Here is a 56,318-nt window from a genome sequence, read left to right as displayed (position 1 = left end):
CAAGGCGGTCCCGGCCATGGTCCGGCCGCTGATCAAGCGCTTCTACTCCGGAGAGGTGCTCAATGCCGCGAAGGCGCTCCCGGTCGTCGGGAAGCACCTCCTGCAGAAGAACGTCATCAAGATCGGCATCCCCCTCGTCGGTGTTCCCCTCGCGGTGATGCTGAACCGCTATACGACACTGATCGCGGGACGGCACGCCCAAGCCGTCTTCCGGAACGAGGCGCGGGTGATCGAACTCGCCGAGGGGATGAGCAGGCGGAGCCGGCACCCTCAGCTGATGCTGTGGGTCGCGTGGCTCGTGATCCGGGCGAACCGCAAGATGGCCGACGACGAGGCTCTGCTCATGCGACACCTGGTACGGCTGGTCCGGGAACAGCATCAGGTGGTCGACACACAGCTCGCCCACCTCGTGGACATCGACCCCGCCGAGGTGTGGGAGCGCATAGACGCCGCGTCGGGGGACCTGAGCGACATCCTCGACGTGGCCGACCGGGTGGCCGCGGTGGACGGTGACATCAACACACGCGAGAAGGCCGTCATCTCCGAACTCCGGGACCGCTGCCGCCGAGTTTGACGCGGCAGTCCCCACCTCCCGAGAAGTCGCACGGGGACGGCCGACTCTGCCGCCGTGTTCGGGTCGGGACCACCTGCTGCGCACCGGTGATCCAGACAGCGTGCGCGGCGTCGCCCGCGTCGGCGGGGAGCCGCGTGGCCGGAAGGGCTGGCCCGCGGGCCGCCGGGGGCGTGGCGCGAGCGCCAGGGCTTCGTCAGGCGGTGCCGGGCGGGCCCTGCGGGGAGATCAGGCCGCTCTCGTAGGCGAGGACGACGGCCTGTACCCGATCCCTCAGGTCGAGCTTCGACAGGATGCGGCCGACGTGCGTTTTGACCGTGGTCGGGCTGAGGAAGAGTCGGTCCGCGAGTTCGGCGTTGCTGAGGCCGGTCGCCAGCAGGCGCAGCACCTCCAGTTCGCGCGGGGTCAACCCGGACAGGTCACGGTGCAGGCCGCTCGGCGGGGACTCCTCGCGGTGCGCGAAGCGTTCGATCAGCCTGCGGGTGATCGTCGGCGCGAGCAGCGCGTCGCCGGAGCGTACGAGGCGCACGGCCGCCACCAGGTGCTCGGGCGTGACGTCCTTGAGGAGGAAGCCGCTCGCTCCGGCCGTGAGCGCCGCGTACACGTAGTGGTCCAGGTCGTACGTCGTGAGGATGATGACCCTGGTGCCGTCACCACCGTCACCGCCGACGGATCCACCGGCGAGGATGCGCCGGGTGGCCTCGATGCCGTCCATCCGCGGCATGCGGATGTCCATGAGGACGACGTCGGGCCGGGTGCGCCTGACGGCGTCGACCGCATCGGCTCCGTCCGCCGCCTCGGCCGTCACCTCGATGCCGTCGGCGGCGAGGATCATCCCGAAACCCGTACGCACCAGGGCTTGGTCGTCCGCGATGACGGCGCGCAGGGCGGGGCCGGTCACACCGCCTCCCACGGGATGCGGGCCGTGACCCGGTATCCGCCGGTGAGCGTGGGCCCCGCGGTCAGCTCGCCGCCGTAGACCGCGAGCCGCTCGCGCAGTCCGATCAGTCCGCGGCCGTTGCCGTCCGCCACGGCAGAGTCGCGGACGGCTCCCCGGTCGGTCACCTCGATCTCGAGCCAGGAGCCGGCGCAGCCGATCGCCACTGCCGCACCGGCGCCCGCCGCGTGCTTGATCGTGTTGGTGAGCGCCTCCTGGACGACGCGGTACGCCGTGAGTTCCACCCCGGGCGGCAATGTCCCGGGCGGCAGCGACATCGTCAGGACGACCGGTGTCCCGGCGGCCCGCACCCGTTCGGCGAGGGCGTCGAGCTGTCCGAGACCGGGCTGCGGCTCCAGGCCGTCGGCGGGGGTGTCGGCGCCGGCGGCCGGGCCGGCGAGCAGACCCATCACGTGGCGGAGTTCGGCCATGGCGGCGCGGCCGCCGGCCTCCACCGCCAGCAGTGCCTGTTTGGACCGCTCCGGCGTCGCGTCCATCACCTTGCGCGCGGCGCCCGCCTGGATGACCATCACGCTCACATTGTGGGTGACGACGTCGTGCAGTTCGGCGGCGATCCGGGCGCGCTCCTCCTGGACGGCCCGGCGCATGGCCTTCTCCTGGGCCTGTTCGAGGTCCGTGAAGCGCTTGCGGCTGGCTTCCAGCCGCAGCCGTCCGAAGCGGACGAGGCTGGCCAGCACCCCGACGACGAGAAGCACGACCGCCGGGCTGGACCAGCCGGGGAGCACGGGGTCCGAGTCCCGGAACGCGACACCCGCCAGCACGGCGGCGCCGATCAGCGCGGCCATCGCGCGCGTCCGGTAGCGGCTGTGCACGACGGCTCCGTACGCACCGATGCTGCAGGTCAGCACGTTGATCCAGGAGACTTTGTCACCTATGGCCAGTGCGGCGGCGGTGATCACCCCGAACGCGAGCAGCGGATACCTGCGCCTGGCCACGAGCGGCAGCGCCGACAGGACGACCAGGACCCAGGGCGGCGCGGAGGGCTCCGCCATGTACAGGGGACCGGGACCGGGGCCGGGAGCGGCCGGGGGATAGGGGACCGCCTCGCGGCCCTCGTGCACGGACCTGGAGCTGATCCGTACCGGTCCGTCCCCCGGGTAGCGCGATGCCACGATCAGCGCGACGACGGTCAGCACGATCGCCAGGACCACGTCCACGCGCACCGTCCGCCGGGACAGCGGGGCGGGCTCGCCGTCCGGCCGCATCGCCTCGCGGACGTGCGCCCACCAGGTCCGCGGCCGCAGCGCGTCGCCGGCCCGTTCTCGCCATGTGCCCGCCCGCGGCGCGTCGCGCGGCCGCTCGTACGGGTCCTCCGTCTTCATCCGCACATTGTGGGGCCCCGGGCCACTCGTCCGCGTCCGCCTGTGTGGCCGGGGCCCCTGTCCGCCAGGAGTACTCCTCGGGGATGACCCCGCGGCCGGGTCCTCCGGGGGGAGGGGCCGATGTAGGTGCCGCGGCCGACGCGCCGTGACGGTGTCCGCCCGTACGTTCACCTGGCCCGCTCAGGGCATCGGCTCCTCGACCACGAAGGACGGACACACCCATGACTCAGGTGATCGAATTGGAGGGCGTGTCGAAGCGGTACGGCGGCGCCGACACCCCGGCGCTCGGACCCGTCGACCTCCACGTGGCCCAGGGCGAGGCCCTCGCCGTGACGGGCCCGTCCGGCAGCGGCAAGTCCACGCTCCTCAACCTCGTCGCCGGTCTGGACCGGCCGAGCGAGGGGACCGTCACCGTGGCCGGGCGGCGCGTCGACGGGCTGAGCGAGCACGCGCTGGCCAGGTTCCGCCGCGAACACATCGGCATGGTCTTCCAGTTCTTCAACCTGCTCGACGACCTCACCGTCGCCGACAACATCCAGCTTCCCGCCCAGCTGACCGGGACCGCCCGGCGGGCGGCGGCGTCCCGTGCGGGGGAGCTGATGGAGGTGCTGGGAATCCAGAAGCACGCCCGCGCCTACCCCGGGCGGTTGTCCGGCGGCGAACGCCAACGGGTCGCGGTGGCCCGGGCCTTGGTGAACAGGCCGGCCCTGCTGCTGGCCGACGAGCCGACCGGCGCGCTGGACACCGCGTCGGGCCAGGAGGTCCGGGAACTGCTCGTGGACCTGCACCGCGGTGGTCAGACCGTCGTCCTCGTCACGCACGATCTCGAACTGGCCCGGGCTTGCGCGCATCGCACGATCCATCTGGTGGACGGGCACGTCGCCGAGGACACGCGGACGGAGGCCGTCCGATGAGCCGGTTCGGCAGCGGTGCCCTGGGGCGGGTCGTGCGCTCCGGGGTCGGCAGGCGACGGGTGCAGACGCTGGTGATCGCCGTGGCCACGATGATGGCGGTGGCCTCGGCCGTGGTCGCGGGCTCCCTCATGGTCGCCACGAACGCTCCCTTCGACCGTGCCTTCGCCCAGCAGCACGGAGCGCACATCACCGCGCAGTTCGACCCGGAACGGGTGAGCGCGGCTCAATTGGCGGGCACCCGCGGCCTGGACGAGGTCACGGCGAGCGCGGGACCGTTCCCGTCCACGACGATCAGCCCGGTGGGCCCGGACGGTGGGCACCTGCCGGCGCTGACGCTGGTCGGGCGGTCGGGCCCGGGAAGCGGTGTGGACGCGGTGGACCTGAAGGCGGGCCGGTGGGCCCGCGCGTCGGGCGAGATCGTGCTGTCGGCCTCGTTCTCCGGCCCGTTCCTGGAACTCGGTACGACGCTGAACAGTTCCGACGCCGCGAACGCCCGGAAGCTCACCGTCGTCGGCTTCGCGTTGTCCGCCAGTGGCAGCGCCGACCTGTGGGCGACCCCCGCCCAGGTCCGTTCGCTCGCGACCGGGGACAGCCGCCTCACGAGCCAGATGCTCTACCGCTTCGACTCCGCGGGGACCAAGTCGCAGATCGCGGACGACCGCGAGAAGCTCACCGCGGCCCTGCCCTCCGGCGCGCTGATCGGTACCCAGTCGTGGCTGGACACCAAGCATGCCACCGACCAGGGCGCGGCGGCGACGATCCCCTTCCTGTTCGCGTTCGGCGTGCTCGGCATCGTCATGTCGGTGATCATCGTCGGCAGCGTGATCAGCGGCTCCGTCGGCACGAGCCTGCGCCGCATCGGCATCCTCAAGGCCATCGGATTCACCCCGCGGGAAGTCGTACGGGCCTATGTGGCCCAGGCGTTGATCCCCGCGGGGGCGGGCATCGCGCTCGGTGTCGTCCTGGGCAACCTGCTGGCCGTGCCCCTTCTGGAGGACACCGAATCCGTGTACGGCACGGTGTCGCTCTCGGTCGCCTGGTGGGTGGACGTGCTGGTGCCGGTCTGCGCGCTGCTCGTGGTCGGGATCGCGGCGCTGGTCCCCGCGCTGCGGGCGGGGAGGCTGCGCACGGTCGAGGCGATCGCGGTCGGCAGGGCGCCGCGTTCCACGCGCGGCCAGTGGGCGCACCGGGCGGCCGGGCGGCTTCCGCTGCCGAGGCCGGTCACGTACGGCCTCGCGAGTCCCTTCGCGCACCCCGTGCGTGCCCTCGCCATGGTGCTCGCGGTGACCTTCGGAACCGTGGCCGCGACGTTCGCGGTGGGGCTGACACAGTCCCTCGACGCGGTGGCCGGCGCGCAGGATCCGGAGAACCGCGCCGACGTCACCGTCGTCAGCGGCGGTCGCGACTCGGGCTCCGGGCCCCGTCGGGTCGAAAAGCCGAAGCAGGCCTCGGCCGGACCCGGGCAGACCTCCGCCGCCGGTCCGGACCAGGGGCCGACGTCGGCCGGTCCGGACGCGGTGCGCGCCGCGATCGCGGCCATGCCCGGCACCGCCTCGTACTACGGCATGGCCGGGGGGGACGCCACGGTGTCCGGGATCTCCGGCACCGTCCGGGCCAGCCTGTACCAGGGCGATTCGGGCGCCGGCGGCTACGAGATGATCGCCGGCCACTGGATCGACGGGCGGGGCCAGGTCGTGGTGCCCACCCGCTTCCTGGAGAAGACGGGGACCAGCATCGGCGACTACGTGCGGGTGACCTTCGCGAAGGAGACCGTGCGCCTGAGGATCGTCGGCGAGGCCTTCGACACCTCCGACGACGGCATGTCGGTCCACGCGGATCTCGACAGCTTCCCCTCGGCGGAGCCCGGGGCGTTCAACATCGAGGTGAAGCCGGGGGTCTCCCCGGCGGACTACGCCCACGACCTGCGCGAGGTGGTCGAGCCGCTGGGCGGCGACGCCTTCGCCAACTCCGCCCCGGAAGGGGGGAACATGATCATCGTGCTGGAGGCGATGGCCGCGCTGCTCACCCTGATGCTGGTCTCCGTGGCGGGCCTCGGAGTGCTCAACTCCGTGGTCCTGGACACCCGCGAGCGCGTGCACGACCTGGGCGTGTGCAAGGCGCTCGGCATGTCGCCGCGGCAGACGGTGGGGCTCGTGCTCGCGTCGGTGGCCGGGATCGGCGTGGTCGGCGGGCTGGTCGGCGTCCCGGCCGGGTTCGCGCTCCACGGCTACGTGCTGCCGGTCATGGGCGAATCCGCCGGCACCCGGTTGCCTCCCTCGGTCCTCGACGTGTACGACCCCGCGCAGTTGGTGCTGCTGGGCCTGGCCGGGGTGCTCGTCGCCCTGCTGGGCGCGACGGCCCCGGCGGGCTGGGCGGCCAAGGTCCGTACGGCCACGGCGTTGCGCACGGAGTGACCGGCGGCGCCTCACCCCGTCGTGCGGCGAGGACGTCTCACCCCGTCGTACGGGGACGATGCGCCACCCCGTCGCCCGGCGGCGTCGGCACCACTGCTTCCGGGCACCCGCGTCGCTCGATCCATCGAGTCCGACCGGGTTTCCGGAGGTTGCCGGTGACCGGGTAGGTGTACGGGCACAGGCGCCGTGAGACGCTGAACCTCGTGATCGCCAAGCTGCAGTGTCTGGTGCTGGACTGCACCGACGTCGTCGGGCTGGCCCGGTTCTATCAGTCGCTCCTCGGCGGCGAGGTGAACCGGCCGGATCCGCGGTGGTCGCTCGACGACGGCTGGGCGACCCTCCATACCGACGCCGGGTTCGTGGTGGCCTTCCAGCGGGTGGAAGCCCATCGGCCGCCCCGGTGGCCGGACCCCGCCCACCCCCAGCAGTTCCACCTCGACCTGGGGGTCGAGGACCTGGACCAGGCCCAGGGAGAGGTCCTCGATCGGGGCGCCACCCTGCTCGACGAGGGTGACGGAAAGCGGGGTTGGCGCATCTTCGCGGATCCCGCGGGGCACCCGTTCTGCCTCGTGCGGGACTGACGGCGAGACCGAAGGCGCGGCCACCGCTGATCAGCGTGGGTCGCGCGAACCGACGAGGTTCCGGTGGCCGGTGATCGCCGGGTGCTCCCGCGCCTCGGCCGCAGGCATTCGAGCCCCCGCCCCGGTCACGGACGGGACGCGGCCCGCGAAGTGACGCGGTGCCGGTGCCGCCGCCAGGCCCGACAGGCGTTGCCGGCCCCCTTGGTCATACGGGGCCCGGAGCCTCCAGGATCAGACGGATCTCCGTCACCTCGTAGCCGGCGCGGTCGAAGGCGGCTGCCATCGGCACGTTCGTGGTGTCCGTCGTCGCCGTGACGAGCTCGGCGCCTTCGGCCGCGTGGAAGCGGGTGATCTCGGCGAGGATCTCGTCGATCAGCCCCTTGCCGCGCTGCTCGGGCACGACACCGAGATAGCCGACGTTGCGGTTGTACGGGGTCGCCGACGGGACGGCCAGACCGGCGGTCGTGCCGTCGGGCGACTCCGCGAGCCGCCACCAGGAGCGCTCGCCCGGGCAGTCGAGGTAGAAGCGCATGTCCTCCTCGGCCAACTGCCTGGCGTCCTTCTCGCGCAACTCGTCCTGGGTGGCCTGATCGAGACTGCCGGCCGACACCCGGACGAAGGCTTCCAGGAACTCCTCGTCGCTGCCTTCGCGGAACGTCAGCCGCCCGCCGGCTCGCGGCGGTTCCGCCTCCGGAGTCCACTCGTATCGCAGACGCTCGATCTCCCGGGTCAGCCCGGTGCGGGAGCCCGCCTCACGACGCCAGGCGACCGCCTCGGTCAGTTCCGGTCGGGTACGCCAGTCCGCGGGCAGGGAGAGGTTGTACAACGGGCGCGTGCCGAGGGCCGCGTGCGCGGCGTCGAGGAGCCCGGTGGCGAGGGCGACCGGATCGGTGACCGTGGAGCGCACCTGGAGACAGTCCAGGGCTATGGGCCGTTCACTGTCGGCGCGACCCCACCACAGGGCGCGGGCCAGGAGCTGGCCGTCATCGTCCTCGGCGAGCCAGACCCACTCCGGTCGGAACTGGCCGGCGGCAAGCTCCTCATGGATCTTCTCGGTGGTGAGGGCGGCGACCGGACCGTCGGCCGGGTAGGCGGTCGCACGGGTGAGGGCGGTGGGGTCCGCGGCAGCGGAAAAGAATCGCATCCGGCCCATGATCACAACAACACGGGACCGGAGCAACGCAATTGCCGTCGCCCGCCGCGCTCGCACGGGCACGTCCGCCGGCTCCGACGGTGGACTTCGGCCGGGTTCCCGGCGGACCGAAGCCCGGCGACACCAACCGGCCGTCACCTGAACGCAGTCGAGCCCCGACCGCCTCCTCGAGCGCCGGGACCGGGAGCGAATCCGAGGCCCGGGTCCAGAGGAACACGACCGTTTCGCCTCCCCGACGGCACGTCGGGACCCGAAGGGTGGCGAGTTCCACCCCCATCCCGTACAACCAAATCGCCGATCTCCGATCGTTACGCCAAGGGCGGCTAACGGACTGGCAAAGCCCGCTGGTTGTGGGCTTTGATGACGGCTCTGCGCGACCGGAGTCGCGGCGCGCTCATGGGACATATGAGGTGGGAACAAACATGAAGTCAGCTCTGGGTCGCGTCCTCGTCGGCGTCGGAATGACGGTGGCACTCACCGCGACGGCGGCATGCGGTGGGCAGGACACGGACGACAAGAGCAGCGGGTCGAAGAAGCCCGAGGCGGCCGAGTCGTCGCCCGCCGCCAAGGAGGGCCTCAAGCCGCTCACCGAGGCGCAGTTGACGAAGGCCGCGCTCACCAAGGCGGACCTGAAGGGCTACCGCGTCGGCAACACGCCCGACGACGAGATGCCCGACGTGAGCGTGCCCGCGAAGCCCGCCGACTGCCAGGCCATCGCCGACCTGTTCCTGCTCGGCACCGAGCCCGACGCCCCGGCCCGCGTGTCCCGTTCACTGACCAAGCTCGACCAGACGGACGCCACGCTGCTGCGCATGGGTCTGCTCGCGCACAAGGAAGAGGACGCCAAGAACGTCATCGGCGACCTGCGCAAGCAGAGCGAGAGCTGCGACTCCTACGAGCACACCAGCTACCAGTACACCGGCGTCAAGCCCCTCAAGGCCCCCGACCTCGGTGACGAGGCGGTGGCGTACACGATGACCAGCGACATCGACGGAACCAAGATGCCGCTCACCTACACCGTCGTGCGCAGCGGCTCGACCCTGATCGTCTTCTACGCGACGAACCTGCTGGACAACAAGGCGCCCGAGGTGCCGGCCAGTGTCATCGAGGCTCAGGTCACCAAGCTCGAGAAGGCCGTCTGACGGACTCGGTTCAGCACGGCGAAGTGCCCCGCAGGTGGCCTGCGGGGCACTTCGCCGTGCTCCGCTCCCCGCAGTGCCGAGGCGCGTTGCCGAACCGGTCACCCCTCGGAGGGGCGACCGTTCGGCTGTCTCACCGAGGTGAGCTTCGCGTAGACGACGATGTTGCCCGCGTATCCGGTGTCGTCGACGTGGCCGCCGCAGGTGATGACGCGAAGCTCGGGCAGGTCGGAGTTGCCGTAGACCTTCTCGTTCGGGAATCTGGCCTTGTCGTAGACCTCCACGGCGTCGACGGTGAAGACGGCCGTGCGCCGGTCGGCCCGGCTGACCTCGATCGTGTCGTTCTTGGTGAGCGCGCCCAGTGCGTAGAAGACACCGGGGCTGCCGGCCCGCGTGTCCACATGCCCCGTGGTCACGGCCGTGCCCGACGAACCCGGTGTCGTGCCCTTGCCGTACCAGCCGGCGAGGTCGGTACGGCCCTCGGGCGGGGGCCGCAGCGCCCCGGCCCTGTCGAGGTCCAGTTCGACCAGGCGAGCGTCCACGTGAATGGCGGGGATCTTGATGCGGACGGGCCGAGCGGGCGGCAAGGGACGGACGGCGGGATGCGCCGCCGCGAGGGAACGGCCCCCCGAGGGGGCGGAGAAGGCTTGTCCCGCCGAAGGCTGAGGTGGCCGCTTGTCGACCGCCGAGCCGATCACCAGCAGACCGCCCGCGACCAGCGCCAGGACGAGATACGTGACCGGGGGGACGAGCGGTCGTGGGCGCGCCCCGGCCTTGTGCCGGTGTTCCATCACGGTTGACCCTCTTGCCTTCAGCGGGTGGAGCCCCTGCCCGCGATCCTCGGGCGACCGCGGTGCCGGGCCTGCGGGGCGAGAGCGGGGGCGGTCAGGCCGGGTCGCCCTGCGAACGGCGCCGCATCCTGACGAGGGCCCCGGCGGCGGCCACGGTGATCAGCCCACCTCCCAGGGCGACGTACGTCTGGGTGTTCTCGGTGGCTCCGAAGCCGGCCTTGACACCGCCGAACGGTGACTGCCCGACGATCTGGTAGGTGTCCGTGATCTGGATGCGCGGCGGGCACTTCACGGTGACGGTGTCGATGCCGGGCTTCCCTTCGCCCGGCACCTGGAACTCGCCGGTGAGCACACCCTTGCGGTCGCCCTGGAAGAGGTGGAACTGACCCCCGACCTCCGACTCGCCCTTGCCGTAGGTCACGTCCGGGCCGCAGGCCGTGGTGCTGACGGTGACCGTGGACCCCGGCAGGGCACTGCCCGGGTTGATCCGCAGATTCGAGTCGCCGACAGCGCCCGCGGCCGGAGCCTGCAGGGCCAGGACGCCGATGATCAGGCCGATTCCGACGCCCACGTGTGTGTTTCGCAAGGGATCCTCCGACAAAGCAGTGGCCGGCATGGCTGCGCGGCGCTCCTGTGGTGCTCCACCGCCGAGGAAACCGACGGTCCGTCAGCTCCGCAACAGGAGAGGTCGGCACGCACGTCACCCGGGCAGGTGCAACCACCGCCCCGCCGAGACTGTTTACGCAGGTCGCCGACGCCGAGACCGTGTTGGTGAACAGTGCGGGGAAGGAGTGCGGATGGACTAACGACCTTCATCCCCGAGCGGCCTCCTGAAGCACAGTCACCGGCGAGGCACCGGCTGTGCAGCCCCCTTTGGCGACCTGCTTGTGGGACCCCGCTCGTCGACCTGCTGTGGGATCTCCCTCCCCCCGCCGATGCCGAGGATCGGCGGGGGGAGGGGAGAGCCGGGGGCCGGGCCCGAGCGTGCCGGTGCACGGCCGCAAGGAGCGCACCACCTCCGTCGAGGACGTCGGCCTGACGGAGTGGCAGCCGGCTTGCCCATGCGGCCGTTTGGAGTCGGCCGAGCGAGGCCTTCCTAGCCGACGGCTGATCGAGGGATGAGCTCCGCTGCGGCGACGGACTGTCAGAACGGCAGATTTCGCCGAGGCGTGGGGCTGTCGGAGCGACGGGATTCGCCGAGGCGTGGACTGCCCGATCGGGGGTCTGCCGGAGCGATGGATCCGCCGAGACGACGGGGCCGCTCAATAATCGGTCGACCGCCCACGGGACCTGGGGGAAACTCGCCCGATGACGCAACGAACCGATACGCCTCCCGCCTGGGACGAGCGAACGCAACTGATGACCTTCCTGGACTACGTCCGTGACACGGCGCGAGCCAAGTGCGAGGGCGTGTCCGAGGAGGACGCCCGCAGGGCCCCGCTTCCGGACTCACCCTTGATGACCCTGTGCGGGCTGATCAGCCATCTCCGTTGGGTCGAGCATTACTGGGTCCAAGTGATGTTCCTGGGCGAGGAACCAGAGGGCCCGCTCACTCAGGCGACCGACGACGACCCCGACCCCGAGATGCGGACGGCGGTCGACATCCCGTTGCCCCAGCTGCTCGCCGAGTACGAGAAGCAGAGTGAGGGTTACCGTCGCCTGCTGTCCGACCACGACCTGAACGCGCGGGCCGAGCGCACCATCCGCGACGGCCGCCAAGTGGACCTCCGCTGGGTGATCCTCCACCTCATCGAGGAGACCTCCCGGCACAACGGCCATCTCGACATCGTACGAGAACTGGTCGACGGACAAACCGGCGTGTAGCGCTGTGACCACCGGTCACCTGCGCCGGCGCAACGCCGATGCCCGCCACCGCGACCAGGTGACCGCCGAACCAGAGGAACGCGCCCGCGTCCGCGGCGAGAAGGGGATCCGCCGGGGCGGACGTCCGATGGGAACGGCGACCTGACCCGCGCCGTCACCGGCCCCGCACACGGCTCCCCGTGAGAATCCGCACGCCATGGGGGCAGTACCGGACGATCAGACCTCCCGGGAATTCTTGGCAGGCGTCCACGTCGACGACCTCCGCAGCGGAACGGGCGCAGAGATCACGCGGTCTCACGGGGTGGCGGTGACTCCGGACGGATTCTCTGCGCGCCCGGTGGGCACCGTGGGGTCGGCGGACGTTTCCCGGCGCTGGAAGAGGGCCAGGGCCGTGGAGGTCGGCCAGCGGATCACCGCTGAGGTGACGGTCGTTGACCTGGACGACGGCCCTGACCACCCGGCCCGCTTCCATGCCGTGGTTCTCGGCAGGCTCCCCGGGACAGGCAACCGCATTGCGGTCAGCGTCCCTCCGCCCCAGCGGCAGGGGCTGAGACGACTGGGCGACACGGATTCGGCCGAGCTCCCCTTCGGCGCTTCCGCACCCGAACTCTGCCGCCGCCGCCCTCGTGACCGCCACGAGATGCCGCCGGACCGTCGAAGAGCCGCGGCTCAGCCCGTAACCCTCCGACCGGGGGGGACTCAGTGGACGGAGAACCCGCCGTCGACGAAGATCGCCTGTCCGGTGACATAGGCGGAGGCGCGGCCGGCCAGGAACACCGCGGCTCCGGCGAAGTCCTCGGCCACGCCGTTGCGTCCGACCATCGTGCGCGCGGCCAACGCCTCCACCTTCTCCAAGTCGAACGACAAACGCGCGTTGAGCGGGGTCATGACGAAGCCGGGAACCAGCGTGTTGCAGGTGACGCCGTACGGTGACCACGCCTCGGCCTGTGAGCGGGCCAGCGACTCCAACGCCCCTTTGGAGACCCCGTAGGCACCGCTCTGGACGAAGGCCCGGTGCGCCTGCTGCGAGGAGATGTGGATGATCCGCCCGAAGCCCCGGTCGGCCATGCCGGGACCGAACCGCCGGCCCAGCAGGTAGGGCGCCTCCAGGTTCACCGCCATCGTGGTGTCCCACACGTCCTCGGCCAACTCGCCCATCGGCGGCCGCAGGTTGATCCCGGCACTGTTGACGAGGATGTCGGGCTCGCCGAACACCTCGGCCGCCCGCTCCGCCGCCGCGCGCACCCCGTCGCGCGTGCTCAGGTCGGCGCTCACCCAGCCGGTCCGGCAACCGTCCGCCGCCAACTCATCGGCAGCGGCTGCCAGTTCCGCCTCCTTGCGCGCCACGATCACCACGCTCGCCCCCGCTCGGGCGAGGGCTCCGGCGATGGCCCGGCCGATGCCCGAGCTGCCGCCCGTCACCAGGGCTGCCCGGCCGTCCAGCGAGAACAGTTCGGAGAGATAGCTCTGCGAGATCATGCCCGCACTGTAGGAGCCCGCGACGCGATCATGAAACCAGGTTCCGGTCATTGCGTCGTGGGGTGGCCTTGCCATGCGGACGGACAAGCTCGCCATCGCTTACCAGGCCGCCCTCCACTTCGCGGCCATCCTCATCTGGACTCGGCCGTACCAAGTCGAGAACAGCCACTCAAATCTACTCCCGGTCCGTGGGAGTTCCTGGGTCGCCGTAAGCCTCGACGACCTGGTGAAGCGCGCCGGTCGAACCATGGAAGTGCGGAGAAGGTCGGCACTCGTACTCCAGGTGCTGCACGGGTGCCGGCGGGCGGCGCCGGACTCTGGCCATCGGCGGAGGGGTGGGCCGAGTCCCCGAGGATCGCCAGGGCAAAGGGCACGACCTGACCGCCCAGGAGCCGTCGGTCACGAGGCCGCAGCGGGACGCCGCTGGATCTCGGACAGGAAGAGGGACGGCGACAGGCTCCTCGCCCCTCCGGACGAACCACCCTTCAGGCGGACCACCCTCCGGACGAACCACCGTTGGTCGTCCGGAGGGTGGTCCGCCCGGCCGCCACCTGGCCCGGCGGGTCGAGTGGGGCCGGACCCCGGGCACGGCGGCGCCCTCCGCGCCGCCGGGCGGCGCTCCGGTGCCGACAGGCACTCTTCACAAGAGGCGTGAAGCCTCGGCCCGGTGTTCCACCGGCGCGGGCCCGGTCTCGACCCGGCGGGGCTCCGGAGCAAGCCCCTGGAAGTCCCCCTCCCCGACGGCAGGTTCCTCGGCAGCGCCCACAGGTCGCGCAGCCTCAGCCCCAGTGACAACCTCAGCCCCAGTGACAACCTCAGTCGCAGCGACAGCCTCAGTCGCAGCGACAGCCTCAGTCGCAGCGACAGCCTCAGTCGCAGCGACAGCCCCTGCCTCCGTCGGAACCTCACCCTCTCCGTCCGGCTCCTGCCTCCGCGTCATCCCCACGCCCACCAGCACCACGGTCATCCCCAGAACCACCCGGACGCTCAGGTCCTCGCCCAGGACGACCGCTCCCAGCAGCACGGACACCACCGGCAGCAGATAGCCGACCACCGCGGCGTTGGTCGCGCCCTCGTCGTTGATGATCCGGTAGGTGAGGTGGAAGGTGATCGCGGTGCAGAGGACGCTGAGGACGACGGCCGCGACCAGGACCGTGGGGCCGGGGTCGACCGGCTCCAGCCCGCCCACCGGCATCGCGAGGGCGGTCAGCCCGCTCGCGGCGACGAGTTGGGCCGCGGAGAGCGAGATCGTGGGCGTGCCTCGGCGGACCAGGGTGCGGCCCATGTACGTGAACGCGACGGCGTAACTGGCGGCCGCGCCCAGGATCGCGAGGGCGCCCCAGCCCGCGCCCCCGGACGTCCGCCAGGGGGCGAAGATGACGATCGTGCCGGCGAAGCCGAGCAGAAGACCCGTCAGCCGTACCGGCCGCAGCCCGCGTTCCGAACCGAGGGCGAGACCGAGGGCGGTCGACCACAGCGGGGTCGTGGCGTTCAGGGCGCCCGCGAGCCCGGAACCGACGGTCTGCTGGCCCAGGCTGAACAGAGCGAACGGCAGGGCGTTGCAGAAGAAGGCGGCGACGACGATGTGCCGCCAGATCGCGACGCCCCTCGGCAGCCGGTGTCCGGTCGCACGGCAGGCGACGACGAGGACGAGCGCGCCGAGGGCGCAGCGCGAGAAGGTGACCTGGAGCGGGGACAGCCCGCGCAGCGCCAGCTCGATCCACAGGAAGGTCGAGCCCCACAACAGGGCGAGCACGGCCACCCGTAACCCGCCCCGCAGACCCCGCGCACCCCTGTTGTCACCCATGGAGATTCCCCCGTTTCCCGTTCTCGTCGGCTGGCTCTCTCGTCCCGCTCAACGACGGTGCCTCAATCGAGGGTTGAGGACAAGCAAATGGTTCTACCCATACCGTTAAGCTGAGCTACATGCTTGATGTGAGGCGACTGCAGGTCCTGCGCGCGGTGGTCACCAGCGGCACGGTCACCGCCGCCGCGGCCCACCTGGGATACACCCCGTCCGCCGTCAGCCAGCAGGTGGCGGCGCTGGAGAAACAGGCCGGAACGGCGCTGCTCGAACGCGTCGGCCGCGGCGTGCGTCCGACGGCGGCCGGGCTGCTGCTCACCGAGCACGCGGTGCTGATCGGCTCGGCGGTCGCCCGCGCGGAGACCGCGCTCGCCGACCTCCGGGCCGGCCGCACCGGACGGCTGTCCGTCCGCTACTTCGCCACGGCGGGCTCCACGCTGGTGGCCCCCGCCCTGGCCAGAGTCCGCGCCGAGCACCCCGGCGTCCGCGTCGACCTCGAACTCACCGACCCGGACGATCCGTTGCGGGAGGTGGTGCGGGGCCGGGCCGACCTGGCCGTGCTGGTCCAGGGCCAGGGCCCCACAAGCGGCGGCTTCCGGCTCGTCCACCTCCTCGACGACCCGTACGCGGCCGTCCTGCCCCTCGGCCACCCGTTCGCCGACAAGGAGGTGATCGACCTGCACGCGCTCTCCGGTGAGCAGTGGGTCGGCAGCGAGCCTCCCGGCCCCTGTCTCCAGCCCGTCCTCGACTCCTGCGCGGCGGCCGGGTTCAGCCCCGACTTCGCCGTCCAGAGCGAGGACTACGCCACCGCGCAGGGCTTCGTCGCGGCGGGACTCGGCGTCGGTCTGATGCCGCGGCTCGGCCTGCGCAACCGGCACCCCGGTGTCGTCGTGCGCCCGGTCCGCAACCCCGAGCCGATTCGGGTGATCTCCGCGGCCGTCCGGGAGACCGCCCTCGAACAGCCCTCCCTGCGCGCCCTGTTGGACGCCCTGCGGGACGCGGCCGCCACCGTCGACCCGTCCGACGAGCCCCGGCCGCGGTGACCACGGGCCTGCGGGTCGGCGCGTTGGGGGTGGGGGAGTGCGGCGCGGGTGTCACGGCCGTACTGCGTCCGGGTGATCGAGAGCGTCGCGCGAGGACTCGGGCCGCAGCTGAAGGTCATCGATCCGCGGGGCTCCGGGACGCCTCACCACGCCATCCCGGCCGGTCGCGAGGCACACAGGGTCCCGGCGACGACGCCGATCAGATCCCGCAGCACCTCACGATGCGCGCCGGCGGGAATCTCGTCCAGGGCCGCGTGGCCCGTCAGCGCGTACTCCCGGGCAACCATCTGCGCGCGCTCGAGCGCCCCCGTCTCCTCCAGCAGTTTCGTCAGTCGCTCCCGGCCGCCCACGGAATCGTCTTCGACGAGGGCCGACAGTCGCGTCCGGGCCGCGGCGCCGCCCAGAACGCCGACCAGGATCAGCGGCAGACTGGGCCGGTCGTTGCGGCGGTCGCTGTCGTCCGGTTTCCCCTCCCGTGCGACGGTGGAGGTGTACGGGAGCAGGTCGTCGCGGATCTGGAAGGCGATCCCGAGAGCCTGACCGTAGGCCGCCAGCGCCCGCACCTCACCGACGCCGCCGCCGCCGAGAACGGCGCCGATCTCGCACGCGCACCTCAACAGGGCCGCCGTCTTGAGCCGCACCATCTCCACGTAGTCGGCGAGAACCGACTCGCCACGACGCTCCCGCGCGGCGCCGGTGAAGGCGAGCTCGAGGGCCACTCCCGCGGCGAGGTCCCTGCCGGCGGCGGCCATCAGCCCGCAGGCCCGCCGCACCGCTTCGGCGGCCACGCCACGTTCACCGCACCGCGCGATCTGCTCGAACGAGGCGAACAGCAGCCCGTCTCCAGCCAGGATCGCGAGCTCATCGCCGAACTGCCTGTGTACGGCGGCCCTGCCACGCCGTAGATCGTCCCCGTCGATGATGTCGTCGTGCAGCAGACTCCCCACGTGCGCGAGCTCCAGCCCCAGCGCCGCGGGCAGCACCTGCTCCCAGGAGCCGCCCACCGCTGCCGCCGACTCCAGCAGGAGCACCGGCCGCACCAGCTTGCCCGGCGTGGCGAGCGCCCACTCGTCCACCACCGCCAGCGGGTCGCCGCTCCGCTGGGCCACCCAGGTCGCCAGCGCCCGCCGCGCTGTGGCGGCCGCCTCGCCGTTCGCCCACGGGAATGTTCCGGCGCGGCTTCGCGTCCCGCCGCCTCGCTGCCCATCGCCGCCTGCACACATCACTTCTTGATCCATCCGTGCGAAGATCGACAGATGCACTCCCGTTGACGAACCGCCGCCAACGACGTTACGCCGCGTCGTGCAGGTCAGCGCCACGACCATCCGCTCGCGGAGCGGTCGTCCGTGAGCGGCCGCCGCCGCGGCTCCACCTCAAGACTGCCCCGTTCGGCCTGCCGTCCACAGGCCCGCCGCCCTCCCGTCCCCAGCACGAGACGCTGCACGGCGGGTACGGCCCCCGCGTCCACCACAGCCGGTCGACGTCCCCCGAATGATCACGGGAACCGGTGGCAGCGACTGTTGTCAGAGGTGTGCAGTACGGTCCTGACACGGCAACCAAAATCGATCTGACCCTGGATTGCGCGGACGCACGGCTCCTGGCCGAGTTCTGGAAGACGGCACTGGGCTACATCGACGAGCCGCCGCCCCCTCCCTTCACCACCCGTGAGGAATGGCTCGCGCAGTTCGACCTGCCGGAGGACGACTCCGAGGACGACGGGGCATGGCTCTGCGACCCCGACGGCGCCGGCCCCCGCCTCTCCATCCTCAAGGTCCCCGAACCGAAGACGGCGAAGAACCGGCTGCACCTCGACGTTCGTGTACCGGGACACGGCAGTGCCGGTGAGCGGTGGGCACGGATCAAGACGGAGTCCGAGCGGCTGGTGAAGGCGGGCGGGACCGTCCTGCAGGAGTTCGACGGACACCACGTCGTGATGGCCGACCCGGAGGGCAACGAGTTCTGCGTCGCCGCGGCCCCGGCCTGAGGCGGCCGGCAGCGGCCGGGGACGATTCCGCCTTCCGCGCATGGAGCACGGACCGACGGACCCACGGACAGCAGAGTCGGGAGCGAGGCGGCCGTCCGCCTCAAAGGACTCCGCGCAGGTCGACCACCGACCGGTCCTCCGTCAAGTAGGCGTCGTAGCGGCCCTCGGCGAACATCTCCCGCAGATACATCCCAGGGAAATCCAGGACGTCGCGCCGATCGGCCAGCGCCATCCGGACCCGACAGCGAGTGTCGCCGTCGAGGACCAGCACGTCGCACCAGTGCGGCTCCGGCGCTTCGAGGCCGACCAGGGTGATGCCGTCGCCGGCCATCTGATCGACCCAGGCGGCCAGATCGTCCAGCAACCACGCCATGTTCATCCAGGACGGCGCGTCGGCGGCGGGCTGCCAGTCGTACACGCGCCGTGCCTCGCGCCCGGTGCCGGGCGGCTCGCCCTCGAAGTAGACGGGCGGCTCCGACGGACCCACGACCTCGCTGAACTCCATGGTGCGGGACCGGAGTCCGAGCGACGTGAGCCGGAAACGGTCCTGCCCGAGGTCGAAAGCGACCTCCGAGACACGCGTCAGGAACTCACTGTCCGGTTCGGTCGCGAATTCGGCCACGAGAATGTCTTCCTGGTCGGTGGAGAGCCGCCGCCCTCGGCCAGTGGCCCGATGGGGATCGGGCTGGAGCGGGGCTTGTCGCAGTCTCGCCCAGGAGTCGGTGGAGCGGTACCGGATTCCCGTCGTGGGCTCGGCCACGCCCACACCGTGGTCGCGTTCGGCGAGCGCAGGGGCAGGGCACGCACGATTCCACCGCTCACTTCCGAAGACGGTGACCATGTGCCCACGTGGTGACTTAGAGTGTCTGTCGCCCGATTCGGTGAGCCAGGAACCTGTGAGGACACACGCATCATGACGACCGAGACGTTCGAGTTCCAAGTCGAAGCCCGTCAACTGCTCCAGTTGATGATCCACTCGGTGTATTCGAACAAGGACGTCTTTCTCCGCGAACTCGTCTCCAACGCCTCCGACGCGCTCGACAAGCTGCGCCTCGCCGCGCTTCAGGACGACAGCCTCGACGTCGACACGTCCGACCCGCGCATCGAGATCGAAGTCGACGAGGACGCCCGTACGCTCACGGTGCGGGACAACGGCATCGGGATGTCGTACGACGAGGTCGGCAAACTCATCGGCACGATCGCCAATTCGGGCACGGCGGCGTTCCTCAAGGAGCTGAAAGAGACTCAGGACGCCGCCGGAGCCGAGGGGCTCATCGGACAGTTCGGCGTCGGCTTCTACTCCGGCTTCATGGTGGCCGACGAGATGACCCTGGTGACCCGGCGCGCGGGGGAGCGCAGCGGCACCCGGTGGTCTTCGCGCGGTGAAGGCACGTACACCCTGGAGACGGTCGACGACGCGCCCCAGGGCAGCGCCGTCACGCTGCACCTCAAGGCGGCCGACCCCGACAACCAGCTGCACGACTACACCTCCGCCTGGAAGATCAAGGAGATCGTCAAGCGGTACTCGGACTTCATCACCTGGCCGATCCGGCTCGTCGCCCAGGAGGGCGAAGGTGACGACACACCCGGGTCCGAGACCCTGAACTCCATGAAGGCCCTGTGGGCGCGCTCGCGCGACGAGGTCTCGGACGACGAGCACCACGAGCTGTACAAGCACGTCAGTCACGACTGGCGGGACCCCCTGGAGACGATTCGCCTCCAGGCCGAGGGCACCTTCGAGTACCAGGCGCTGCTGTTCCTCCCGGCCCACGCACCGGAGGACCTGTTCACCCGGGACTTCCGGCGTGGCCTCCAGCTGTACGTCAAGCGCGTACTGATCATGGACGACTGCGAGGCGCTGCTGCCGCCGTACCTCCGCTTCGTCAAGGGTGTCGTCGACGCGCAGGATCTCTCGCTCAACGTCTCCCGGGAGATCCTCCAGCAGGACCGGCACATCCTGATGATCCAGCGCCGGCTGACCAAGAAGGTGCTGTCCTCGGTCAAGGAGATGAAGACGAAGGCCGCCGACAAGTACGCCACGTTCTGGGGGGAGTTCGGCGCCGTACTGAAGGAGGGGCTGCTCAGCGACACCGACAACCGTGACCTCCTGCTGGCCGTCGCGTCCTTCGCCAGCACCCACGGCGAGGACACCCCGACCTCGCTCCAGCAGTACGTGGAGCGGATGCAGGACGGGCAGGACGACATCTACTACATGACGGGGTCTTCCCGGCAGAGCATCGAGAACTCCCCGCACATGGAGGCGTTCCGGGCCCGGGGCATCGAGGTCCTGCTGCTCACCGACCCTGTCGACGAGGTATGGGTCGACGCTGTGGGCGAGTTCGAGGGCAAGCGTCTGCGGTCCGTGGCCAAGGGCGAGATCGACCTCGACGTCCAGGGCGAGGAGCAGGCCGACGACGAGCGGGAGAAGCAGACCGAGGCCTACGCCGGTCTGCTGGGATGGATGAAGGAACAGCTGGGAGAAGAGGTCAAGGACGTCCGCCTCTCGACGCGCCTCACCGTGTCCCCGGCCTGTGTCGTCTCCGACTCGCACGACCTCACTCCGGCGCTGGAGAACATGTTCCGGGCCATGGGCCAGGAGATCCCGGCCACCAGACGGATCCTCGAACTCAACCCCGATCACTCCCTCGTGCAGGGCTTGAACAAGGCGTACGAGGAGCGCGGGGGCAACGGCGAACTCGTCGGCACCGCACACCTGTTGCACGGCCTCGCCGTACTCGCGGAGGGCGACCGGCCGAAGGAGCCCGGGCGTTTCGTGAAGCTGGTGGCGGAGCGGCTGGAGCGAACCCTCGGCTGATCCGGGCAGGGCCCGGCCCGTCGATCCGGCCGAGTGGAAAGCCCGGCTCCCGCCCGCCGTCGAGTGGCAGACCGGGCGCGTGCGCCAAGCCACTGATGTCCGCGGCCCCGGTGGCCCCTAGGCGATGGACCCCTGCCGGATGCGGCAACCGCCGTGTCCGGCAGGGTATTTGCTGCCCTCGGACGGATTCCGCGCATGTTTGTCGTGACGTTCTGGGTTGAGAACCTGCGCACCTCGGTGAACGTTCCACGGTTCGTCTGGACTTGCAGCGTTCGCAGTCACGCATTTGGTCTGCTCTGGCAGCGGCAGCGGATGGCCAATGTTCCGAACCTTTACCGACGGCGGTTCCTGGCTGGGCAAACGAGATTTCCCAGTTTTCGCTGACACATTGTCACTGAACGGGTGTATTCGCTTTCAGGTTGGCGACTGACGGTGACACGGGCAGGGACACCCGGCCTCCGGGCATGTTCCCGCGCGATAGGCGCGATCGACCGACCCGCGTTCCTGAAGGGCTATTAGTAGTCTGCCGAAGCCGGAGGCCGAGTCGTCATCGGAGATTTCCTCGGAAGACACTTCTGAAAGTTTGCGACGTGCGATGGCGAAGTGCGCTCGCACAGAGGCTCAGCTGTTCGGCGAAGGCGGCGGTCACGAGCGTGACGCGCGGGGGGAAGTACCGGTAGAGGGTGGCGGCGCGGACGCCTGCACGGCGGCCACGGTGGTCGGGGACACCCATCGCGCCCTGGAGGCCGGCGGAGTCCGGGGCAAGCGCGTCATCCAGATCGTCTGAGCGCCTTCGTCACACCGTGTGACGGAGCGGAGCCGTGGATCACGGTCACGATCACGTTCATGTCGGCGTCGGGCATCTCCAGATGAACAGCCGTCCTCTGGCAGGTGCGGAACAGTCGTCAGCTTGTTCTCCCGACGCTTCGGTGGTTGTGGCCATACCGCCCCAGCGGCCGTACTCGGTCGATATGACGGGCAGTCGGGTGGCGTTGCCGCCGCCGCAGGTGATGCTCCCGGCCGAACCGGCGGAGCACAGCAGGGAACTTCGGCCGAGCACATCCCCCGTGAGAGCTACCGGCGTTGTCGGCTAGCGGCTGAATCGCGGATGTCGCGGTGTTCCTAGCGTGGTTGTCGGGCCGCAGCCGGTGCGGCCGACCACCAAGGGGAGGCCATGATGCACACGTCATCCACCGCAGGGAACGAGGCCGGTCACGAGGCGGGCCACGATCCGCTCGCGGACGTCTCTGGTCAGAGCGTCGGCCGCGTCGGCCGGATCTGCCGCTCTCCGCTCGGCTGGATGCTGATCGGAATCGTCGGCGTCGGCGCGGTCTCGGCTGTGACGGCGGCCGGCCCCGGACCGGTGCCGGTGCTGGGAGCGGTCGCCGCGGTGGTGGTCTACTGGGCGGTCATGCGCTTCGTCGCGCGACGGCCGATGCCGGAGATCGCCCGGCACGGGGCCGTGCGGGAGGCCATGCTCGGCGGCGCGCTCGGCCTGGGCTTCATCCTCGTGTCCGCCCTGGTGATCGCGGCTTGCGGAGGCTACTCGTTGTCCTGGGCCGGCAACGGCTTCTTCTCCGTCGTGGCGTCCGCGGTCGCCGTCCAGGCGGGCGCGGCGGTCACGGAGGAGCTGATGTTCCGCGGCCTGGCCCTGCAGGCCCTGGAGCGGATGTTCGGCAGCCGTGCCGCCGTCGCGATCACCGCGTTGCTCTTCGGTGCCGCGCACCTGGCCAACCCTGGTGCCACCGCGTGGAGCGGACTGTCGATCGCCATCGAGGCGGGCGCGATGCTCGGAGCGGCGTTCCTGTGGCGGCGCAGCATCTGGTTCGTCGTGGGTCTGCACTTCGCCTGGAACGCCACCGAGCAACTGCTCGGCATCCCGGTCTCGGGCAACACCGCCGAGGGGCTGCTGTCCGTGCACGTCAGCGGTTCGGGCCCACTGACCGGCGGTAGTTTCGGTCTGGAGGCGTCGATGGTTACCGTCCTCATCGGTGTGGCGCTGGCGGTTTCGATGTTCGTCCTCGCCCACCGTCGGGGCGGTCTGCTGCCCCGTCGGCGCGTCGCCCGCTGAGCCGTGCGCAGCACCCCCCTGCGGCTGACCGGAACGGAACGGAGTCGGACGTGATGAAGTTCAGGTGGCCGCGGAGGCCGCTCGATTGGCTGACAGGGCGTCGGCAATCGGTCAAGGACGGCGTTCCGGCGCTGGTTCTCACCGTGCTGGCCTTCGTCCCGACCCTGTCGCAGATCGGGGCGCAGATCGGCGACCTGCCTGATCACCCGTCAAGCCCGTTGAGCATCGGGCTGACCCTGGCGTTGACCCTGCCGCTGGCGGTGCGTACCCGCTGGCCCGCGGCCTGCCTCGCCGTCGTCGGCTGTGCCTTCGCGGCGCATCAGGCACTGGGCTGTCCGGCGACGTTCGGGACTGTCGGGCTCTACGCGGCCCTGTACTCCGTCGGGGCCCACCAGAATTCCTTCCGCCGCGCGCTCGCCGCCGGGGCGAGCGCGGGCTACGCCGTGCTGGCGGTCGTCCTGCACCGCCTCGGCTCACCGCAGCGGATCCCGGACCACCTCGCCTTCTTCCTGGTCCTGGCCGGGGTCTGGCTGGTGGGCGGCGGCGTACGCAGGCGTCGGGCGGAGGAGGCCGAGCGGCGGCGGCTGGCCGTCGAGGTGGCCGAGGCCGCCGAGCGCGCACGCATCGCGCGCGAACTGCACGACGTGGTGACCCACCATGTGACGGCCATGGTGGTACAGGCCGACGCGGCGCAGTTCCTGCTCACGTCCGCGCCGGAACGCGCCGTTGACGGTCTGACGGCTGTCAGCGACACCGGTCGCCGGGCGCTCACCGAACTGCGGTACCTGCTCGGTGTGTTGGAGGCGACCGGTGAGTCCGCCTCCGCCTCCGCGGACCGGGCACCCACCCTGGGAAAGGTGAGGGACCTGGTCGCGCGGGCCAGTACATCGGGCCAGCCCGTCGAGTTCACCGAGCGGGGCGAGTGGCGGGCGCGGAGCGTGGAGGTGGAGCTGGCCGCGTACCGCGTGGTGCAGGAGGCGCTCACCAACGCGATGAAGCACGCGACCGGGCGACGGACACAGGTTTTGGTCCAGCACGGCGACGAGCACATCGAGATCGAGGTGGCCACCGAAGGCCCCGCCCCCTCCGCGGCCACCGCACCGGCCGCCCGAAAGGCGGGCCGTGGCGGCGGACGAGGCTTGACCGGGCTGCGTGAACGGGTTCGGATGCTCGATGGTGAACTGGTGGCAGGCCCCCGGCCCGACGGCGGGTTCCGCGTCCGTGCCGTGATCCCCGTCCAGCCCGCGCAGGAGTGACCCGTGAGCGATGCACCGCCGCCGATCCGCGTACTCGTCTGTGACGACCAGGAGTTGGTGCGCACCGGCTATGTCACCATCTTCTCCGCCCAGCCCGACCTGGAGGTCGTAGGAGAGGCCGAGAACGGGCACGCCGCGGTCCAGGCCGCGCGGCGACTGCGCCCCGATGTGGTCGTGATGGACATCCGCATGCCCCTGCTCGACGGCATCGAGGCGACCCGCATACTGGCCGGCCCCGACGCCGTGGCACCACCGAAGGTCCTGGTCGTCACCACCTTCAACGTCGACGCGCACGTCTACGATGCCTTCCGGGCCGGAGCGAGCGGCTTCCTCCTCAAGGACTCGCCCCCCGCGGAGCTGGTGGGCGGGATCCGGACGGTCGCCCGGGGCGAGGCACTGCTGTCACCGGCCGTCACCCGCCACCTCATCGGCCACTTCGCCGAACGGCTGCGCCCGGCCGACACCTCACGGCCGGCCAGGGAGGAAGCCGTGAGCGCGCTGACCGTCCGCGAACTGGAGGCGCTTCGACTGATCGCCGAGGGGTTGTCGAACGCGGAGATCGCCACGGCGATGTTCATCACGCCCGAGACGGTGAAGACCTATGTGTCGCGGATCCTGACCAAACTCGGCCTGCGCGACCGCGTCCAGGCCGTCGTCCTGGCCCACCGGATCGGCCTGGTGTCCGCCACGTCCTGAGCCGTCGTGGTCTCAGGAGGCGCGATTCCGGACAATGCGCCATCGGCTGTACGCGTCAGGCTGCGCCGTTCGGCATCATGGCCGAGACCGCCCCGAGTGCGTCCGAGCTCATCTACGCGCGCTCCGAGCGCGGCTTCGCCCTGGTGAACCGGCGCACCGAGACGGTGCAGCGCCTGTACTTCCAGTGCGACCCCGCCGAGGACCCGGCCACCTGGCCCGACGACCGGATCTGGGAGGAATTCCAGAGCCGACTCGCCGGCGAGGACGGCTTCCGGCTCAACGAAGGCCCTGTCCTCGAAAAGACGGTGCTGCCGTTTCGCAGCTTCGTGCAGACACCGATGCGGCACGGTCGGCTGCTGCTGGCCGGGGACGCGGCGCATACCGTCCCACCGACCGGAGCCAAGGGCCTCGATCTCGCGCTGGCAGACGTGCGGGTCCTGGCCGAAGCCATCGAGCGCACCCTGCGGACAGGCGATGAGCAGGCGCTCCAGGCGTACAGCGACCGGGCCCTGGCCCGGGTCTGGAAGGCCCAGCACGTCTCCTACTGGATGACCACGATGCTCCACCGCCTTCCGGACGCGAGCGAGTTCGACGAGCAGCGGCAGATGGGCGAGCTGACCGGCATCGTCGCCTCCCGTGCCGGCTCGACCTGCCTTGCCGAGGGCTACACCGGCTGGCCGGGGCGCTGACCCGCAGAAGGGGAAGGTGCGACACCAGCCGTCCTGGAAGTCGGGCCGACAGGCGCGGAAGAGGGGGACGTGCCGGATTCCGGGGTGCCGGTCCAGGCACCGGCACTGCGAGAGGAGGGCCCGTCCCGTCAGGGGCGGGCCCTCCCGGGCGGCAGAAGGTCAGACTCGGTCGGCGGCGATGAGGAGGTACTGGAAGGACGCGTCCTTGTAGGAGTTGATGAACGCGTCCTCAATTCCGGTGACCAGCGAAGACGTTGCCCGCAGTTCCCAGTAGGGCAGAGTGGCGGGGGTGAGGTCGATGACGGCCTGCGGCACGAGGCGGTTGTCGGCCATGGCCCGCAGGTACTCCCGGCGCGAGTGGATGTTGCACTCGAAGTGCGCGTTGATCTGGGAGACCCACTTCGACGGCTGGCCGTACCGCGGGTTCCAGCAGCCGGTGATGGTCACATAGCGACCGCCGACCTCCAGGATGCGGGAGTGTTCCGCGAAGAGGTCCTGCAGGTCGACGTACATGCTCGACTCGTTGTTCCACGAGGCCGCGGCCTGCCCGGTCTCGAAGGGCGTGGAGAGCATGTTGCAGACGCGGGCGCGGACGTGGTCCTGGATGCGGAGTTCGTGGGCCCGCCGGTTGGCGAACTCGGCCTGCTTGGCCGACAGCGTGACGCCTTCGACCTTGCATCCGAAGCGTTGGTGCGCCATCACCATCGATCCGCCGCGCCCGCAGCCGGCGTCCACCAGGGTGTCGTCACGCCCGATGTCGCCGAGGTGCTCGAGGAGGACATCGGCCTGCGCCGACTCCAGTCGGTGGAGCTCGGCGATCAGCTTCTTCTCGCTCTCGCTGTCCTCGGCATCGCCGAGCGCGGAGTGGTCGACCTCACCGATGCCGTAGTGGTGGTGGTAGAGACCGTCGACATCACCGAGACGCAGGTTCACCGGCCTGGCCTCCCCGTCCCAGTAGCGGGCGATGTCTCCCTGGTAGGGAGTCGCCGGGCCGGGGATGCGCAGAGCGGCGTCGGTGGCGGTGAGTTCGGTGCTGGGCGTACGGGTCACAGATGAGTCCATTCTTGTTACCAGAAGTCGGGCAGGCTGTAGCGATAGGTGTTGGTCCGGTGCCAGTGGTGGTTGCCGTCGACCCACGCGGCCACGCCCCGCAGGAAGCGCTGCACACTCGGGACGGGGCAGTCGGTGGACAGGGCCGCGGCTTGGGTCTCGAAGTCGTGCATGAGGGCGTTGTGGACCTCGACCGCCTTCAGGTAGGCGTCCCGGTCGGAGCGGCCCTCATGCTCGGCGATCACGACGGGCAGGTTCAGATGGCGGCCCGGAGCGTCCAGCTCCTTGGTGTACGAGTACAGGTCGTTCACGATGGTCGTCGCGTTTCCCGCGAGCGCGATGACCTTCTGCATGGCGGCCTGGGCATGCAGGTCCATCGGCAGTTCGTAGCCGCCGACGGTGTCGGTGATGGTCGGGCAGGGGCGGAAGTTGTTGAACTGGCGCATCGCCAGGTACTCCCACACCTCGGGTACGTGGTCCAGCTGGGCCCAGGCGGCTTCGGCGAGATACCCCAGGTGAAGCCGGGCCATGTCGTGCCGGAACCGGTCGGCCTGGGAAGGGCTGGCCGTCCGGAGGAAGTAGTCCATGGCGGAGCGGTAGGCGCGCCGAGGCGCGTCCGCGTGGAGCGACTTCGCCCATTGCGCCTGGTACTCCTCCGTCGTGTACAGGGGGTCGAGTGCGGTGTGCGCCAGCAGAAGGCGTTCACCGAGGCCGACGGGCGAGCCGCCGTGGTCCTCGCAGTAGTAGTCGTCCACCGCGTTCTCGGCCACCATCAGGCGGGTCGCGATCATCAGGTGGTCGACGGTGGGCGCGTCCGGATGGCAGCCGACCATGTAGCGGCCCACGGAGAATCCGTCGAACTGCTCCTCCCAGTCCTCGGGATACAGCGAGACCTCCTCCAGTGCCCAGGACTTGATGCGTCGGCTGACCTCCTCGACCCGCACCGGATCGGGCTCGGCCACCTCGTGGTGGTAGAGGCCCGGGATCGGTCTGCCTTCCGCCGCGGCTGCCGGCGGCTCCGAGGGCGTCGGCAGCCGCTCCCGCAGGGTCAGGCGCAGGGCCGTCGTGCCCAAGCCGCTGGGGCCGCGCAGGATCCGTTCCAGGTCGAGACCCGGTGTCGGCACCATGGCTGCCGGGGCATCGGGAGGAGGTGGCGTCGGCACGGGAGGCGCGGGCGGTGCGGGATGCGCGGGTGGTGCGGGCAAGGACAGCGCACGGGGTGAGCCGCCGGTGGCAGTCTTGATGTCGCGGGCGCGGGCTGCGCATTCGGCGAGGACGTGCGCCCCGAAGTCGGCAGCGGCCGTCGGCAGGCTCGACTGCGGAGGCGTTGGCTCAGGCGCGGGCATGGGTGGCTCCTTGGTGGGGTGGGCGGCTGTCCAGGGCCCGTTCGGGCATGTGCGACGAACCGGGAGGGGCCGGGTGTCGTACCGTGCCTTGCGGACCGAGCCCGCTACCTGGGCCAGCGGGCGATCTGCACGTTCTCCAGCACACCTACCGCGTCCGGCACGAGGATGGCGGCGGAGTAGTAGGTGCTGACGAGGTAGGAGCTGATCGCTTGTTCGTTGAGGCCCATGAACCGGACCGACAGACCCGGTTCGTACTCGTCCGGCAGGCCCGTCTGATGAAGGCCGATGACGCCCTGGTTGTCCTCGCCGGTACGCATGCAGAGGATCGAGCTGGTGCGCTCCTTCGTGATGGGGATCTTGTTGCAGGGCAGGATGGGAACCCCGCGCCAGGCCGGGACCTGCTGGCCGCCGAGGTCGACGTGGTCCGGACAGAGCCCGCGCGCGTTGAATTCACGCCCGATCGCCGCGATGGTCCTGGGGTGCGCGAGGTAGAACTTCGACCCGCGACGGCGGCACAGCAGCTCGTCCATGTCGTCCGGGGTCGGTGGGCCGCAGTGCGTCTGGAGGCGCTGCTTGAAGTCGGCGTTGTGGAGCAGGCCGAACTCCCTGTTGTTGATCAGCTCGTGTTCCTGGCGCTCGCGCAATGCCTCGATGGTGAGCCTGAGCTGCTCCTTCGTCTGGTTCATCGGCCCGTTGTAGAGGTCGGCGACCCTGGTGTGCATCCGCAGAATGGTCTGCGCGACCGAGAGTTCGTACTCGCGCGGCTTCAGTTCGTAGTCGACGAACGCGCCGGGCAGCTCATGCTCACCGGTGTGGCCGGCCGACATCGCGATCTCCGCCTCGCCACGGTGGTTCTGCCGTTGACGGGGGAGCGACTTGAACTCTTCGACATGGTCTCGGAGGCTTGACGCCGCGGACAGCACGGCCTCGAAGTCGGCACGAGACAGGGTCAGCAGGATGCCCGAGGTCTCGGCGGTGGCGGTGTGTTCCCACCGGGCGTCCCCGTCCAGCAGGGCGTTGTCCCCGAACCGGTCGCCGTCGGCGAGTACGTCCAGGGCGACCTCTTCGCCGTACCTGCCGACGGAGGTCTGGCTGATGCGGCCATGGGCGATCAGGTGGAGCCGATCCGCGGGCGCCCCGCGCTCCACCAGTGTCTCGCCTGCGCGGAAGTCGCGTTGGACGCACCGATCGGCGAGGGCAGTCAGCACCTCCTCGTCGTCGAAGCCGCGCAGCAGGGCCAGTTCACCGAGCTCACGGGGGATCACCCGGACGTCGGCGCCGTCCTGGATGAACTCCACGCTCCCGTCGCCGACGGTGTAGGTCAGACGGCGGTTCACCCGGTAGGCCCCACCCTTGGTCTCCACCCAGGGGAGCATCCTCAGCAGCCAGCGAGAGGTGATCTCCTGCATCTGTGGAGCGGACTTGGTGGTGGTGGAGAGGTTGCGGGCGGCCGCCGTGCCGAGGCTGGTCTGCCGGGGTGGCTCCGGTCGCGCTTCCGGCATCGAGTCAACAGTCATCGGGGCGAGCTCTCCTTACTCAGGGCGGCGATGGCACCCGTGGGGGAATCGGCCAACAGGGGAAAAGGGGTATTCAAGGGAAATCCGTCCGGATCCAGATGAACCGTAGCGGCCGCTTCGCTCCGTGGACCAAGGAAAGTCGGCGACGTTAACTCGATACGATGATCGCGCGCCCATGATGTTTGCCCGGGTATTGGCGGGATTCAGCCTCGATCCGGCCGCCCTGCGTCACGAACTCGTCGTGGAACGCCTGGCGGACTCCGTTGGCGAGTTCGCCGTACTCGGCCGCGTCCGCCTCTTCGCCCGGTGTTCGACTCGGCCGTCAGGAGCATGAAGTACCGCTCCTTCGTCACCGCTTCCGAGAAGGCCTACGAGCGGGCCGGCGGAGCGAAGGAACCGAGAGGACCGGGGACGCCCACCGCGGTGACCAACGGCATCAGGATCCCGGCGCGGTACAACGGTCTGCTTTTCGACAGTGACTGGTTCGCCGGCCTGCTGCGGCAGATCCACGACGAGCCCCGGGTGTGGGAAGGGTCGCCCCTCTGATTCCAGCGCACCGGAAGGGCGGCGGCCACGTCAGGTGCTCCCGCATGTCCCGCACTCCCTGAACGGATCCGCGGCTCGGTCCGCAGGGACGTTCTCAGGAGGCCTCGTCGAGCTCCTGAAGGTAGCGGGTGAGGTCCTTGCCCATGAGGCGGTACGTCAACTCCGGTCCGGCGAGAGCCCAGTCGCCGTCGGGATTGGTGTTCACGGCCGCCCGGAAGGCCGCCACCGCGAAGTCGTCCTGATGAGCGTCCAGATACGAGGCGATGCGGCTCATGAGCGCCCAGTCGTTCCGCGGATTGAGCTCCAGCGCCCGGTTCGCGTCCTCCAGGGCGCGATCGGTCATCCCCATCAGCCGGTACGTCTCGCCACGCCCCGCGATGCACCACTCGTAGTCACTGTCGAGCCGTATCGCCTGGTTCAGGTCCCGGAGGGCCTGTTCGTAGTTCTTCTCCAGGCGATGCAGCGCACCGCGTGTGGCGTACGCCCAGGCGAGATCCGGCTGGAGTTCGATCGCGTGGCTCGCGTCGCGGATCGCGCGCTCGTTCTCCCCGATCATGCGGAACGCGGCCGCCCGGGCGGCCCACGCCGGGCCGTGCCGGGGATCGACGTGGACCACGGGCGACAGGGCCGCGATCGCTTCCCTGTAGCGGCTGTTGGCCAAGAGCTCGATCGCGTGCCTGAACGCCGGACGGGTCACGTCCCGGTCCAAGACGGCCACAGGGTGGGCCGGTTGGAAGGCGAGCGCGGCGCGGACCCATCCCCACAGGCCCGGTTGAGGGGGCAGGGCGGACACGGCCCCACGGCGCAGGTGTTGCCGGGCCGAGCGCAGTACCGCACCCCAGTCAGCGAACATCATTGCCTCCAGCGGGTTCTCCCGCGGTGTCACTGCGGACCGCACCCCCGGCGTCGTCCTCGGCGTTCTCTCGCCCGACCTCGTCCCGGCCGCGTTGTCCCATCCGCGGGTCGGATCGACGTATTCCTCCTTCGACGTGCCCGTTGCCGCTCCTGGCCGGGTGTCGCGGCGGATCGGCGGGCGAAGGGCCACCGCGTTCGGCCATCTGCTGGATCAGCAGCGGTGCCGTGATGCCCAGCGTGACCGCCGCCAACGGACCGGTGATCTGGTGCGCGGCGGCGTACACCGCGTCCATCCCGGCCGCCATGCCGAACCGGCAGACCACCGCGATGACATAGCCCCACACCTGCGGGCGGCCCCTGCCGTCTCTCCACGGCCATCTCGGGACTCGGACCGGCTGGAACGCGGACCACACTCCACGCATCTCGACCAGTCCCGCCCCTAGCAGTCCCCACAGACACGCCTGTCCTGTCCCCATTCCCGAACTCCCCCTGCACGGCGACCCGCGTCCCCCAGCATGGGCGCCCGCCCTCGCCTTCACATCCCCTCGGGCGCCCCCTCGACCAGCGCGCGGGGGCACCCCGGTCGTGAACGTCCGACGGCCGCGCCGCGGGCCGCTCCGGCGCGCGGCGGAGATCCCCGACGCTGCCCGCAGCGCGGCCGGAGCCGACTCGGCACCGGCCGTTGCGGTCCGGTCCCGCGCGTGATGACCCCGATGGGATCAGGTGCTTTGCCGAACTCGGTGCCGGCACCGGCACCCGTGGGGTGTCGTGCCGGTGTCGTGAGGACTGGAAGCCGCTGACGGCTCGGGCGGAGGCCGATGAGGAAGAGCCCACTCACCCGGATGACCAGCCATTTCGGCACGCGCTAGGTTTGATCCGTGACGACCGAACCAATATCTGAGCCGGAAACCACCTTCCGCTCCTCCAAGGGGCGCACCTCGCTGGTGGTTCTGGGCGCGACGGTGTTCGTCGTACTGGGTGCCTGGATGGTGATCGACCACACGACGGTCAAGGCAACCGTCATGGGTGCTGTCGCCGTGTTGTTCTTCGGCCTCTGTGACTGCCTGGCGATCGGACGCCTCCTTCGGCGGCGGCCCGAACTCGTGCTCACCGGCGAGGGTGTGACGCATGTGATGCTCGGCTCGATCGGCTGGACGGAGATCGCCGAGGTCGGGATCCGCGAGATCAAGGTCCGGTCCAGCACGCAACGAGTCATCGAACTGGTGCTCCGCGACCCGGTTGCCTATCTGGCGCGGGCACCACGCATGGCTCGAATCGCCGGCAAGGCCAACCTGCGCATGGGATTCAGCCCGACGAACATCTCGGCGACCACTCTCCCGGTGGACGCGGAGACAGTGGTGGCGGCCATGCGGCGGCACCACCCCGAGTTGAGGGTCAGGCGGTAGGCGCGCCCACTCGGAAGCGACAGAGACCGTGTCACCGGATCTGCCGGCGATCCTGCCGACTACCCGCGGATCGCGGTGACTTCGCATCCTCCGGCAGCACGGATGCCGGGTGCGGCGGACCGCGTTCGTGTCCCGGTGGCGGACGGTACCCCGGGGCCGCGACCCCGGGATACGCCGATGATGCCGTCCGGCAGGGCCACCGCTGACGCCCCGTACTCGCTGATCGCCAGGGTGCCGCCGAAGGCTCCCTGGTAGAAGGCCAGAGCCTGCCGGGCATCACCGGCGAAGCTGAGGCAGGGATTGAGGCGAGAGTCCACGGTGTGATCCGTCCAGGGTGGTTTGTCGGAATATGGAAGAAGTGCACACTGGCGCCGCCGTCGCCGCGCAGCGGGCATCTCCGCGCAGCGGCCCCGCGCGCCCCTTGCGGGGTTCCGGCACGGCTGCTCCGCGGGGAGCGGCAAGAGCACCGGCGATTTCCTCGCGCGGCCCGTCCATCGGCACCGTCGCGGCTCTTCCACCGGCACTGTCAGAGGCCCACGCGGGGGAGCGGGGCGCAACCATCGAATCGATGTGGCCGGCGGCGAACCGGTCGTCCAGGCTTCCTTGTCAGCGAACGTGGTCGCTCTTCGGTCCGATGTCTTTGATCCTGGCCGGAGTTCCGTCCGGGGTGAATGACCCGTGGAAGGTGAAGGCGCGCGGCGCGGAGCCGTGGTCCTGGAGATGTTCCAGCCGGGAAACCCCGTCCTGCCAGGTGGGTGTCACACCGTCGGAGACCCACCAGCACACGTGGTTCGGGTGTCCTGTCCTCTCGAACCAGTCGTAGCGCCTGTTCAGCGCCTCACGGTGCAGACCGGTGTAGATGGCGTCGAAGGCGGGGCGCAGGTCGGTCCAGAGGGAGAGGGTCGCGGCCAAGGCGGTGGTTTCCACCGTGCGGCCTTTGACGTACCAGGTCGGTACGGCGAACTCCCCCCATGCACCCCAGTCCGCCCCGAAGAGCATGCCCCGGTCACCCTCTGTCGCTTCAGCATGTGCGAGGTGTCCGGGGTGCTGACCGATCTTCCGGTAGACGGCTTCACCGACGTCGTAGAACTCGTGCGTGAGAGGTGCGGGATCGGCGAGCGGTGATTTCAGGACGCCGAAGGTGTACAGAGCAAGATGGGGCATGCGTCTCTCCCTGGTTGGGGCTGCCTCGCGTGGACCCGGATCGGTGGCTTGCGCGGGGCGCGAGAATGCGAGGGGCGTGGCCAACTCGTCCCGTCGCGGTGGCTCAACCTGAACGAACTCGTGCGCGACCGTGGGCGATCGCCGAGGACCAGGTGAAGATAGCCGCCTTCGCGGGCCATGTCGAAGTTGCGTTTTCCCTGTCCAAGTGGCCTCCGGCACCGGTCATCGAGGGGGTCGGAGCGGTGACGGGTCGGGCGGGCGGGCCGTGAGGCTTTCCCGTTCCGTGTTCGCGCCCGCACCGGCACTGACGTCGTTGCCGGCCTGGACGGGTGCGGACCCGGCAACGGAACCGAATCCGCGGAATGGGCAGGAATCCCCGCCGACCCGGTACGGCCGCGTCGGACTCTTTGCCGGAGAGGGGTCCGGGAGTCTCCCCGGACCCCGCTCACGGCCGGAAGCAGTCGGACATCAAGTCGTTGACCCCCTGCGGCTGTTCGGCGTTCGCCGGGACGGACTCCGCCGTCGTCGGCCTGAGGTCGATGATCGGAGTGCCCGAGACGGCGGCGAGGCCCACGACGGCCAGTTCGTGGCCGTCCACGGATTCGATGGCGCAGCACGTGACCCCGATGCGGTCCGGTCCGCGGGGGCCGCGGCCGGCGAAGACGCCGACGGACGGGCGGCCGGAGCGGCCGCGGTAGGGGCGGGGTGCGCGGTAGTCGTCCTGTTCCGGGAACGGTCGAAGACGAAGGGGGCCCCACGTGCGAGAAGCCTTCGAGGCGCTGGAGGCACGCCTCGCCGAAGCGTTCGCCGACGGTGGTGGTGCTGCGGACGGCACCCCGATTGTCCGTGTGCTGGACGTCCGTTCGGTCGTCCCGGATCGTACCTGTCGGTGTGATCTCGAAGCTCGACAGGGCCAGAAGCCGGCCCGTCGTCCCGAGGGGTGGCGTCGAGGCCGTCGATCGCCTTCGGTGTGCCAAGCCTGACGCCCCGTCGAGCCCGCACGGGGAGGTCTTCCCGCACCCGGCGGACTCGGTCTGACGTCTCCACTCCGCCCGCCCGAGTCCGTTGACATGTCCCTGCCTTGTGGCTAGCTTCACCGGGAGTTCTCGCCTGCGCCCTCAGGGGCCTGCAACCTTCGGGTTCCATTCGTGCGTTCGAATCGCTAGGCGCCTCGTCTCAGCGCAAAGGCAACGTTGTCAATTCCGGTCACCGCTTGGGCGGTGCGTGCTCTTCGGTGGAGACAACGTTGTCATACTCTCGCTCCCGAGCAGAGGAGAAATCCCCGTGAAGACACGACTGTCGAGACCTCCCGGAACGACCGTGATCGGCGTACTCGCGGCCGCGGGGCTGGTCGCGGCCGGGCTGTGCGCACCCGCGGCGGCGGCCGCGCGGCCCGAGCTCGTCACCTCGCCGGCCACCGTGGTCAACCCGTTCATCGGGACGTCGAACCAGGCGGACGACTTCCCTGGGGCCGATGTGCCGTTCGGCATGGTCCAGTGGAGCCCGGACACGCCGTCGCGTCCTGACGGGGGAGGGTACGAGTACAACGACTCGTCGATCACCGGTTTCAGTCTGACCCACATCGCCGGGCCGGGGTGCGGTGCGGCCGGTGACGTACCGGTGCTGCCCACGGTGGGCGCGGTGAACACGGGTGCGACGGTGGGGTTCTCGCATGCCGACGAGTCGGCGTCCGCCGGGTCGTACAAGGTGGCCCTCGACAACCAGGTGACCACCGAACTGACCACGACGACGCGCAGCGGCATGGCGCGCTTCACCTTCCCGTCGAGCAGCCAGGCCAATCTGATCTTCAAGTTGACGGGCAGTCAGAACGGTGCCAGCGCGACGCAGTTCACCAAGGTCTCGAACACCGAGGTGAGCGGCCAGGTCACCAGTGGGCGCTTCTGTGGTGCGGGGAACACCTACACCGTGTATTTCGACATGGTCTTCGACCAGCCCTTCGCCTCGCAAGGCAGCTCGTTCGCCAAGGCGTCGAGCACCACGCCCTCGACGCGGGGAAAGGCGTCCAAGAACGCCGCGGAGACGCCCAACAAGCCTGTACTGCACGGGAAGACGCCCAGGGTGACGGGCTCTGGTGCCGTGAAGGACGGGGTCGCCCCCGAGGCCGCCGCCTCGAACGCCTACGTCACCTTCAACACGACCGCCAACCCCGTCGTGCAGGCCAAGGTCGGTGTCTCGTACGTCTCGGTCGCCAACGCGGCCGCCAACCGGGCGGCGGAGAACAACGGGTGGGACTTCGACGGGACCCGCGCCGCCGCACAGAACGCGTGGAACGACGCACTCGGCAAGGTTCAGATCGCCGGCGGAACCGCCGCGCAACAGCAGAGCTTCTACACCGCGCTGTACCACTCCCTGCTGCATCCGAACGTGATCAGCGATACCAACGGGCAGTACTACGGCTTCGACGGCAAGACGCACACCGTGGACACCGGGCACCACGCGGCCTACGCCAACTACTCCGGCTGGGACATCTACCGCTCGCAGGCCCAACTCGAAGCCCTGGTCGCCCCACAGGTCGCATCGGACACCGCGCAGTCGATGGTCGACGACTACGCCCAAACCGGAATCTTCCCCAAGTGGTCCGAGAACAACGGGGAGTCGTACGTCATGGTGGGTGATCCGGCGGACGCCATCATCGCCGACTACTACGCCTTCGGGGCCAAGGACTTCGACACCAAGGCCGCCCTGGCCGCCATGGTCAAGCAGGCGAGCACGGCCAACAACGACAGGCCGGGCCTCAACTACCTGAACTCACCCGGGTACATGCCGCACGACGGCAGCTATGGCTGCTGCAACTTCTACGGTCCGGTGGCCACCACGCTGGAGTACAACACCGCTGACTTCGCGATCTCCGCCCTGGCCGGCGCCCTCGGCGACACCGGCAACCAGAAGACGTACGCCAACCGCGCGCAGGGCTGGCGCAACGTGCTCAACCCGGCCTCCGGCTTCGTCGAACCGCGTAACGCCAGTGGTTCGTGGACCGGCGGCTTCGACCCCACCAGCGGCACCGACATGGTCGAGGCCGACTCCTGGATCTACACCGGAATGGTCCCGTTCAACATCGCCGGCCTGGCCCGCGCCAAGGGTGGCAACACGGCGATGAACCACTACCTCGACACCGTGCTGCGCAGCTACACCGGCGACAAGGGCTACGCGTGGGTCGGCAACGAGCCGAGCATCGAACTCCCTTGGGAGTACGACTACACCGGACAGCCGTACAAGACGCAGGGCACGGTGCGGGCGATCCAGGACCAGATCTGGACGAACACTCCCGGCGGGCTGGCCGACGGCAACGACGACCTCGGCGCGATGAGCGCCTGGTACGTCTGGTCCGCGCTCGGAATGTACCCCGAGACCCCGGGCACCGCCGATCTCGCCCTGGGCTCACCGATGTTCACCCAGGCCGTGATCACGCTCCCGTCGGGCAAGACGCTCACGATCAACGGCAACGGCGCCGCCGACAACGCCCCCTACGTGCAGTCCGCGACCTGGAACGGCACCGCCTGGAACAACGCCTACGCTCCCACCACCGCGATCACGGCGGGCGGCACCCTGAGCTACACGCTCGGCACCAGCCCCAACACCTCCTGGGCGACGGCCCCGTCCGCCGCACCACCCTCCTACGCCGGTGACACCACGGCCCCCGCCTCGCCGCGCATCGGCCCGATCACCTCCGGAGTGGCGTCGAACCTCTGCGTGGACGACGCGTCCTCAGCCACCACCGACGGCACCCACGTCCAGATCTGGAGCTGCAACAGCACCTACGCACAGGACTGGATCATCGCCGGCGACGGAACGGTCCGGAGCCTGGGCAAATGCCTGGACGCCGACCACAGCGGGACCACCAACGGCACGCCGATCCAGCTGTGGACGTGCAACGGCAGCGGCGCCCAGCAGTGGACCACGGGTGCCAACGGATCGCTGGTCAACCCCGGGTCCAAGCTCTGCCTGGACGACCCCAACTCCTCCACCGCCAACGGCACCCAGCTCCAGCTGTACAGCTGCAACGGCTCGGGTGCCCAGAACTGGAAACTCCCGAGTTGAGCCACCCGCACGATCGGCATCCTCTCCTCCCGGCGAAGGGGGGAGAGGATGCTGGTGTCGCTCACGCGGCCGACGACAACGGCGCCGCGTGAGTCTCTGCCCGCTGACCACCGCCACGGTGCCGTTGCGCACCTCGCTCTCGTCGCTCCGCAAAAAATCGATGCGATGACGCAGAATCTTAACTGGATGATGGAAAGACGTGTCCGGTGTCTTGTGAGGGTGCCCCGCCACCTCCTACTGTCACCGCACCGGCACGGTCTGTCCGTTCGGGCTTCTGTTCACCGTGCGGCACTCAGCCCGCGCGTGTTCCGTCGGCCCGGCGCTGTCTTCGACCGTGCTCGCCCTCGTCCGTTCTGGTTCGTCCGTTCCGAGAGAAGCGAGAAGCCGATGTCGCGGTACAGCACACGCGCGGCTGCGGAGCGGGTCCGCAGCCGCGCGCCAGGACCGACCCGGGTCGCCACGGCGTTGACCGCGGCCGCCACCGGACTCGTCCTCGCCCTCGGGGCCCCGGCATCCGCGGCCGGCGGACACGGTGGCGGCGCCGCCACCCCGGTCGTCACCCGGGCCGGCCTCGATCCCGCCCTCGTCGCGGGACGCGGTGCCGCGGTGGACTTCGCCGAACAGGAGGCCGAGAACGCGTCGACGAACGGCACCGTCATCGGCCCCGACCGCACCGCCTACACCTTGCCCTCCGAGGCGTCCGGCCGCACCGCGGTGCGCCTGGGACCGGGCCGGTACGTCGAGTTCACCCTGCCACGCGCCGCCAACGCCCTCACCGTGCGCTACAGCATCCCGGACGCCCCCGAAGGCGGCGGCATCACCGCACCGCTCGACGTCTCCGTCGAGGGCAGACACCGCGCCACGATGACGCTCACCTCGCGGTACTCCTGGCTCTACAACCAGTACCCGTTCACCAACGATCCCCGAGCCGACCTGCTGCACCCGGACTGGTGGATCACCGAATGCGGCTGCGTCCCCACCGGCACGACCCCGACGCCCGCCATCGACAAGCCGTTCAGGCCCAGCCACTTCTACGACGAGCAGCGACTGCCGCTGGGCAAGCGGTACGCGGCGGGCGATACCGTCCGCCTCACCGCACCCAGGGGCAGCGCCGCGGCCTGGACCGTGATCGACCTCCTCGACACCCAACTCGTCGCCGCCCCGCACATCGAAGGACGCGCCGCGAACGTCCTCACGTTCGGCGCGGACCCCACCGGCCACCGCGACGCGGCCGACGCCCTCGACCGGGCCATCGCATACGCCAAGAAGCGGCACCTCAAGGTGTACCTGCCGCCGGGCACGTACCAGGTCAACCGGCACATCGTCGTGGACGACGTGACGATCGTCGGAGCGGGCAGCTGGTACACGATCATCAAGGGACACCAGGTCACCCTCGACACCCCGGCCCCCGACGGCTCGATCCACACCGGCGTCGGCTTCTACGGCAAGGACGCGGCGGACGGCGGCAGCCACGACGTCCACCTGTCCGGCTTCGCCGTCGAGGGCGACGTCCGCGAACGCGTCGACACCGACCAGGTCAACGCCGTCGGAGGCGCGCTGAGCGATTCGACGATCGACGGCCTCTACCTGCACCACACCAAGGTCGGCATGTGGCTCGACGGCCCGATGACGCGCCTCGCCGTCACGCGCAACATGATCGCCGACCAGATCGCCGACGGTCTCAACTTCCACACCGGCGTCACCGATTCCACTGTGTCGGACACCTTCGTCCGCAACACCGGCGACGACGGCCTGGCGATGTGGTCGGAGAAGACCGGCGACGCGCGCAACGCCTTCGCCCACAACACCGTGCAGACGCCGGCCCTGGCGAACGGCATCGCGCTCTACGGCGGGACCGACAACAAGGTCACCGGCAACCTCATCGCCGACCCCGTCAGGGAGGGCAGTGCCATCCAGATCGGCTCCCGGTTCGGAGCGCAGCCGTTCACCGGACACCTGTGGATCACGGACAACACCACGGTCCGCTCAGGACCGTTCGAGCTCAACTGGAAGATCGGCCTCGGTGCCATCTGGTTCTACGCCCTGGAGCGGGACATCGACGCCGACATCCAGGTCACCGGCGACCACTTCCTCGACAACACCTACAACGCGATCATGCTGGTCTCCGACTTCCCGGTGAAGGACAAGTACGCGATCCACGGGGTGCGCTTCAAGGACATCCGCGTGGACGGCACCGGAACGTCCGTGCTCAGCGCCCGCTCCGCCGGAGCGGCGTCCTTCGAGAACGTGGACGCCCGCAACGTCGGCGCGGTCGGCGTCAACAACTGCGGTGCCTTCAACTTCCCCGCCACGGGCTCCGAGTTCGAGGTCCGCGACCTCGGCGGCAACGACGGAGGCGGTACGACCGGCCCCTGGATGGCGTCCTGGGAACTGCCCAACACCATCACCTGCGACGACCGGCCACCGACGATCCAGCCACCGGCCCCGACGCCCTGGTGACCGGCGTCCGTCCCTGACCCGTACGGCGTGCCCCGTGCGGCAGGCTGCCAGGTACTCCGGGTGTACGACTTTGGACCGACTGGCACGGACGAGCAGAGTGGGAACGCTGGTGGGTGGGAGAACCGGTGGACAGGCCATCTCGGAGTACGCCGCCGCGATCGACTCCGGATCCCTCCAGCCGTAGGAACGCACTCCAGGCGCAACGCCGTTGCTCTTGCCGTGGGCGTAGGTCGGTCGGTTGTAGGTCCCGGGCGGTTCGGGTGGCTGCGCGTGCCTCCGGCTTATCGGGTTGTTTACAGCGTGAACCCTCGGAAGACGCCCTGGGGGTCCTGCTCGGCCGCCTCCTTGAAATCTCCGAAGGACAGATTGGCGATCATGAGGTTCGCGTGGATCTCGGGAACCCCGGAGGTCACCGTGCGGAACGCGCCGCCGTCCGCCTCGAACTCCTCGTCGCTGTCGCACTCCTCTCTTGTCAGTACCGCCATCGCCAGCAGCGTGCCGGGTCCGTCGCGCATCGACTCGTGATCGGCGAGGAACACAACGCTCAGTTCCTCATCGGCGGCGACAGCGGAGAGCACCTGCTCCGGTGTGAAGCCGGCCCACCTCGGATCGTCGGCGATGTGGACGTACAGCTCGATGTTGTTGTCGCCCCAGGGCTTCAGCAGTTCCGTTCTCAGGGCGGCCCATGCGGGTTCGTCGCCGTGGTCGGTCCTGATGATCAGAGCCGCGTCCGGATCGCGTCCCTCCAACCACTCCGTACGGTCACTCACGTCGTCGGCTCGCCTCTCCGCGCAGGTCACGGCCCGCGCAATCCGTAGGCACACTACGGGAGGCCACTGACACGCCTCCTCACCTCGTGGTGGTGGGGGCGGGCGGAGCCGAAACGGTGTTCCGGCGCGGCCCGACGGTCTGGTCCTGGTCGTTGGAAGGGTGCGGGGCGGCTGCGCCGTGAATCGGCTCACGTGGCCCTGGAAGGTGGAGGTGGGGCGCGTTGACGAGCTGGTGGACAGGCTGTGCCCAGGCCGTGCAAGGTGCGGGTATGGGTTCGTTGCGGATGACCCTGCAGACCCAACTGGTGCTGCGGGCTTTGCTGGTGGACCCCGCCAGGCAGAGATACGGCCTTGAGCTGTGCGAGTCGGCGGGACTGTCGTCGGGCACGATCTATCCGATCCTCGCCCGTCTGGAACAGGCCGGCTGGGTGGACAGCAGGTGGGAGGACCCGTCCGTGCACGAGGAAGGTGGCAGGCCACGGCGACGCTTCTACCGGATGACCGAAGACGGCGCCGAGGCGGCGCGCTTGGCCCTCGCGCGGAGCTGCCGGGCTCGCAAGCAGCGTCCTCCTGATGGGTGACCGCCCATCAGAACGACAACGGGGGAGTGCCATGAGGGTCTGCGCCGGTCAGGATCCCAGCTGAGCGAACACACCGCGCCCGGGCCGCGGGGCAGACCGCGCCCCCGGACCGGTGCGCTGTCTCATGGGCCGGGATCACGGTCCGGTGGTCGCGGTGGAACGCGCGCCGGGCGTCGGAGACGGGGACGGCGGAGGGTAGTACGGGTGCAGTGAGGGGGAGAGCGGGGCCAACGACTCGCACAGTGAGGAGGGGAAGGCGGGCTCCCTGCGCTGAATGTCTTGGCAGCCCCCGGCCGAAGTCCGGAAGATCGGATCCCAGCCGGACTTCTTGGACCGGAAGAACCAGCGGTCGCCCAGCCGAGCCGAGCAGGCAGGGTCTGCCGAGCCGTCGCAGGCCGGTCCCGTACGCCAGGAGAAGTCCAGCACCAGCCACTTGCCGTCGCACTTCTCCGAGTTCCGGTACGTGTGCGCGGGCGCGCCGACCGCCATCAACGCCTGATCGTAGGAGCCGGCGGTGCAGCCGGTGGCCGGCGGTGTGCAGCCCAGTTCCCCGCACAACCGGAGTGCGGGCGGCTTGGCGCCATCGGCGGTGAAGTGCGTGTAGTTGTCGACGATCACGTCTCGGTCGCCCAGCGGTTCGGGCAGGCTGACCTTCGCCGTGGCCGTGCTCTCCTCGGTGCACCCGGAAGCCCTGTCGCCGGACGGCGAGGTGAAGGTGACCTGTATACGGGCCAGGTCCGTCATCGGGTCGGTGAGCACCGCCTTGAGCTTGCGCACACATGTGCGGGCGCCGCTGGGCACATGGATGTCGATGAGCAGCGTGCGACGGTCCCGGCCGAGACGGACCCCGGTGACGGTGGAAGGCTGCGCGGTGGTCCATGGGATCGGCGTGGTCGCCGTCGGTCCGGATGGCCCCTGTTCCCCCTGCCCGGCCACCTGGGTTCCGCACGCGCCGAGCAACAGCACGGCAACGGCGCCGAGCAAGGCGGTCACGGCCGCTCGACTTGTTCCACCTGATCGCCGCAAGAGTGCTCCCCCCTGGCACACACCGATGTTTGCCAGGCCAATATAGGACGGTCGCCGGAAGCGTCCGTCTCGTGGGCCGGTGGGTCACCGGAACGACGTTCCGTCGCATGCCATGCGCTGTCGTGAGGCGGTCGAGCGGGAGCGGTGGAGCGCGGCGACGTCTTGAGCGGGCGTCGAGGACCAGCCACGGTTCCTGGCGGCCGGGGCACTGGTGCCGAGGGCCGTCATGGTGAAGTCTGACGGCACACGCCTGACGGTGGTCTCTTCTCAGGAAGGGCGCCGACACGATGACGGGGGCCGCGTTCGATGGACCGAGCCGACGACGACGCGCGGAAGATCCGCAGGGATCACACCGGACCCGGCTGCCCGGTCGCCCGCGGGGACGACGGTACATGGCAGGTACGCGGTTACTCGGCGGCGCGCGCCGTTCTGCGCAGCACCGACACCGTACAAGCGGGTCTGGGCATCGAGACCGTCGAGAAGATGCCCGCCCGGATCCGGCGGCCCGTGCTGTACCGCGACGGGGCCGAACACCGCGAACACCGTCGTCAGACCGCCCGCTACTTCACACCCCGTCGGGTGGACGAGCACTATCGAGAACTCACCGAACGCGTCACCCGGAAACGCCTGAACACGCTGCGGACCGAAGGCGAGGCGCGGCTGGACGACCTCTCGTTCGGCGTCGCGATCGATGTGGCGTGCGGGGTGATCGGCCTGACGCACAGCAGACCCGGCATCCAGGGCCGGCTGGAACGCTTCTTCCCCGAGAAGTTCGGCAAGCCCGGGCTGACCAGTCCGCAAGGGATCTACTGGCTGTTCCGCCAGAACACCAACTGGCTGCGGATCTATCTCGCCGACGTCCGCCCGGCCGTCCGCGCCCACCGCCGGCGGCCCGCCGACAACCTCATATCGCACCTGATCGCGGAGGGCTGTTCGGACACGGAGATCCTCGGCGAGTGCCTCACCTACGCGGCCGCCGGCATGGTCACCACCCGCGAGTTCATCTGCGTCGCCGCCTGGCACCTGTTCACCGACGCCGCTCTGCGCGAGCGTTACTCGACCGGGAGCGAGACCGAACGCCTCGCGGTGATCCACGAGATCCTGCGCCTGGAACCCGCGGTCGCCCGGCTGAGCCGGCGGACCACCGGCTCCGTCGACGTGCCGGGCGCCGACGGCCCGGTCACCGTGCCGGCCGGCGCGCTCGTCGACATCCTCGTCGACGAGGCCAACACCGACCCGGAAGTGATGGGCGTCGCCCCCACCACGGTCTGCCCCGGCAGGCCGACCACCACCGGCCGGTACGCCGCCGCCCTGTCCTTCGGCGACGGACCGCACCGCTGCCCCGGGGCCGACATAGCGATGATGGAGACCAACGTCTTCCTGGGCGCCCTCTTCGCCCTCGACGGCATCCGGATGCTCACGCCGCCCCGCGTCACGTTCCAGGACGAGATCGGGGGTTACGTGATCCGCGGACTGCGGGTGGCCGTCGACCGGGGCTGATGCCGGGCCACCGGCGCCCTTCCCGCATTCAGGTCATGTACCCGGCAGCCCCTGACCCTGCCCTTGCCGGGGTTGGTGCCGTGCGGGCCGCATCGCCCGGATCAGGGCCGACCGTCCGGTATCCGGAACATGACCGTCTTGCCGGCGGAGGTCAGCAACCGGTGTGCTTGGGGGTGAACTCCATGCGTGTGTGCTCGTCCTTGCCGATGGCCTCGTCGTAGGTCGTTCGGCGGACCTGGTACCAGACGTCGTCCTTCGCCGCGTCGCCGCCGACGTTGTCCAGACTCACGCACCACTGTTCCGGCCGGACGACACGCTTGTAGGTCTCGGTTCCCTTGTGGACCCACCTGCAGCTCTTGACCCGCTCCGTGGAGTACCAGGTGCGCGTCTTACGCCTGGTGCCCGATCCCGTGCTCTTCGTGTGCTTGACGCGCCGTGTCGAGGTGCTGCACTTCTTGACGGTGTGGGGCCGAGTGGCCCGGGTGGTCTTGGCCGACAGGTGGCGCATCTGGTCCCGGAGTCCAAAGACGGTCGCGTCCGCCGTCTTGTCCGGGCCCGGCTCCGACCCGCTCCCGCCGCCCTGGCCGACACCGGTCGAGCGGGTCGGAGCCGCGTCGGTGTCATCCCCTTGGCCGCACGCGCCGAGCCCGGCGATGAGAACCGCCGTCACCGCAGCCACCATCAGTCGCTTGCTTGACATGTCTCCCCCTACGATTAACGAAACGCAGCGTAACGGATAACGAGCTTCACTCAAACGACCGTTCGAGTTGCGGGCGCTCGAAGAGCTCCTGCTGGGACCCGCGGATGCGGCCGGATCGGATTCTGCGTCAGGGCCCCGGCCCGCCCACACCTCGCGCGTTCAGCGACTGTCCGTTGCAGCTCCGAGTCTGCCCGCACGGAGATGGTCGGCTCGCACGCTGACGGACCATGCAGCCCCGGGCGAGACCCTGGCGGGGCGTCGATTCGAACGTGGAGCCTTGGTGAGTCGGCAGCAGCCGTTCAAGCGCGGGACCCGTCGTCTTCGGAGAGTGTCTCCTTGATCGCGCGGAAGAAGGACATCCGCTCGACCAACTGCGCACCCGCCACTTCGGTCAGGGGTTCGGGTTGGTGTCCGAAGCCGACCGGTGGTGAGGGAAGTCCGAGCGCCGCGAACGCCTCGTCGAGGTGCTGCCGCGGTTCACCGACGCCCCGCAGAATGGCGGTGAGGGGACGGGGATCCGACGTCCCGTAGGCCGTCGCCAGCGCGGTTGCCCGCTCCGCCGCCTCTTCCTGGGTCGGCATCTCGGCCGGGTCGGCCCACCAGACATGGGTGACCAACAGGCGTCCGTCGCGGTGCAGATGGAGCGTGTAGTCCGCCCCCTCCTTGACCGCCACCAGCACCGGCCACTTCTCACCCCGGCTGAACGTATGCGCCAGACCTGACAGTCCACTCTCTTCGAGCAGGGTCTTACGCAGGCCCTTGCGACGGCCCGCCGGATCTGCCGAAGGCGCGATCTCGACGAACGTGCCGCCGTGTGGCGCCGGAGCGAGACGCATCGTCGTACCGGTGAGCAGAACCGCTTCACGGACATCCCGCAGCGGGGCGGCGGCGAGCGCGACAGCCATGGTGGCAGGTGGGGTCGCCACTTCCTTCCTGGCCGCCCAGGCCGCAGCGTCGGCGAATCCCGGCGCAGGTACGAAGCCGCTGAAGTACGGCGTCCGCCGGGCGACGTGCACGCGGACCCCCCTACGCATCAGAAGGAAGATTTCCCGAGCGTCGCCCAGGTACGCCCAGGGAAAGGAACGTGCGTCGTCGCCGATGAGGCGGAATACCTCCAAAGCCTCAGCCTCGCGCTCGGAGCGGATCAGCGCGAGCGCGAGATGGTTACGGAGGCTGGATGCCCGCCGATCGCCCGGGCCGTACGCAGCCGACAGTCTCAGACCTGCCTCGACGTGCGCCTCGATCCGGGACCAGTCCACCGGCCCCTGCCCGCTGCCGGCGTCGTGGTCCACCGCGTACTCGGTGACCGCCTGCAGGGGCAGTCCGCGCAACGGCGAACCGTCGGGAGCCGCGGTGGCGGCCGCCTCGGCGAACTCGAACATCTCCGCGTGCGACCCGTACCACTTCTGGGCCAGGTACTGCACCGCACCCGTGTGCAGCCCCAGGTGATGGGGGTCAGCCTCGCGACCTCGCGCCAGATACCCGTCGAACACCTTGCGCGGAGCGCCGAGCCCCATGGCATGGGTGATGCGGATCCGCCAGGGCACGGGGTCACCGGGGTTGAGGTCGGCAGCCGTCCGCAGGACCGGCTCGGCGTCACGCAGCACCGTGTGGAACGCCCGGAACTTTTCCCGCGACACGTGGCGGGCACGCGCGGCAGTGCGTATCTCCCAGGCGCGGTCGATCTCCAAGTCGGCCGCGATCAGGGCGAGATCGGGATCGCCGGGTCGCTTCCCGCGCCAGTCGTCGAGCCATCCGGTGTGGTGCAGCGCCAGTTCGGCCAGCCTGGCGCTGTACCAGCTCCGTTGATCCCAGTCCCGGGCGAGGCGCGTTCGTGCCATCAGTTCCGCCGTCGGTTCCCAATTCCCCGACCGGGCCTCGGAGATGGCGGCCCGCAGAATGGAGTCCGGCGCGTCCACTTCCACCGCGCCGTCCGGTGGCATGTGCTCGCCTGTGGCCCCGAAATGGCGCACGATCCGAGGCAACGCGAATACGCCCGGCAGATTTCCCATGCAGTCCCCCAACGGCCCACGGCCGCACGTGGTTGATCATCATCGAGCCGCACACCCTACTGACCCGCGGCAGAGGGACGACACCGAGGAGCGCAGGAGCGCTCCGCCGTCTCCACTTGCGGGTGCTGCGGGTGCTGCGGGTGCTGCGGTGACTCGGTGGCCGATGCCGGGCCGTTGGCCGATCCCCCTCATCCCGGGTCGCGTCGTCCGGAAGCGGAGACGGCGTACGAGCCGGATGCGTCGCGGCTTGGCAGGCCATTCGGGGGAGGCGCCCCACCACACCGTGATGGGATACGTGCCATGAGCGAGTCGTCCCTGCGGGACCGCATCGAGCGGTACTACGCCACTGTGCCGTTGCTGTTCGCCGAAGCCGAGACGTTCGGCCCCTTCCACCTCTTCGTACGGAAGGAGGCAGGTGCCCCGTACTACGGCGGCCCGGGTCATGCCCGTCCCGACTCGACGGCCGGGCCGGTGACACCCACGGGGGACGACATCGCCCTGGTACGTGCCCGGCAGCGCGAACTCGGTGTGCCGCAGGCCTTCGAGTGGCTCGCCGAGGTGACGCCGTCACTGCGTGGCCGCATGGAAGCGGCAGGTCTTCCGGTGGCCGAACGCCCGCTGATGATTCTCGATCCGCACCGTCAACTGCCCAGACAGGCTCTGCCGGATGGCGTCAGCATCCGAGCGGTGGACGCCGACGACCCCGCGCTCCCCGCCGTACTCGCCCTGCCCGGCGTGGCGTTCGCGGACGAGGGCACGGCAGTGGGGTCGGCGGGCCGCGCGGAGTTGGAGGCGGCGGCCGAGGGCCTCGAAGCGGACGGCACGGTCGCGTCGATCCGCCCCTCGCTCCGGAGGGGACACAAGACGCTCGTCGCCGCTTTCGCCCCGGACGGCACCCCGCTCGCCGCGGGCCACTACCACCCGGCGGACGGCACCACCGAGATCGGCGGGATCGGCACCCTTCCCACCGCGCGCCGTCAGGGACTGGGCGCCGCGGTCATGACGGCCCTGGCCGATCACGCCCGCGGCCATGGCGTGAACACCGTCTTCCTCGCGTACGCCGAGGAGTCCGTCGCGCGCATCTACGCCCGAATCGGCTTCCGCCCGGCCGGCACCACCCTGCTGATCGCCGATCAACCGGCCCGTGGTCAGTAGGGTCGTGCGGTTCCGTCAAACACCTGGTCGGCGTGCCGGGGTGCGCCGAGGGCCGATGGGCGGGACGGATATCGTCCTGTCATGACACAGGAGTTCGACCTCGCCGCGTCGCTCGCCAGAGGCGTCCAAAACCGCAGTGGTGCCTGGGCCTTCATCCAGGGCTATACCGCGCACTGGACCGGAGCGTCCCTGGGAAGCGCTGACGGGTGGACAGAAGCCGATCTCGACGCGGCCGAGGAGCGACTGGGCCTCCGGCTCCCGGCGACGTTCCGCGAGGGGTATCTGCTGTTCGGACGCCGACGGGATCTCACCAGCAACCACGATGTCCTGCTGGGTCCCGCGGAGCTGTACGTGGATGAGGCGGGGGAGGCCCTGGTCTTCCGTCACGAGAACCAGGGAGCCGCATCCTGGGGCATCCTCCTCGACAGCCTCCAGGACGAGGATCCCGCAGTGTCCATCCGGCTCGACCTCGCCGACAAGAGTGCGGAGCGCTGGGCGGGCTGGCTGGAGCGACTCTCCCTCAGCTTCGTCGAGATCGTCCTGTCGGAGTCCCTGCAGGCCGGCGGGGAGACCTGCGACTTCCTCGACCCGGATGAGGACACCCCCGAACTGCTGGAGACGAACTGCGTCCGCCTGGCGTTTCCGGCGTACCTGATCGCTGAGGAGATCCGGTGGTTCCTGGGCCACGACGTCCTCCTGCGCGATGACGACGGCGGGGCCGTCCTGGCCCGCGGTCGGACGGCAGAGGACCTCGAACGCGTTCGTGACCTGATCCCGGGCGACTGGCTCGACGACCATCGCTGATCAGGTCCTTCTCCTCTGCCGGCGGAACCGCCCCAGTGGGACTCACCAGGGGCTCTGCTGCCCGGCTTACGACGCGGTGGCCGAGACCCCCGTTCAAGCCCACCGTCGGCTCGGTGCAGACGGGCCTCCCCGGCCATCAGGCCGGGGAGGCCATCGGTCCGTTCGTGGCCGGTCGGTCGGTCAAGTCACCCGAGAACCGGGTGTGCTGCCGCCTGCGCATAAGGGAGCTGCGGGGGCGTGACCAGGCCGAACGGCGCTTCCGAGGTGAGCCGCACGAGATCGCGGTCCGCGGTGATCGCGAGCTTCTCGGACCGCGGGGCCGGTCTCGGGGGCAGGGTTACTTGCTCAGGGCGAAACGCATCAGGGCGTGCTCGTCGCCCTGCTTGATCTTTCCTGTCACATTGATCACTTCGAGCTTCCACGAACCGGCGACCCGCACGGCCTTGGCCACGGCGCAGCCGTTGTCCTGGGTGAGCAGACTGGGCCAGATGTCCGCGACCTGCTGGGTCGTACCGCCCGTCGCGTCGTAGACCTTGAAACTGATGTTGCGTGCCTTCTGGAAGGAACTTCCCTTCTTGAAGGCGGCGGCGACGAACACGATCGACGTGATGTGGGCCGGGATGCGGGCGAACTCCACGGAGACGGTTTCGTCGTCGCCGTCGCCGCGCCCGGTCTGGTTGTCGCCGCTGTGTATCAGGGAACCGTTGCCCATGGGGTCGAGAGAATCGAGACCGGCCAGGCGCACCGGGTCCGCGCCGTGCATGGCGATGGCGATGAGGTCGAGGTCGGTACCGCTCTTGCGCCGGAGCATGCCCATGACTCCTCCGCTGGTGCCTGCCGTGGGATCCCACGACACCCCGATCGACAGGTGGGTCACTCCGTCCAGGTCGGCGGGGCCGTCTTCCTTGGTGAGCGTGATCATGCGCGGGCCATCCTCCGGTGAAATGGGTCTACAACAGGCAGAGTCTGCCTGGCGCCCCTGTGGTTCCATCCTCCGGGTCCCAACATGCCGCCCGGAAGAGCGGATCAACCTTGCGCTTCGGCGTGGCCTGGAGTGTTCGGGTGTGCCATCCGGTCGTCGAACCCGGCGCAGGGGCCGGCGTTCCGCGTCGGTACGGGGTCCGGGCCCATGCCGACAGCAGCGCGAACCGGGGCCGAGCCGAGGTCAAGGCGACGACGTACGGCCCAGGCCGCGTTCCGCCCGGCGTCCTGACCCGCATCACCCTCGTCTCCCGTGACGACGGCACAGGAATGCGCCCGCCGCCTCAGGCAGGAGTATCGGCCCGTCGTACGTGCAGGTGACCGTCCCTCGGGTAAGGCGGCTGGGCCGGAAGGATCCGGTCGAATCCGTATCCCACCTTCTCCGCGACCCGGCACGAGGCGAGGTTGTCCACCTGATGGATCAGGTCGAGACGTACCAGACCGTCGGCCGCGAACTCGTCGAAGGCCCAGTCGGTGAGAACTTCGAGAGCACGGGGGGCCACGCCTCGGCCTCGGGCGTGGGCCGCCGTCCAGTACCCGACCTCCGCGGAGTCGCGGCGGGGACCGGATCGCTTCAGAACCACGTTGCCGGCCGGCCCACCCTCGCCGGCGTCGGAGCGATCTTCACACACGGCGAAGCTCAACCGCTCCCCGGTCTCCCAGCCGTGTCTCTGAACCTTCAGCCATCCCACCGAGTCCTCGAGGTTCGTCACAGGAATCCCCGCCCATCGGCGCAGCGTGGGATCGCGGTAGGCCTCGACCAGCGCCTCGAGGTCGTCATCATTCCAAGGGCGCAGGAAGAGCGCGGCGGCGGACGGCGTCGCGTCCACCCGCAAAGTGACGGTCATCGTGGTCCTCCCCGAACGGTTCGCTCGATCATCTGCCCCCGTTCGCCACGGGCCTCGGCAAGGCGATCGCAGAAGAAGCAGCCGGTGGCTTCCTCGCCGTGGTGTTCGTCGCCGTGTCCGCGGCCACGGTGGGAGCGGTGCTCCGCGTGGCGGCACGGTTGTTCCTCGGCGTCGGGGAGCGGCCCCCGGGGAAGGGCCAGGATACGAGACCAAGGGCGAGCGGGAGGAGCCGGAGACAAAGGGATGGGATCCGTAAGGCGCCCGCGACGATGACTGCGGTCCCCACGGTCCCGCTCGGCGGACCGATCGAGGCGCCCGTTCCCATCGTGCCGAGCCGGGCCCCGGGCAGTCGGAGGCGGCAAGCCGCGCGATTCCGGACCTTCGTCTGCGCGCGGGGCCCCGGCTCCAGGGGGAAGGGCCTGGTGACCTCGCCGAACTTCTGGAACTTCTCTCCGGAGTCTCCTGCGTCGACCACGAACCATCCGTCGGAGGTGGGGCGGCAGCACGGGAGACGAGCCCGGGGCCGGTCAGTCCTCGCCCCTCACGATGTTCCAGTCAGCTTCCGTACGGTCGGGACCGGAGGTTCGGTCGGCAGTCGCCGGGAGGCAGGTGCGCACCCCGCTGCCTCGGCGCCGACGGGCCTTGGACCAGCCCGTCTCCGGGCGACGTAGTGTGCGCGTGGTGCTGGTTTCCGCGTTCACGGCACTACTGCCTCTCTGTGCGTCGGGCCCGTTGGGGACCGTCTTGTGTTCCGCCGTCATCGGCCTTGGCCCCCGAGTTCCCCGCAGCCATCGCGAGAAACGACCGCGGCGGGCCATCGGCCAGAAGCAGGCCGACCCCGTTGAGCCGCAAGCGGCTGGAGGATCCGGCCACGTGACCCCCGCGTACGGCTCGTATCCGTCACCCTTCGGGGCCAAGGGGTCCCGCCTACGAGGAATATCCAGGCGGACGTGGGTGCTCAGCTTCCGCCCGTCGGCACGAACGGCGGAACGAAGCATGTGGAGGAAGCCTGTGGGCGGATCCGAACTCGAGGACCTCGACCCGGCCGACGAGCGCTTCGACGCCAAGATGACCGTGCTCATGGAGAACGTCCGCCACCACGTGGAGGAAGAAGAGAAGGAGTGGTTTCCCGACGTCCGCAAGACGATGGGGCGCAACCGGCTCGTCGAACCGGGTGAGCAGATGGCCGCCGCCAAGAAGAAGGTCCCCGGCGACCCCCTCGACGTCCCCAGCGCCGACGCGTAGAGCGCTTCACGTCGTGGGAGCGTGTCGTCGCGGCTTCGCGAGTACACGGACCACCGGCCTGCCGGGTGGGGTGCTCGTCGCTTTCATGGGTACGCGTTTTGGATGACCCATAGCGCGTACACCTATCTGGCAGTTTCGTCCCAGGGTGCCCTGTGGCTGATCGTGGCGGGTGTCGCGGTGGCCGCCCTCCTGATCGCGGCCTTCGTCATCGGCACTCGGCGAGCCGCTCGCCGTAGCGGTTCCACCCCCGTTCCCGGGGACGCCACGGTCCGGCAGGCACAGAAGGATCTGGCCGACCCACCGCGCAGCGGGGAAGGCTGGAGCACCCCCGACGCGGACCCCGAGCAGGGGCATCCCCACAGCTGATCCGCTCCAGACGGAAGACCGGGAGGCCGGCTTTGCCGACGCGGGCTGCGCCCGTGCGGGAGGCCCAAGTCGTGGCCGGGCCCTTGGCGCGAGCCCGCCGCGCGGCTCCGCAGCCCGGTGTACGTGTCGGCTTGTCTGTTGCGTGCCCACATGGCCCGCGTCGCGCCGGCGTGGCTGGCGCGTACCTGGTGACGGGAGCTCTCGCGCCGAGAGTTCCCGCAGCCGGCCCCCGACTGCCGTTCTTGCCCATCGGGCCGCTCGGCACCGACCGAGAAGCCGATCGGGCAGCGAACGGCGGAGTCCGCCCAGGCGCGAAGCCGCCTGGGCGGCGCCGGCCGGGCCGACGGGTGGACCTCGATGGACCGAGGACTCTTCCGGCGGCTCCGGTGGCGCCTCGTCGTCTCCTGGACCCTGCACCGGCGCGGCATCCAGGTCGCCCTGTGCAGCTGCTACACCGCAGGGCGTTGGCTGAACGCACCGGGGGACAGCCCTACCCGAAGACTGAGGGCTGCATGATCGCTCCGGACGGCCGCGTCCGAGGATCCTGGTGCTCCCGGGAGAGACCGCCGGTTCCCCCCCAATCGCCCAGGAGTTGGCACGTGCGTGAGCAGGCATCGCAGATTTCTCGTTCCTCCAGGAGGCGGCGTGGCGCGGTGGCCGCGGTGGCCGTCGGCGCCATGGCGATGGGTGCCCTCGCATCGCCGGCCGCGTATGCCGCCCCCAGGACGGACAGTGTCGCGGTCCAGGAGGGATTGGATGCGCTGGTGCGCGCCGATGGTGTGCCCGCCGCGCTGGCGAGCGTCGCGGGCCGGCGGGGCCGGACCCGCACGTACATCGCTGGGGTCGGCGACCTGGCCACGGGCGCGAAGGTGCCCGAGGACGGACAAGTGCGGGTGGGCAGTAACACCAAAACGTTCACCGCCGTGGTCGTGCTGCAGCTGGTCGCCGAGGGGAAGATCCGTCTCGACGCTCCGGTCGACGTCTACCTGCGGGGCCTCGTGCGCGGGGACGGCATCGACGGCCGGGACATCACCGTCCGCCATCTCCTGCAGCAGACCAGCGGCCTTCCCGACTACACCGACTATGACCTCGAGCTCCGGCACTACGAGCCCCGTGACCTCCTGGACATAGCACTCCGGCACAAGGCCGACTCCGCTCCGGGAGAGAAGTGGGAGTACAGCAACACGAACTACGTGCTGGCCGGGCTGATCATCCAGAAGGTCACCCACCGCCCCCTCGCCCAGGAGATCGACGAGCGCGTCATCCAGCGCGCGGGGCTGCACCACACCTACTTCCCCGCCCCCGGCGATGTGACCATCCGCGAGCCGCACCCCGAAGGCTACGGCCAGGAGTCGGCGGGCGCGCCCCTGACCGACATCACGGAGATGGACCCCTCCTGGACCTGGGCGGCAGGTCAGCTGATCTCGACCGACTCCGACCTCGACCAGTTCTTCGGCGCACTCCTGGGCGGCCGCCTCCTGCCCCCGGCCCAGCTCGTCGAGATGCGCACCCACACCCGGCCCGCGGAAGAGACCTTCGGGCACGGCGCCCGCTACGGACTGGGGCTCGTCAGCAAGCCACTGTCGTGCGGCGGTGTCTACTGGGGGCACGGGGGCAGCTTCCCGGGATACGAGACCCGGGGAGGCGTCACCGACAAGGGCCGCGCCGCCGGTGTCGCGGTGACCGTGCAGCCTGCCGACAAGTCGGTCATGGACCGGGTCGACCGGGTCGTGGACACGGCTCTGTGCCACTGAACCGCGTCTCCTCGGGGCCGGCGTGCGTGCGAACCCGGGCGGCTGGCTGCTGCACTCGGTGAGCCGAGGGCGACGGCGCCGTACCTCGCTGCTGTACGGCAGGAGGGGCTCTGCTTGGATCGGCCCATGATTTCTGTCGGCACACCGGACGAGACGCAAGAGAAAGCAGAGCTTGCGGTCTGGTTCGGCGGGGCGTCCCTGGCGTTCTGGTTCTGCTGTCCGCTCTGGACACTGGTCAGCTTCGGCGCGCTGCCTCTGGCGCTCGTCGGCCTGGTGCGGGCCTTTGTCGAGTACCGCGCATCAAAGTCGGGGCGAGCGAACAGGACGCGAGCCGTGGTGGGCGCCGTGTTGTCCCTCTTGGGGGCGGCAGCGGCGATCGCCTACATGATCTTTCTGGCCACCCATCCTGACCTTCCCGTCCAGGGATAGCCGCCTCCTCGGTGACCTGTTTGACGCGGGTCAGACGGACGGACAGACCCACCGCTCTGGGAGCGCGGTTGGGCAGTTGCCAACGTGAGCTGCGAAGACGCGGCTCGGCGTAAGGCCCTGTACTCGCACCGCTGTTGTCGCCGAGTCCCCGTGAGTCCCCGCCCGTTCTGGCGCGAGAGGGGCAGGGCCTTGCGGAGGTGGTGAGGCAGCCGACCCGTCTCCCACCCCGGGTCGCGGCCTTTACCGTGGGGACGACCTCACCACTCAACAGGCTACGCATTCCGATCGGCCGTTGAGCTCCGGCCTCGTCCCTCTTCAGGTCGATCATCTCCGGCTCTCGGCGCCGAAGCCGGCTGATCTGTGGCATCGGAGGGGTTGTCGGATTCCGCGCGAATACGCGTTCGTCCACCCCTGTTGGTGTCAGACATCAGTGCACCACCTGACGGTTTGCCCGGCAGGGGCTCAGACCGCGTGCGGCCCATACGTCAGAGCGGCTGATGCACGACCAGTCGGTTCTGTCGGCCCGCGAAGCAGCGCCCCAGTGATCGCGCGCCGAGATTGCGAGAAGCGAAGACGCCTCCTTTGTCCCCGTGGATGACGAGAACGTCGTGGCGATCGATCACCTCGGAGATTCCCCGAGTCCGGATGGTGTCTGCCCACGCATCCAGGTTCCGTCCGAACCACTCGGGCAGTCCGCAGTGATACCGGGATCCGGGTCGAGCCGCGGATTCCGGTGTCAGGGGTGAAGAAGTGTCTTGACCATGGCGTCCTCCTTGGCCTGGAACATCGCGTACGCCTTGGGGGCGTCCTCCAGCGGCATGTCGTGGGTCTTGAAGGAGTCCACGCCGAGCGGATCGGCGTCGGTGAGCAGGGGCAGGATCTCCTCGACCCAGCGCCACACGTTGGCTTGGCCCATTCGTAGCTGGATCTGCTTGTCGAACATGGTCAGCAACGGCATGGGGCTGGCCGCCCCGCCGTACACGCCGGAGACCGAGACCGTGCCCCCGCGCCGGACCAGCTCCATGGCCGTGTGCAGTGCGGTCAGCCGGTCCACCCCGGCCCGCTCCATGAGCGGCTGCGCGACACTGTCCGGCAGGAGGGTGGTGACCCATTGGGCGGCTTTGGCGAACGGCGCTCCGTGGGCTTCCATCCCGACGGCGTCGATGACCGCGTCGGTACCCCGTCCCTCGGTCAACTCCTGCACTTCCTGCGTCAGTTCGGTGCCATCGCGCCGGGTGGTGAAGCATGTGACGCCGTGTGCCGAGGCGCGGGAGACCCGGTCGGCGACCGGGTCTATCCCGATGACCAGGCCGGCTCCACGGTGCTGCGCTATACGAGTCGCCATGTCACCGATGGGGCCGAGCCCAAGGACGGTCACCGTGCCGCCGTCGGGGATGTCGGCATACTCGACCGCCTGCCAGGCCGTCGGCAGAACGTCGGACAGATAGATGTAGCGGTCGTCGGACGGGCCTTCCGGCACCTTGATGGGCAGTCTGTTGCCGAAGGGGACCCGGAGCAGTTCGGCCTGGCCGCCCGGGACCTGGCCGTAGAGCTTGGTGTATCCGAAGAGTGCGGCACCGGTGCCGCGTTCACGGACCTGTGTGGTCTCGCACTGCGAGTGCAGCCCACGGTCGCACATGTGGCAGTCGCGGCACGACACATTGAAGGGGATCACGACACGGTCGCCCGGCTTGAGGGCATGGACTTCGGACCCGACGTACTCGACCACGCCCATGGGCTCGTGTCCAAGGATGTCCCCAGGGTCCAGATAGGGACCGAACAGCTCGTAGAGGTGGAGGTCGGATCCGCAGATGCCGCTCGATGTGATCCGTACGATCACATCGTCGGGCTTCTCGAGCCGCGGATCCGGCACGGTCTCCACACGGACGTCCCTCTTGCCGTGCCAGGTCAGTGCGCGCATGAGAGCTCCTTCTGTCGCAAGGGCCGGCTCCGACCGCCACCGGACGATCAGGTGCTGGTCGGGGGGCCCGGAATCTGCTGGTTGTAGCGGCGGGCGGCCCGGTCGTTGAGACCACTGCCCAGCCTGCGTACCCTCTCCGTCCAGGTCGAAGCGGACCGATCGATGCGGTGGCCCTGTTCGATGCCGGACCCTGCGGTGGCGGCGTCCGCCGCCGCGGACGGGGGAGCGGGCAGGAGCCGGGCGGCCAGCCCACTGAGTCGCGTGATCGTGGCCGGTGCGACACCGTGCGCCACCGAAGCGGCCCGCGCTGCGGGAG

Annotated in this window: 50 protein-coding genes and 2 pseudogenes (2 of these 52 running past the window's edge); 27 read left to right on the top strand and 25 right to left on the bottom strand. The window is 69.9% G+C overall.

Annotated elements, in window-relative coordinates; translation table 11 throughout:
• Positions 1-574 carry the final stretch of a hypothetical protein gene (locus ACFYW7_RS24550; protein ID WP_389505838.1) on the top strand. Its footprint begins 578 nt before the window's first position, so 574 of the gene's 1,152 nt are visible here — the last part of the coding sequence; its start codon lies off the left edge, out of view; the stop codon is at positions 572-574.
• Between the two features lie 193 nt (positions 575-767).
• Here ACFYW7_RS24550 and ACFYW7_RS24545 read toward each other — a convergent pair whose 3' ends face one another.
• A complete protein-coding gene (locus ACFYW7_RS24545; protein WP_389505836.1) occupies positions 768-1,472 on the bottom strand; it encodes a response regulator in 705 nt (234 codons plus the stop codon).
• On the bottom strand, positions 1,469-2,851 hold the full coding sequence (locus ACFYW7_RS24540) for a sensor histidine kinase (RefSeq protein ID WP_389505834.1): 1,383 nt from the start codon (positions 2,849-2,851) through the stop codon (positions 1,469-1,471). The genes ACFYW7_RS24545 and ACFYW7_RS24540 overlap by 4 nt, the downstream gene beginning before the upstream one ends.
• A gap of 221 nt (positions 2,852-3,072) precedes the next feature.
• On the opposite strand from ACFYW7_RS24540, the gene ACFYW7_RS24535 reads away from it, so the two are divergent.
• The 3 genes from ACFYW7_RS24535 (at position 3,073) to ACFYW7_RS24525 (ending at position 6,760) form a co-directional block, all read left to right on the top strand.
• Positions 3,073-3,765, top strand: a complete 693-nt coding sequence (locus ACFYW7_RS24535; RefSeq protein ID WP_389505832.1) for an ABC transporter ATP-binding protein — start codon at positions 3,073-3,075, stop codon at positions 3,763-3,765.
• The gene (locus ACFYW7_RS24530) at positions 3,762-6,179 is read left to right on the top strand and encodes an FtsX-like permease family protein (RefSeq protein WP_389505830.1); all 2,418 of its coding nucleotides are present in this window, start codon (positions 3,762-3,764) and stop codon (positions 6,177-6,179) included. Before ACFYW7_RS24535 ends, ACFYW7_RS24530 begins: the two co-directional genes overlap by 4 nt.
• Before the next feature lie 203 nt (positions 6,180-6,382).
• A complete protein-coding gene (locus ACFYW7_RS24525; protein ID WP_389505828.1) occupies positions 6,383-6,760 on the top strand; it encodes a VOC family protein in 378 nt (125 codons plus the stop codon).
• 205 nt (positions 6,761-6,965) lie between these two features.
• On the opposite strand, the gene ACFYW7_RS24520 is transcribed toward ACFYW7_RS24525, so the two are convergent.
• A complete protein-coding gene (locus ACFYW7_RS24520; RefSeq protein WP_389505826.1) occupies positions 6,966-7,904 on the bottom strand; it encodes a GNAT family N-acetyltransferase in 939 nt (312 codons plus the stop codon).
• A 431-nt stretch (positions 7,905-8,335) separates the two neighbouring features.
• Here ACFYW7_RS24520 and ACFYW7_RS24515 point away from each other — a divergent pair, with 431 nt between their 5' ends.
• A complete protein-coding gene (locus ACFYW7_RS24515; RefSeq protein ID WP_389505824.1) occupies positions 8,336-9,055 on the top strand; it encodes a hypothetical protein in 720 nt (239 codons plus the stop codon).
• Positions 9,056-9,153: 98 nt separating this feature from the next.
• Here ACFYW7_RS24515 and ACFYW7_RS24510 read toward each other — a convergent pair whose 3' ends face one another.
• Together ACFYW7_RS24510 and ACFYW7_RS24505 are read right to left on the bottom strand one after the other, a co-directional pair.
• Entirely contained in the window at positions 9,154-9,843 is a 690-nt protein-coding gene (locus ACFYW7_RS24510) for a class F sortase (RefSeq protein WP_389505822.1), read from the bottom strand.
• Between the two features lie 94 nt (positions 9,844-9,937).
• Entirely contained in the window at positions 9,938-10,429 is a 492-nt protein-coding gene (locus tag ACFYW7_RS24505) for a sortase (RefSeq protein ID WP_389505820.1), read from the bottom strand.
• 722 nt (positions 10,430-11,151) lie between these two features.
• On the opposite strand from ACFYW7_RS24505, the gene ACFYW7_RS24500 reads away from it, so the two are divergent.
• On the top strand, positions 11,152-11,667 hold the full coding sequence (locus ACFYW7_RS24500; protein ID WP_389505818.1) for a DinB family protein: 516 nt from the start codon (positions 11,152-11,154) through the stop codon (positions 11,665-11,667).
• A gap of 699 nt (positions 11,668-12,366) precedes the next feature.
• Here the strand turns inward: ACFYW7_RS24500 and ACFYW7_RS24495 are convergent.
• Positions 12,367-13,146 carry an SDR family NAD(P)-dependent oxidoreductase gene (locus tag ACFYW7_RS24495; protein ID WP_389505816.1) on the bottom strand — a complete coding sequence of 260 codons (780 nt, stop codon included), beginning with the start codon at positions 13,144-13,146 and terminating at the stop codon, positions 12,367-12,369.
• Positions 13,147-13,204: 58 nt separating this feature from the next.
• On the opposite strand from ACFYW7_RS24495, the pseudogene ACFYW7_RS24490 reads away from it, so the two are divergent.
• Positions 13,205-13,321 (top strand): annotated as a pseudogene (locus ACFYW7_RS24490) (IS5/IS1182 family transposase); the annotation flags it as partial.
• A gap of 749 nt (positions 13,322-14,070) precedes the next feature.
• Here ACFYW7_RS24490 and ACFYW7_RS24485 read toward each other — a convergent pair.
• Positions 14,071-14,953, bottom strand: a pseudogene (locus ACFYW7_RS24485) (DMT family transporter); the annotation flags it as partial.
• 119 nt (positions 14,954-15,072) lie between these two features.
• Here ACFYW7_RS24485 and ACFYW7_RS24480 point away from each other — a divergent pair.
• Positions 15,073-15,993 (top strand): LysR family transcriptional regulator, encoded by a 921-nt coding sequence (locus ACFYW7_RS24480; protein ID WP_389505814.1) that lies wholly within the window; start codon positions 15,073-15,075, stop codon positions 15,991-15,993.
• Positions 15,994-16,136: 143 nt separating this feature from the next.
• Here the strand turns inward: ACFYW7_RS24480 and ACFYW7_RS24475 are convergent, their stop codons facing one another.
• Positions 16,137-17,102, bottom strand: a complete 966-nt coding sequence (locus tag ACFYW7_RS24475; protein WP_389505812.1) for a polyprenyl synthetase family protein — start codon at positions 17,100-17,102, stop codon at positions 16,137-16,139.
• Between the two features lie 422 nt (positions 17,103-17,524).
• Between ACFYW7_RS24475 and ACFYW7_RS24470 the strand changes: the two genes are divergently transcribed.
• Complete coding sequence (locus ACFYW7_RS24470; RefSeq protein ID WP_389505810.1) at positions 17,525-17,977, top strand: VOC family protein; 453 nt, start codon at positions 17,525-17,527, stop codon at positions 17,975-17,977.
• 100 nt (positions 17,978-18,077) lie between these two features.
• Here ACFYW7_RS24470 and ACFYW7_RS24465 read toward each other — a convergent pair whose 3' ends face one another.
• Complete coding sequence (locus tag ACFYW7_RS24465; RefSeq protein ID WP_389505808.1) at positions 18,078-18,737, bottom strand: hypothetical protein; 660 nt, start codon at positions 18,735-18,737, stop codon at positions 18,078-18,080.
• A 153-nt stretch (positions 18,738-18,890) separates the two neighbouring features.
• Between ACFYW7_RS24465 and htpG the strand changes: the two genes are divergently transcribed.
• From htpG to ACFYW7_RS24435, 6 genes are all read left to right on the top strand, one after another.
• The gene (htpG, locus tag ACFYW7_RS24460) at positions 18,891-20,792 is read left to right on the top strand and encodes a molecular chaperone HtpG (protein WP_389505806.1); all 1,902 of its coding nucleotides are present in this window, start codon (positions 18,891-18,893) and stop codon (positions 20,790-20,792) included.
• 595 nt (positions 20,793-21,387) lie between these two features.
• Complete coding sequence (locus ACFYW7_RS24455) at positions 21,388-21,579, top strand: hypothetical protein (protein WP_389505804.1); 192 nt, start codon at positions 21,388-21,390, stop codon at positions 21,577-21,579.
• A gap of 387 nt (positions 21,580-21,966) precedes the next feature.
• A complete protein-coding gene (locus ACFYW7_RS24450) occupies positions 21,967-22,863 on the top strand; it encodes a CPBP family intramembrane glutamic endopeptidase (RefSeq protein WP_389505802.1) in 897 nt (298 codons plus the stop codon).
• A gap of 53 nt (positions 22,864-22,916) precedes the next feature.
• Positions 22,917-24,119 (top strand): sensor histidine kinase, encoded by a 1,203-nt coding sequence (locus tag ACFYW7_RS24445; protein WP_389506441.1) that lies wholly within the window; start codon positions 22,917-22,919, stop codon positions 24,117-24,119.
• Between the two features lie 3 nt (positions 24,120-24,122).
• The gene (locus ACFYW7_RS24440) at positions 24,123-24,815 is read left to right on the top strand and encodes a response regulator (protein WP_389505800.1); all 693 of its coding nucleotides are present in this window, start codon (positions 24,123-24,125) and stop codon (positions 24,813-24,815) included.
• A gap of 77 nt (positions 24,816-24,892) precedes the next feature.
• Positions 24,893-25,504 (top strand): FAD-dependent monooxygenase, encoded by a 612-nt coding sequence (locus tag ACFYW7_RS24435; RefSeq protein WP_389505797.1) that lies wholly within the window; start codon positions 24,893-24,895, stop codon positions 25,502-25,504.
• A 159-nt stretch (positions 25,505-25,663) separates the two neighbouring features.
• On the opposite strand, the gene ACFYW7_RS24430 is transcribed toward ACFYW7_RS24435, so the two are convergent.
• The 3 genes from ACFYW7_RS24430 to ACFYW7_RS24420 form a co-directional block, all read right to left on the bottom strand.
• Positions 25,664-26,566, bottom strand: coding sequence for a geranyl diphosphate 2-C-methyltransferase (locus ACFYW7_RS24430; RefSeq protein ID WP_389505794.1), 903 nt, complete (start codon positions 26,564-26,566; stop codon positions 25,664-25,666).
• A 5-nt stretch (positions 26,567-26,571) separates the two neighbouring features.
• A complete protein-coding gene (locus ACFYW7_RS24425; protein WP_389505791.1) occupies positions 26,572-27,900 on the bottom strand; it encodes a family 2 encapsulin nanocompartment cargo protein terpene cyclase in 1,329 nt (442 codons plus the stop codon).
• A gap of 104 nt (positions 27,901-28,004) precedes the next feature.
• Complete coding sequence (locus tag ACFYW7_RS24420) at positions 28,005-29,417, bottom strand: family 2B encapsulin nanocompartment shell protein (protein WP_389505788.1); 1,413 nt, start codon at positions 29,415-29,417, stop codon at positions 28,005-28,007.
• Between the two features lie 330 nt (positions 29,418-29,747).
• Here ACFYW7_RS24420 and ACFYW7_RS24415 point away from each other — a divergent pair, with 330 nt between their 5' ends.
• A complete protein-coding gene (locus ACFYW7_RS24415) occupies positions 29,748-29,963 on the top strand; it encodes a hypothetical protein (protein ID WP_389505786.1) in 216 nt (71 codons plus the stop codon).
• A 94-nt stretch (positions 29,964-30,057) separates the two neighbouring features.
• Here the strand turns inward: ACFYW7_RS24415 and ACFYW7_RS24410 are convergent, their stop codons facing one another.
• Complete coding sequence (locus tag ACFYW7_RS24410; protein WP_389505784.1) at positions 30,058-30,816, bottom strand: tetratricopeptide repeat protein; 759 nt, start codon at positions 30,814-30,816, stop codon at positions 30,058-30,060.
• Positions 30,806-31,294: a hypothetical protein gene (locus ACFYW7_RS24405; RefSeq protein ID WP_389505782.1), complete on the bottom strand. Its 489-nt coding sequence runs from the start codon at positions 31,292-31,294 to the stop codon at positions 30,806-30,808. Before ACFYW7_RS24405 ends, ACFYW7_RS24410 begins: the two co-directional genes overlap by 11 nt.
• 402 nt (positions 31,295-31,696) lie before the next feature.
• On the opposite strand from ACFYW7_RS24405, the gene ACFYW7_RS24400 reads away from it, so the two are divergent.
• A complete protein-coding gene (locus ACFYW7_RS24400) occupies positions 31,697-32,224 on the top strand; it encodes an STM3941 family protein (RefSeq protein WP_389505780.1) in 528 nt (175 codons plus the stop codon).
• 606 nt (positions 32,225-32,830) lie between these two features.
• Here the strand turns inward: ACFYW7_RS24400 and ACFYW7_RS24395 are convergent.
• Both ACFYW7_RS24395 and ACFYW7_RS24390 read right to left on the bottom strand, forming a co-directional pair.
• Positions 32,831-33,388, bottom strand: a complete 558-nt coding sequence (locus tag ACFYW7_RS24395) for a DUF3291 domain-containing protein (RefSeq protein WP_389505778.1) — start codon at positions 33,386-33,388, stop codon at positions 32,831-32,833.
• A 445-nt stretch (positions 33,389-33,833) separates the two neighbouring features.
• On the bottom strand, positions 33,834-34,460 hold the full coding sequence (locus ACFYW7_RS24390; protein WP_389505776.1) for a TrmO family methyltransferase: 627 nt from the start codon (positions 34,458-34,460) through the stop codon (positions 33,834-33,836).
• A 212-nt stretch (positions 34,461-34,672) separates the two neighbouring features.
• Here ACFYW7_RS24390 and ACFYW7_RS24385 point away from each other — a divergent pair, with 212 nt between their 5' ends.
• Both ACFYW7_RS24385 and ACFYW7_RS24380 read left to right on the top strand, forming a co-directional pair.
• Positions 34,673-37,450, top strand: coding sequence for a lectin (locus tag ACFYW7_RS24385; protein ID WP_389505774.1), 2,778 nt, complete (start codon positions 34,673-34,675; stop codon positions 37,448-37,450).
• A gap of 387 nt (positions 37,451-37,837) precedes the next feature.
• Complete coding sequence (locus ACFYW7_RS24380) at positions 37,838-39,910, top strand: glycosyl hydrolase family 28-related protein (RefSeq protein WP_389505772.1); 2,073 nt, start codon at positions 37,838-37,840, stop codon at positions 39,908-39,910.
• 293 nt (positions 39,911-40,203) lie between these two features.
• Here the strand turns inward: ACFYW7_RS24380 and ACFYW7_RS24375 are convergent, their stop codons facing one another.
• On the bottom strand, positions 40,204-40,680 hold the full coding sequence (locus ACFYW7_RS24375) for a DUF6924 domain-containing protein (protein WP_389505770.1): 477 nt from the start codon (positions 40,678-40,680) through the stop codon (positions 40,204-40,206).
• Between the two features lie 269 nt (positions 40,681-40,949).
• Here ACFYW7_RS24375 and ACFYW7_RS24370 point away from each other — a divergent pair, with 269 nt between their 5' ends.
• Complete coding sequence (locus ACFYW7_RS24370) at positions 40,950-41,261, top strand: PadR family transcriptional regulator (RefSeq protein WP_389505768.1); 312 nt, start codon at positions 40,950-40,952, stop codon at positions 41,259-41,261.
• Positions 41,262-41,396: 135 nt separating this feature from the next.
• Here the strand turns inward: ACFYW7_RS24370 and ACFYW7_RS24365 are convergent, their stop codons facing one another.
• Positions 41,397-42,254, bottom strand: a complete 858-nt coding sequence (locus ACFYW7_RS24365; protein ID WP_389505766.1) for a hypothetical protein — start codon at positions 42,252-42,254, stop codon at positions 41,397-41,399.
• Between the two features lie 339 nt (positions 42,255-42,593).
• Here ACFYW7_RS24365 and ACFYW7_RS24360 point away from each other — a divergent pair, with 339 nt between their 5' ends.
• On the top strand, positions 42,594-43,787 hold the full coding sequence (locus ACFYW7_RS24360; protein WP_389505764.1) for a cytochrome P450: 1,194 nt from the start codon (positions 42,594-42,596) through the stop codon (positions 43,785-43,787).
• A gap of 151 nt (positions 43,788-43,938) precedes the next feature.
• Here ACFYW7_RS24360 and ACFYW7_RS24355 read toward each other — a convergent pair whose 3' ends face one another.
• Both ACFYW7_RS24355 and ACFYW7_RS24350 read right to left on the bottom strand, forming a co-directional pair.
• Positions 43,939-44,487, bottom strand: coding sequence for a hypothetical protein (locus tag ACFYW7_RS24355; RefSeq protein ID WP_389505762.1), 549 nt, complete (start codon positions 44,485-44,487; stop codon positions 43,939-43,941).
• A gap of 299 nt (positions 44,488-44,786) precedes the next feature.
• On the bottom strand, positions 44,787-46,499 hold the full coding sequence (locus ACFYW7_RS24350) for a hypothetical protein (protein WP_389505760.1): 1,713 nt from the start codon (positions 46,497-46,499) through the stop codon (positions 44,787-44,789).
• 300 nt (positions 46,500-46,799) lie between these two features.
• On the opposite strand from ACFYW7_RS24350, the gene ACFYW7_RS24345 reads away from it, so the two are divergent.
• Together ACFYW7_RS24345 and ACFYW7_RS24340 are read left to right on the top strand one after the other, a co-directional pair.
• Positions 46,800-47,654, top strand: coding sequence for a GNAT family N-acetyltransferase (locus tag ACFYW7_RS24345; protein WP_389505758.1), 855 nt, complete (start codon positions 46,800-46,802; stop codon positions 47,652-47,654).
• 81 nt (positions 47,655-47,735) lie between these two features.
• Complete coding sequence (locus tag ACFYW7_RS24340; RefSeq protein WP_389505756.1) at positions 47,736-48,458, top strand: SMI1/KNR4 family protein; 723 nt, start codon at positions 47,736-47,738, stop codon at positions 48,456-48,458.
• A 337-nt stretch (positions 48,459-48,795) separates the two neighbouring features.
• Here the strand turns inward: ACFYW7_RS24340 and ACFYW7_RS24335 are convergent, their stop codons facing one another.
• Together ACFYW7_RS24335 and ACFYW7_RS24330 are read right to left on the bottom strand one after the other, a co-directional pair.
• Complete coding sequence (locus ACFYW7_RS24335) at positions 48,796-49,380, bottom strand: TerD family protein (RefSeq protein WP_389505754.1); 585 nt, start codon at positions 49,378-49,380, stop codon at positions 48,796-48,798.
• Between the two features lie 343 nt (positions 49,381-49,723).
• Positions 49,724-50,287, bottom strand: a complete 564-nt coding sequence (locus ACFYW7_RS24330) for a GNAT family N-acetyltransferase (protein WP_389505751.1) — start codon at positions 50,285-50,287, stop codon at positions 49,724-49,726.
• A gap of 1,011 nt (positions 50,288-51,298) precedes the next feature.
• On the opposite strand from ACFYW7_RS24330, the gene ACFYW7_RS24325 reads away from it, so the two are divergent.
• The 4 genes from ACFYW7_RS24325 to ACFYW7_RS24310 all read left to right on the top strand — a co-directional run bounded on the left by ACFYW7_RS24325 (position 51,299) and on the right by ACFYW7_RS24310 (position 54,081).
• Positions 51,299-51,532: a hemerythrin HHE cation-binding protein gene (locus ACFYW7_RS24325; protein WP_389505749.1), complete on the top strand. Its 234-nt coding sequence runs from the start codon at positions 51,299-51,301 to the stop codon at positions 51,530-51,532.
• Positions 51,533-51,634: 102 nt separating this feature from the next.
• Positions 51,635-51,898 (top strand): DUF6479 family protein, encoded by a 264-nt coding sequence (locus ACFYW7_RS24320; RefSeq protein WP_389505747.1) that lies wholly within the window; start codon positions 51,635-51,637, stop codon positions 51,896-51,898.
• 599 nt (positions 51,899-52,497) lie between these two features.
• A complete protein-coding gene (locus ACFYW7_RS24315) occupies positions 52,498-53,652 on the top strand; it encodes a serine hydrolase domain-containing protein (protein WP_389505745.1) in 1,155 nt (384 codons plus the stop codon).
• 126 nt (positions 53,653-53,778) lie between these two features.
• The gene (locus ACFYW7_RS24310; protein ID WP_389505743.1) at positions 53,779-54,081 is read left to right on the top strand and encodes a hypothetical protein; all 303 of its coding nucleotides are present in this window, start codon (positions 53,779-53,781) and stop codon (positions 54,079-54,081) included.
• Between the two features lie 485 nt (positions 54,082-54,566).
• Here ACFYW7_RS24310 and ACFYW7_RS24305 read toward each other — a convergent pair whose 3' ends face one another.
• The 3 genes in view from ACFYW7_RS24305 to ACFYW7_RS24295 are tightly spaced (at most 47 nt apart) and all read right to left on the bottom strand, a layout consistent with a single transcriptional unit that may run on beyond the window.
• Positions 54,567-54,821, bottom strand: coding sequence for a barstar family protein (locus ACFYW7_RS24305; RefSeq protein ID WP_389506439.1), 255 nt, complete (start codon positions 54,819-54,821; stop codon positions 54,567-54,569).
• Entirely contained in the window at positions 54,818-56,002 is a 1,185-nt protein-coding gene (locus ACFYW7_RS24300; protein ID WP_389505741.1) for an alcohol dehydrogenase catalytic domain-containing protein, read from the bottom strand. Before ACFYW7_RS24300 ends, ACFYW7_RS24305 begins: the two co-directional genes overlap by 4 nt.
• A gap of 47 nt (positions 56,003-56,049) precedes the next feature.
• On the bottom strand, positions 56,050-56,318 hold the end of the coding sequence (locus tag ACFYW7_RS24295) for an SDR family NAD(P)-dependent oxidoreductase (protein WP_389505739.1). It continues 757 nt past the right edge of the window; 269 of the gene's 1,026 nt are visible here — the last part of the coding sequence; its start codon lies beyond the right edge, outside the window — the gene reads right to left on this strand; it ends in the stop codon at positions 56,050-56,052.

Origin of the sequence: Streptomyces sp. NPDC002580 (genome assembly GCF_042889485.1) — a bacterium.
Classification (GTDB): Bacteria; Actinomycetota; Actinomycetes; order Streptomycetales; family Streptomycetaceae; genus Streptomyces.
The sequence above is the reverse complement of the archived record's forward strand: the minus strand, read 5'-3'. Positions and strand labels throughout refer to the sequence as shown.

Excerpts from the sequence above, each read along its gene's own strand:
- ACFYW7_RS24320 (WP_389505747.1), top strand. The coding sequence starts at position 51,635 with ATGACCCATAGCGCGTACACCTATCTGGCAGTTTCGTCCCAGGGTGCC.
- ACFYW7_RS24455 (WP_389505804.1), top strand. The coding sequence starts at position 21,388 with ATGGCGAAGTGCGCTCGCACAGAGGCTCAGCTGTTCGGCGAAGGCGGC.
- ACFYW7_RS24495 (WP_389505816.1), bottom strand. The coding sequence starts at position 13,146 with ATGATCTCGCAGAGCTATCTCTCCGAACTGTTCTCGCTGGACGGCCGG.
- ACFYW7_RS24415 (WP_389505786.1), top strand. The coding sequence starts at position 29,748 with ATGAAGTACCGCTCCTTCGTCACCGCTTCCGAGAAGGCCTACGAGCGG.
- ACFYW7_RS24445 (WP_389506441.1), top strand. The coding sequence starts at position 22,917 with ATGAAGTTCAGGTGGCCGCGGAGGCCGCTCGATTGGCTGACAGGGCGT.
- ACFYW7_RS24395 (WP_389505778.1), bottom strand. The coding sequence starts at position 33,388 with ATGCCCCATCTTGCTCTGTACACCTTCGGCGTCCTGAAATCACCGCTC.
- ACFYW7_RS24380 (WP_389505772.1), top strand. The coding sequence starts at position 37,838 with ATGTCGCGGTACAGCACACGCGCGGCTGCGGAGCGGGTCCGCAGCCGC.
- ACFYW7_RS24450 (WP_389505802.1), top strand. The coding sequence starts at position 21,967 with ATGATGCACACGTCATCCACCGCAGGGAACGAGGCCGGTCACGAGGCG.
- ACFYW7_RS24330 (WP_389505751.1), bottom strand. The coding sequence starts at position 50,287 with ATGACCGTCACTTTGCGGGTGGACGCGACGCCGTCCGCCGCCGCGCTC.
- ACFYW7_RS24360 (WP_389505764.1), top strand. The coding sequence starts at position 42,594 with ATGGACCGAGCCGACGACGACGCGCGGAAGATCCGCAGGGATCACACC.
- ACFYW7_RS24410 (WP_389505784.1), bottom strand. The coding sequence starts at position 30,816 with ATGTTCGCTGACTGGGGTGCGGTACTGCGCTCGGCCCGGCAACACCTG.
- ACFYW7_RS24300 (WP_389505741.1), bottom strand. The coding sequence starts at position 56,002 with ATGCGCGCACTGACCTGGCACGGCAAGAGGGACGTCCGTGTGGAGACC.
- ACFYW7_RS24390 (WP_389505776.1), bottom strand. The coding sequence starts at position 34,460 with ATGTCAACGGACTCGGGCGGGCGGAGTGGAGACGTCAGACCGAGTCCG.
- ACFYW7_RS24515 (WP_389505824.1), top strand. The coding sequence starts at position 8,336 with ATGAAGTCAGCTCTGGGTCGCGTCCTCGTCGGCGTCGGAATGACGGTG.
- ACFYW7_RS24355 (WP_389505762.1), bottom strand. The coding sequence starts at position 44,487 with ATGTCAAGCAAGCGACTGATGGTGGCTGCGGTGACGGCGGTTCTCATC.
- ACFYW7_RS24405 (WP_389505782.1), bottom strand. The coding sequence starts at position 31,294 with ATGGGGACAGGACAGGCGTGTCTGTGGGGACTGCTAGGGGCGGGACTG.
- ACFYW7_RS24535 (WP_389505832.1), top strand. The coding sequence starts at position 3,073 with ATGACTCAGGTGATCGAATTGGAGGGCGTGTCGAAGCGGTACGGCGGC.
- ACFYW7_RS24530 (WP_389505830.1), top strand. The coding sequence starts at position 3,762 with ATGAGCCGGTTCGGCAGCGGTGCCCTGGGGCGGGTCGTGCGCTCCGGG.
- ACFYW7_RS24500 (WP_389505818.1), top strand. The coding sequence starts at position 11,152 with ATGACGCAACGAACCGATACGCCTCCCGCCTGGGACGAGCGAACGCAA.
- ACFYW7_RS24350 (WP_389505760.1), bottom strand. The coding sequence starts at position 46,499 with ATGGGAAATCTGCCGGGCGTATTCGCGTTGCCTCGGATCGTGCGCCAT.
- ACFYW7_RS24430 (WP_389505794.1), bottom strand. The coding sequence starts at position 26,566 with ATGGACTCATCTGTGACCCGTACGCCCAGCACCGAACTCACCGCCACC.
- ACFYW7_RS24435 (WP_389505797.1), top strand. The coding sequence starts at position 24,893 with ATGGCCGAGACCGCCCCGAGTGCGTCCGAGCTCATCTACGCGCGCTCC.
- ACFYW7_RS24520 (WP_389505826.1), bottom strand. The coding sequence starts at position 7,904 with ATGCGATTCTTTTCCGCTGCCGCGGACCCCACCGCCCTCACCCGTGCG.
- htpG (WP_389505806.1), top strand. The coding sequence starts at position 18,891 with ATGACGACCGAGACGTTCGAGTTCCAAGTCGAAGCCCGTCAACTGCTC.
- ACFYW7_RS24345 (WP_389505758.1), top strand. The coding sequence starts at position 46,800 with ATGAGCGAGTCGTCCCTGCGGGACCGCATCGAGCGGTACTACGCCACT.
- ACFYW7_RS24420 (WP_389505788.1), bottom strand. The coding sequence starts at position 29,417 with ATGACTGTTGACTCGATGCCGGAAGCGCGACCGGAGCCACCCCGGCAG.
- ACFYW7_RS24310 (WP_389505743.1), top strand. The coding sequence starts at position 53,779 with ATGATTTCTGTCGGCACACCGGACGAGACGCAAGAGAAAGCAGAGCTT.
- ACFYW7_RS24370 (WP_389505768.1), top strand. The coding sequence starts at position 40,950 with ATGGGTTCGTTGCGGATGACCCTGCAGACCCAACTGGTGCTGCGGGCT.
- ACFYW7_RS24340 (WP_389505756.1), top strand. The coding sequence starts at position 47,736 with ATGACACAGGAGTTCGACCTCGCCGCGTCGCTCGCCAGAGGCGTCCAA.
- ACFYW7_RS24425 (WP_389505791.1), bottom strand. The coding sequence starts at position 27,900 with ATGCCCGCGCCTGAGCCAACGCCTCCGCAGTCGAGCCTGCCGACGGCC.
- ACFYW7_RS24510 (WP_389505822.1), bottom strand. The coding sequence starts at position 9,843 with ATGGAACACCGGCACAAGGCCGGGGCGCGCCCACGACCGCTCGTCCCC.
- ACFYW7_RS24540 (WP_389505834.1), bottom strand. The coding sequence starts at position 2,851 with ATGAAGACGGAGGACCCGTACGAGCGGCCGCGCGACGCGCCGCGGGCG.
- ACFYW7_RS24335 (WP_389505754.1), bottom strand. The coding sequence starts at position 49,380 with ATGATCACGCTCACCAAGGAAGACGGCCCCGCCGACCTGGACGGAGTG.
- ACFYW7_RS24480 (WP_389505814.1), top strand. The coding sequence starts at position 15,073 with ATGCTTGATGTGAGGCGACTGCAGGTCCTGCGCGCGGTGGTCACCAGC.